Here is a 57,671-nt window from a genome sequence, read left to right as displayed (position 1 = left end):
TAAACTAAAAAGAGGAATGTCATTTTCCCTCATGAGTTTTTCCATATCCAACCATGGTGCAAAAACCCTTTCACAATATACGTCTTCTCTTTTGTTTAAAAGATGGTATAAAATTCTAAGCCCCAAATGAGACATTCCCACTTCATATACATCCGGAAAAGCAAAAGCAAACCTTACTTTGACTTCCTCCGGATTTTTTATAGAAGAATTTAATTCTCCTCCTGTGTATCTTGTAGGTTTGCTTACTTTCATAAGCAAAGCATCTATTTTATCCTTTAAGTTATTCATCTTCCTTCCTCCATAGTCATTTTATAATCTCACCAATTGGTAAATACAATCCATGTTCTACCGCATATTCAAAAAGCTGAGTCTCGGTTATTCTATATTTTTCCCTAAATTTGTCGTCTAATATTATTATAACATGGTATTTAGCAGGTATAAAACTTTTTATAACATTTGCAATTGTCTCCTTTTCTAATACTGCTATGTGATGTACCCCCATCAATCCTTTTTTATAGAACTCTGCTTTTTTTCTAAAAAGATCTCTCATTTGCAAAAAAGCTGATGCCTTTTTCTCTTTATTTGCCGCCACTACTAGTAACACCGATAAAAAAGCATAAACAACATTTAGCTTCCAATTGAATATGCCTTTTAGAACAAAATATAACATAACGAGAGAAATAGCATAGGAAGAAAAAACAGCAGTCGCAACAGCACTTCTTAGGCTAATAAAATACGACAAAACACTTTTTAAAACCCGTCCTCCATCCAAAGGAAGCCCTGGCAGTAAATTAAAAAAAGCCATTGCAATATTAGCTTTTATAAAATAATCCATATCTATTTGTAAAACTTGTGAAATGAATTCTCCAAAAAAAGCAAAAAAAATATTGGACATAGGTCCTGCCAGTGCAACTAATACTTCTAAGTCTGGTCTTATAAACACTATGCTGTCCAAAAGAGCAATTCCTCCAAAAGGATAGATATTGACTTGTAGCACGTCTACTTTCAGTTTCTTGGCAATATAAATGTGTCCACATTCGTGAACAAAAACTGTAGCAAAAATAGCAATTAATTCTTTTATAAATCCCGTTGCAAGTAAAAGTAATGCAAACACAAAAGTAGAAAAATGTATTTTTGCTTCGAGCCCTCTAAATTTCATTTTGCGCCTTCACTGGCAGCATCCCCTATAACAACCTTTGTCAAGGGGTCTACTGGCTTGCCATTTTCCCAAACTTCAAAATGCAAGTGAGGAGCAGTTGTCTTTCCAGTATCGCCTGTCTTTCCAATTACATCCCCTTGTTTTACTTGGTCTCCTTCTTTCACTAAAATTTCTGATAAATGAGCATAGACAGTCCTTACATCATTAGCATGCCTTAAAACTATGACTTTTCCGAAATCCTGGTTTTGCTCCTCCACTAACATTACTACCCCATCTAATGCTGCTTTCACTTCTGTTCCAATAGGAACGTCTATATCAATACCAGTATGATTTGTCAATTGATTTGTAATTGGATCAACTCTCATTCCAAACCCAGAGGTTACCTTCCCAGTAACAGGCGCAATCATTTTGATAAAAGCCTGAGAAACATCAGAAGAAGTTTTATTTTCTGAAGTTTTTTCTTCAGTGGGAGAAAAAACTTTTATCACACTCTCTTTGAGCCAAGGAATCTTACTTTGAACTAATTTTAACCCTTTTTTTGTGTTTTCGTAATTCATATTATAACTTAGCACACTTTTAGTAGCATTTATAAAAGAGTTGGCTATAGGCACGTCAACTGCTTTAAAAAGCAAAATCATTCCTAATAAAACTAATGAAATAATTAATTGATTCTCAAATAGCTCTGCATACTTTTTATAAGTGTTAAATTTTTTGGGAAAATAATAAGGAATTCGTTGGTATTTCATGATATATGCCTCCTTCTATGTTACATTTTATTTTTAAGGAGGCATTATTATGATAAATTATTTTTATTCCACTATTTCTCTCCACTCTAAAAGTCCTTGCTCCATCCCTTTCAATAAAACTTCTGCAGTAGCGATATTAGTCGCCAATGGAATAGAATGCACATCACAAACTCTAAGCAGAGCCAAAATATCTGGTTCATGGGGTTGAGCCGTAAGTGGGTCTCTTAAAAAAATCACCATATCAATCTTGTTTTCAGCAATCATTGCACCAATCTGTTGGTCTCCACCAAGAGGGCCGGGTAAAAGGCAATTTACATTTAGGCCTGTCGCATCTTTGATAAGTTGTCCTGTATGGCCTGTTGCGTATATATTGCATTTTTCAAAGATATGCTTATAAGCAATTGCGAAATTCACCATAAGTTCTTTTTTTTGGTCATGGGCTATCAAAGCTATATTCATGGAAATCCCCCCTAAAAGTTTATCTTTTGCCTTCTCATGCTTATATTTTCTAAAAGCCCTATAGCCATTAAATCTACCACCATTGCACTTCCACCATAACTCATAAATGGAAGAGGAATACCTGTGATTGGCATTATTCCAATAGTCATCCCTATATTTTCGAAGAGGTGAAATGCAAACATGGCAATAATCCCTACGGCCACCAGCCTTCCATATTTGTCCTTAGCATTATAAGCAATCTTCCAAGCTTTATACAACATAATGGCATAGAGAACTATTAGTATAGATGCACCTATAAAACCTAATTCTTCCCCTACAACAGAAAAAATAAAGTCTGTCCAGGCTTCTGGAAGATAATAGAGCTGAGTTTGGCTGCCATGAAAAAGCCCCTTCCCCCAAAACATTCCTGAACCGATAGCAATTTTAGACTGAATCACATGGTAACCTGTTCCCATCGGGTCCAGTTCCGGATTTAAAAAGGATAAAAGTCTATTTCTCTGGTAAGGTTTTAATAGTTTGTACCCAATAGGCAGCAGGGCAATCCCTAAAGTAAAAAGCTGTGCTAATACCTTTGTCCTTATCCCCGAGATATATATTATGGCTAAAAAAATTGCAATAAATACAAGCCCTGTCCCTAAATCTGGCTGCAGCATCACTGCAACAAAAGGAATTCCTACATAAACCATTGGCCACAAAAGTTCTTTAAAAGTTTTTATTTCTTCCGTCTTGCTAAACATATTTGATAAAGTTAGCACTAATGCTAACTTAGAAAATTCAGAAGGTTGAATATCCACAGGCCCTAAACTTATCCAGCTTTGTGCACCATTACTTATCTTTCCTATCGCTAAAACTAGCACAAGACCAAAAAGGTTGAGAATATATATAAAAGTAGAAAACTTAGCAAGAATATTATAATCAAAAAGACATATTAGGAGGATAGAAATAAGCCCTATTAAAATTGCCGCAGACTGAACAATAACTTTTTTGTAGGAACCCGTCTGAATTGCATGAGAAGCACTTGTCACTACAATAACGCTATATATAGAGATTAAAAGCACAACAATCAAAAGTCCCCAGTCAAGGTTTTTTAAAAGTTTTTTATCAAACACTTTAATCCCCTCTTTTTCAGCAATCCAACTTGTATTATACCATATAAAAGAGATTTTCACTATATAAAAAAACTGGCCTACGGCCAGTTATCTTATCACCTGCTTCATTTTCTTTATAGGAATATTCGCATGAAGAGCAGGCATGTAAGTGTTGTCACTTCTTTTTTCTTTTGTAATTTCTACATTTAGTCCTGCTTCATCAATATCCACGTAATTAGAAATAACGTTTAATATGTCTTCTTTTATCATTTCCAAAAATTTAGGAGAAACATCCGCCCTATCATGGACCAATAAAAGTTGTAACCTCTCTTTTGCTATATCTTTACTGGTGTTTTTCCCTCCAAAAGATTTAAATAAATCCACAAATCACACCTCCTAAAAGCGCTAAGCCAGCTTAAAAAGCTTTTTGAGTCTATCCATAAATCCATTTCCTATATCAAGGTTAATTAAAGGCACATTATTCCCTAAAAGTCTTTCCACCAAGTTTCTATAAGCTTGTCCTGCTAATGACCTCTCATCCATAACAATCGGTTCACCTTTATTGGAAGAAATAATTATATTTTCATCATCAGGAATGACACCTAAAAGGTCAATAGCTAAAATATCTATAATATCTTCAATGTCCATCATATCTCCTCTTTTGACCATATCCATTTTAATCCTATTTATAACTAACATAGGATTGTGAAGTTCCGCCGCCTCCAAAAGTCCTATAATCCTATCAGCATCTCTAACCGCTGAAACTTCTGGAGTAGTTATAACAATTGCTCTATCAGCACCTGCAATTGCATTTTTAAATCCTTGTTCAATACCTGCAGGACAATCTACTAATATATAGTCAAATTCCTCTTTCAAATCTCCTATTAATTTTTGCATTTGCTCTGGAGTAACAGCAGATTTATCTCTTGTTTGAGCGGCAGGTAAAAGATATAAACCATCAAACCTTTTGTCCTTTATCAAAGCTTGCTTTAATCTGCACTGCCCCTCTACTACATCAACAATATCATACACAATTCTATTTTCCAATCCCATCACTACATCAAGATTTCTTAAGCCTATATCAGTATCGACTAAAGCAACTTTATAACCTTTCATAGCAAGGTATGTACCAATATTTGCGGTAGAAGTAGTTTTTCCAACTCCACCTTTTCCAGAAGTTATAACTATTGCTTCGCTCATCGTACCACTCCATTCCATTAATATTATTTTTTAGAATATTTTACCATAAATCATTGAGATGGTAAAGCGTTTTTACAATAATTTTACCTTTTTTAACAACTGCAATTTCGGGATAATCACTGGCATCATCTTTATCTGGAGCCCTAGAAATGATATTAGCTATTCTAAGCTGCATTGCTCTTAGGGAAGAAGCTACGATTACAGCCTCTTTATTGCCAGTAAATCCCGCATGAGCTATCCCCCTTAACGTCCCCATAACAACTATATTACCGGCAGCTTGTACTAATCCTCCAGGATTCACATCCCCAATTATTACAAGATTACCATGGTATTTTACAACTTGTCCAGACCTAACAGTCCCTTTATGAAATTTTGTTATCCCCTCTTCTAACCCATTAAATATTTCGTCATCTGTCACATTTTTTATATGCTTTTCTTGAAAATTTTTTACCCGCACCTCAATACCGTATTTTTCAAAAATAAAATCTTTTAATTCTTGTAATTTCTCTTCTTTGACACTTAAACTTTTTACTCTCACAGTAAGAGTCGCACCCTCAAAAAACTTAAGAGATTTCTCAATTCTATTCACTATTTTCTCTTTTAGTGTTTCAATATCTACATCCTCTTCTAATACAATTACCAGTCCTTCTTTTGTCCCCTGAATTTTTATCGCTTCTTTTATCATAATCTACCTCCGTAAAACCCTCGTTATTATCTATATTCTCCACAAATCGCAATTTTCCTTCTTAATTATAAGAAAAAAGAGGATAAAACATCCTCCAAATTACATTATCTTAGTGGGGAATTTATCTCCTTAAAAGTCTCACTTGAACTGTCTTTACTCAAGCCAAAATATGCATCGAATATATCTCTCGCTACATAAGCCGCATAAGAACCTGCCCCACCTTGATATATGACAGCAACAACGGCAATCTGGGGTTTGTCATAAGGCGCAAAACCTACAAACCATGCATAGTTATCTCTTCCTTTAATACCTACTTCTGCCGTTCCGGTTTTTCCCCCTACAGTGATAGGGAATCCATTAAAAGCAGCGCTTGCAGTTCCCCCTCTTTCGGTTACTCCCCTCATTCCTAACTTTATTGCATTAAGATATTTTTCTGGAATATCGATTCTATCTAAAACTTGTGGTTTTGTTTCCTCAATAATTTTACCATCAGCAGTCATAATTTTGTCCACCAGATGAAGTTTATATCTAGTACCGCCATTCACCAAAGTAGATATATAACTTGCAATTTCTAAGGGAGTAAACTGATTATCACCTTGACCTATTGCAGCACTGCATGTATCCGTTAGACTCCAGTGTTTTGCATAATACATCAGTTCCCATAATTTTCTTTGAAGCCTGGGATCTTCTATGCCCATTTTTCCCAATTGCAAAAAGGTATTATAGTCACTTAAATTTCCCGAATCAATGATTTTTACAATCTTTTGATATTGTTCCTCTGTTATCACTCCATCTGGATTTGTATCTGTTTTTACCATTGATTTTATAAGCCCAAGGTAATACTCTCTTTTATATTGAGGGCTTGCAATTATGCCCTTTGTCTCATATATTTCAATTCCTGTTCTCTCATCTAATCCAAATTTTTTAGCATATTCTATTATTTTATCTATTCCCATTCTTCTTCCCATTTCATAAAAATATGTGTCAACTGAATATTTAATTGCGTCTGATACATTTACCCAGCCTTGTGTCCGATGATATTCATTCCACAGCCAGTTAGTCTGTTTTGTATAAGGATAAATGCCAGGATCTAAATATTTCTCATCTACTGTTGTAACACCACTTTCCAAAGCTGCTAAAGCTACTACCATTTTAAATGTTGAACCTGGAGGTACTGCTCCTTGTGTCGCATAATTGAAAACAGGGCTAGGTTCAACTGTTGCATTTCTGGCTTTAAAAAGTTCCTTTACAATACTGGCAGGAGGATTCCCTGTAGCAAAAATATTTGGATCAAAACCAGGAACACTGGCTAATGCCAAAATCTTCCCTGTATGAATATCTACAACTACTGCAGCTCCAATATTAGCATTTGGATACTTTTTCCCATATTTACCTTCTCTTATATTTTGCATAGTTGTGAGGAGAGATTGTTCTGCTGCCTCTTGAATGTTCTTATCAATAGTTAAAAATATTTTGTCCCCTGGTACAGGTGGTTCTGTCCCTAAATTTTTTATTAATCTTCCATAATTATCTACTACAACTTGTTGACCACCATCTTTTCCTTTTAAATACTTTTCATATAATGCTTCTAGTCCGGAATGTCCAACCAAATCTGTAAGCTTATATTTAGTCATATCTAAATTTTTTAAATCTTCTTGGGTAATTCGACCAATATAACCTAATGTTTGGGATAATAGAGTTCCATAAGGATAATATCTCACAGGTTTTACATTTATCATAATTCCTGGTAATTCTAAATGTCTTTCCTCAATTTCAGCAATCGTTTTTTGGTCTATATCCACAGCTATTTCTACTGGTTGATATTGATTATATCCTTGTTCTTCCATTAATTGACGTACAACCATTATTTTCCTTGCTTCTATTGGATCCATATCCTTAGGTATTTTAAATTTCTTTATTAAAATATCCCAGGTTTCTTTAGCAGTAGCATTTTCTGGTATATTATTAGCTTTTTTCCACGCCTTTTCTCGAGCTTTCAAAGTTTCTTCTTTTACTGATAGTTCATCTGAATTTTTAAAATTGAAATAAGGGTTTCCATTTTCATCTAAATAGATAGGCAAATCGTCTTTATATTTTACATTATTTTTTGTTAAAATATCCATTAATTTCAATATAGTCTCGTTAAGGTGACTATCAACCACTTCTCCTTTTATAATATTTACAGAAAAGCTTGGTCTGTTTGTGGCTAATTTTATTCCATATCTATCAACAATTTCTCCACGAGGAGCATCGATAGGTATAAGTCTAATTGCTTGCCGCATTGATATATCTCTGTAATAGTCGCCTTTTATCAGCTGTAAATAAACTAAACGTGAAACTAAAACAACAAGAAGTGCAATGATAATGGCTCCAAAGGTATAAAACTTTTTTTTAAGGCTCTCATTCAAAGATATCACCTTCAATATTTACTTTTTCTAAAAAAATTTACTTTATTTTCATTAACATATCTATTAAATGAAACTAAATACCTATAAGCAAAAACAGTAATTATAGAATTATAAACCGCTTGTATCATTGCAATATTCATAAAATCTGATAAAAAATTAAACTCATATTTCATCAAAACCATTGAAAACATCGTTACAAGGTTATAAAGAAGGGTTCCTAAAAAAACAAACACAAAAGCCACAAAAGAACTTTCTTTAAAAACACTTTTGCTTAAAAGTCCTGTAATGTAGCTAACAATAAGCAAGGGAAAAGTAGTAACCCCTAAAGCATTATTAAAAAGAATATCTTGAATAAGCCCACCAAAAAGGCTTAAATAAATTGCTTCCCAAGAGCCGTTTAAAAGTGAAAAACTTAACACTACAATAAAAACTGCATCTGGTTTAACACCAAAAATATCTATAAATCTGAATAAAGTTGATTGTAAAATAATTAACAAAACAATCAATAAATACTTATACGCTTTTCTCATAATAATCTACTTCCCTGTATTTGTTGTATTAGTAACTACAAAAACATACTCCAATCTTTCAAAATCAGCTGCTGGTTTTATGACAGCTTGTTTCAACAAAGAACCCGGGTCTCGAGTAACTTTTGATACTTTTCCTATTATCAAACCTTTTGGGAATCTGCTCATACCAGAAGTAGTTACTACGTCACCTTCTATCAATTCAGCATCTAAAGGAAGATAAATCATGATTAGTCCACCGTTTGAATCTCCTCTTACCACACCATTATCACGAGTTCGTACAGCTACAGCGCTTACAGAACTATTTCTATCTATAATGGCTAATACCTTTGCCCAATTGTCTCCTACTTCTGTAATCTGTCCTACCATATTTCCTTTTTCGTCTAAAACTGCCATGCCAGGTTTGACACCCTCATTTTTGCCTTTATCAATAGTAAAAGTATTAAACCAATTTCCTGGATTCTTTCCTGTTATAGTAGCAAGTTTTAAATCTAGTTCAACATTTTCTGTTTTAAAATTCAAAGCTTCTTTTAGCCTTTTATTTTCGTTCATTAATTCCTGTAATTTTATATTTTCTTTTCTCAGTTTTTCTACTTCTTTTTGAAGTTTTTCATTTGTCACCCTTAGAGTACCTATCTCACTAATTGAAGAAAAAAAATTAGAAATTCCCTCTCCCATTTGATAAAAAACCTTTTGGAGAGGAACAAAAACGTTTCCAGTTATAGATTCTACTTTAGTAGCATACCTCTCTGTATCATAAGTATAAGCCATGGCGGCAATAAGCACCACGGCTGTTAAAAAAAGTAAAATAAACTGCCTATTTCTAAAAAAACGTGGCACGCCAATAACACCTCTCAAACTCTACTTGCCGGACTTAAAACTCTCCTAAAGAGGGAACTTTCCTCTAAAATTTTCCCTGCACCAAGTGCCACACAATCTGTTGGCTGATCAGCTATTTGTACAGGCATTCCTGTTTCCTCTCTTATGAGCTTGTCTATACCGCTCAAAAGAGCACCACCGCCTGTTAACATAATTCCTCTGTCCATAATATCTGCTGCAAGCTCTGGTGGAGTCTTTTCAAGAGTCATCTTTATAGCTTCAATTATGCTGGATATTGGATCTTTTAAAGCTTCTAAAATCTCAGTCGAAGTAATCTTTAAAGTTTTAGGAAGTCCAGATACTAAATCTCTCCCTCTTATGTCCATAGTTTCCTCTTTGGGCTTTGGAAAAGCTGAACCAATTTGTATCTTTATCTCTTCTGCAGTCCTTTCTCCTATCATGAGGTTATATTCTCTTTTTATATAATTGATTATAGCTTCATCCATTTCATCTCCGCCAACTCTCAAAGACTTGCTGGTAACAATTCCTCCAAGAGAAATTACAGCCACATCTGTGGTACCACCACCTATGTCTACAACCATGCTACCAGTTGGTTCTTCAACAGGAAGACCTGCACCAATTGCTGCAGCCATAGGCTCCTCTACTGTATGAGCTTCTTTCGCCCCTGCTTGTAAAGCTGCTTCAATAACTGCTCTTTTTTCTACTTCCGTAACCCCCGAGGGTATACCAACTATAACTCTAGGCCTAAATAATCCCTTTCTTGGATTAACTTTACTTATAAAATGGTCCAACATAGCCTTAGTTATATCAAAATCGGCTATTACGCCATCCCTCATAGGCCTTATAGCAATTATGTTTCCAGGGGTTCTACCTACCATTTTTTTTGCTTCTTCTCCAACTGCAAGAATTGCCTTGGAATCTGTCCTTATAGCTACTACTGAAGGTTCTCTTAACACAATTCCTTTACCTTGTACATACACCAAAGTTGTAGCTGTACCTAAATCAATCCCAATATCTTTGGAAAATCCTCTCATTCGCGTATACTCCTTCCTATTTTATTCAAACTCATAATACCCTTTTTCTTTAAGACTTATACCTCTCCCATCTCCAATTATAACATGATCTAAAACTTTTATACCCAGTATATTTCCTCCTTGTACTAACCTTTTTGTCACTTCGATGTCTTCTCTGCTAGGAGTAGGGTCTCCACTAGGGTGATTGTGAACTAAAATTATAGAGGAAGATGACCTTTCAATTGCGGCCTTAAATACTTCTCTAGGATGCACAATGGAAGTATTTAGACTTCCTATAGAAATAGTCTCTATCGCAATAACTTTATTCTTTACATTAAGCATTATCACTTTAAAATGCTCTTTCGTCAAATATCTCATTTCATCCATCATCAAATTTATGACATCTTCTGGCGATGTTATTGTAAAACTATCACTTCCCGTAGATAACATCATTCTACGTCCTAATTCTACTGCAGCTTTTAGCTTTACTGCCTTAGCTACACCAATTCCTTTTATACCAGCAAGTTTTTCTACACTTGAATCTATAATGAATTTAAGCCCTCTATCTTCCATTATAAGCCTTTGCGCTAAAGTAATGGCACTTTCTCTTTTACTTCCTGTCCCTATTATTATAGCTATCAACTCGGCATTTGACAATACTTGAGCTCCATGTTTTATAAGTCTTTCTCTGGGTCTTTCCTCATAAGGCAAGTCTTTTATCATGATTTTTGCATCCTTGCCCAATCCCTTCACCCTTTCAAAGTAACCTCACACCAAACTCTCTTTTTAAAATATCAAAAAGCTTTGAAATCGGAAGACCTACCACATTAAAATAATCTCCTTCAATCTTTTCAACAATAAGAGCACCAAATCCTTGTATAGCATATGCTCCAGCTTTATCATAACCTTCGCCAGTATCGATATAATTAAAAATTTCTTCATCTTCTAATTTTTTAATCCAAACTTTCGTCTCTTCAAAGTCGCTTACACATTTAAAATCTTTAGTCCTGACGATAGTAATTCCTGTATATACTGTATGAACTCTTCCTTGCAAGTTTTTAAGCATGATATAGGCTTCATCTCTATCCTTTGGTTTTCCTAAGACCTTATCTTCAATTACCACAACAGTATCAGCACCAATTACTATAGCTTCTTCCTTTAATTTTTTAGCAACCAACAGGGCTTTATTAAAAGATAAATCCATAACATATCTTGAAGGATGCTTCTCACTTGAAAACTCCTCCACATTACTTTCAATCACTTGAAAGTCAAGTCCTAAATTTGAAAGTAGCTCCCTTCTTCTTGGCGATTTAGAAGCGAGGACAATTTTCATTTTATCACCTACATTTTGTAATAAGCGTATATTGCAAGAATTAATCCTACTACCGTCCCTACGTTTACCTTAACAGACAGCAGAAAGGAAAATTTAATAAAATTCAGATCCAAAGTAAGGGGATTGTTCATACCTATTATTTGATGATAAGCTAATTCTTTAAAAAAATGTGCAAGCAAATCCCCTAAAAATCCTCCCAAAATTAGTCCAACAACGAGTAAAAATACCAACGTCCACGGACTTCTACCTCTTCTCAATTTTTTCACTCCTTAAGTTATAATGGCCTTATAAACTACTATTCTTTTTTATTATATCACAAATTATATACATTTCTATAAGTAACTTTAAAATAAAAAAATGGTAAAGCTCCCAATACGGTATTGGAAGCTTTACTGTTAATTAAATTTATTTTACTAGAGGATACAGCTCCTTCTTGGAATAATGAGTGTGGAGCAAGTGATGAGACTTTTCGCTTAAAGGACTGCCCAAAAATTCCTCATAGAGTCTTTGTATTGCAGGATTTTTGTGAGATTTTCTAATAGGCAAGTTTTTATCTGCTTCGTAAATGGCTTTTGCTCTTAATTCTTTTACTTTTTCCATTTCATTTGGATTGTGAATCGGCTGACCGCCTCCCATTATACATCCTCCTGGGCAGCCCATTACCTCTATGAAGTGGTACTCTACTTCACCAGTTTTTACTTTGTCAAGAAGTTTCTTTGCATTTCCTGTTCCATTTGCTATGGCAACCTTTATATCCATACCATCTATTTTTATAGTAGCCTCTCTTACCCCTTCTAACCCTCTCACTTCTTCATAATCAAATTTATCTAAATCTTTCCCTTCTACAATATCCGCAACTGTCCTTAAAGCTGCCTCCATAACTCCACCTGTAGCTCCGAATATCACTCCAGCGCCAGTGGACATTCCAAGAGGCTCGTCATATTCTTCATCAGGAAGATTTACAAAGTCAATGCCCATTTCTTTTATCATTCTCGCTAATTCTCTTGTGGTAAGAACAGCATCCACATCTTTTATGCCATTATGCTGCATTTCTGGTCTGTCAATCTCTAGTTTTTTAGCAGTACATGGCATAATAGATACTACATATATATCCTCAGGATTTAGCCCTTTCTTTTCTGCGTAATAGCTCTTTACTAATGCCCCCATCATCATATGAGGAGACTTACAAGTTGAAAGATTATCTATAAATTCTGGATAATATTTTTCACAGAAAGCTATCCAACCAGGGCTACAGGAAGTTATCATAGGAAGTTTTCCGCCATTTTTAAGCCTTTCAAGAAGTTCCGAGCCTTCCTCCAGTATAGTCAAGTCGGCCGCAAAATCCGTATCAAATACTGCATCAAAACCCATTCTTCTCAAAGCTGCTACCATTTTCCCGGTAACGATGCTTCCTATAGGCATACCAAACTCTTCACCTAATGCTACTCTTACAGCTGGAGCTGTTTGAGCTACTACATATTTTTTCTCATCAGCTAAAGCCTCATAAACTCTATTTGTGTGATCTTTCTCATATATAGCTCCAACAGGACATACCTCAATACACTGTCCGCAACTTATACAAGGAGAATCTTTTAAACTTCTGCCAAAAGAAGGTGCTACAATTGTTTTAAATCCTCTGTTTACCATTCCAATAGCAAATACGTTTTGGACTTCTGAACATACTGCTACACATCTTCTACAAAGCACACACTTATTTGGGTCTCTTACAACAGAAGGAGAAGCATTATCTATAGAATACTTTATATTTTCCCCTTCAAACCTTATTTCATCTACTCCTAATTTTTTAGACAATGATTGAAGCTCACAGTTAGTATTTCTAATACAAGTCAAACAACTTCTATCATGATTTGAAAGTATAAGCTCAAGATTTAATTTCCGCGCTTCTCTAATTTTGGGTGTATTTGTATACACTTTCATACCATCAAATACCGGATAAGTGCAGGAGGTTTGTAAATTTCTAATTCCTTCTATTTCAACTACACATATACGACAAGCGCCAATTTGGTTAATTTCCTTGAGGTAACACAGGGTAGGAATATCTATGCCCGCTTCTTTTGCTGCTTCCAATACCGTGTAATGGGAAGGGACTTCTACAGTGATTCCGTCTATCGTAACACGAACTTTGTCCATCTTTTACACTCCTTCCTTAATTATTTTTTGTATATCGCGCCAAATGGACATTTTTCAATACAGGTACCACACTTGATACATTTGTCTTGGTCAATTACATAAGGTACCTTTGGTTTTCCGGAAATCGCATTGACAGGACAATTTTTAGCACAAATTCCACAGCCTTTACACTTATCTGGGTCAATATAAAATCTTAAGAGGGCTTGGCATACACCAGCAGGGCATCTTTTTTCTTTTATATGCGCCTCATATTCATCTCTGAAATATCTAATTGTAGACAAAACCGGATTTGGCGCTGTCTGTCCAAGTCCACATAAAGCTGTAGCTTTGATAGTTTTAGCAAGTTCCTCTAATTTTTCAATGTCTCCTTCTTCACCTTTACCAGAAGTTATCTTTTCTAAAATCTCCAGCATCCTTCTTGTACCAATCCTGCAAGGCGCACATTTACCACAAGACTCATCAACTGTAAATTCAAGGAAGAACTTTGCAACATTAACCATACAGGTATCTTCATCCATTACAACAAGTCCACCTGATCCCATCATAGATCCTATATTTATTAAAGAATCATAATCTATTGGTGTATCTAAATGCTCTGCAGGAATACATCCACCCGACGGTCCTCCAGTTTGAGCAGCTTTAAATTTCTTTCCGTTGGGTATTCCTCCGCCTATTTCGTATATAATTTCTCTTAAAGTAGTTCCCATTGGAACTTCAATAAGACCTGTGTTGTTTACTTTACCAGTTAAGGCAAAAACTTTTGTTCCCTTCGATTTTTCTGTACCTATGCTTGAAAACCATTCACCACCATTTAAGATAATCGGTGGAATATTAGCAAATGTCTCTACATTATTTATAATTGTTGGTTTATTCCATACACCTTTTACAGCAGGAAATGGCGGTCTTGGTCTTGGTTCTCCTCTTCTTCCCATTACTGAATTTAAAAGGGCAGTCTCTTCTCCACAGACAAAAGCACCAGCTCCTAATCTTATCTCAATGTCAAAATCAAAACCTGTCCCAAATATGTCTTTTCCTAAAAGGCCATATTCTCTAGCCTGTTCAATAGCAATTTTAAGCCTTTTTACTGCCAAAGGATATTCCGCTCTTACATAAATATATCCATGGTTTGCTCCAATTGCGTATCCTGCTATTGCCATCGCCTCTAAAACACTGTGAGGGTCTCCCTCCAATATGCTTCTATCCATAAAAGCACCAGGGTCTCCTTCATCGGCGTTGCAGACTACGTACTTAGGAGTTTCTTTCTGGTTGTAAGCAAATTCCCATTTTACACCTGTTGGGAATCCACCGCCACCTCTACCCCTTAATCCGGATTTTTTGACTTCTTCGATAACCTCTTTTGGTGTCATTTGAGTAAGAACCTTTGCCAACGCTTTATATCCATCAAAAGCAATTGCTTCTCTTATATCTTCAGGGTTGATAATACCACAATTTCTAAGAGCAATTCTCTTTTGCTTTCTAAAGAAAGAAGTCTCTTCCAATGGCTTTATAGCTTTTTCCGTTACACTTTCTCCATAGAGATATTTCTTAACAGGCCTTCCTTTTAGCAAGTGCTCCTCTACAATTTCAGGAACATAGTCAGGTTTAACTCTGCTATAAAAAACTCCTTCAGGATACACTACAACAACTGGTCCCAATTCGCAAAGACCAAAACATCCTGTCCTAACAACTAATACTTCTTTATCTAGACCAGCCTTTTTTATTTCCTCTGTAAAACGCTCTGCGACTTTATCAGAATCTGAAGATGTACATCCGGTACCACCGCATACCATTACGTGTGACCTATAAAGCATGCTATTTCCCTCCTCTATTCGTAATTTTCAATAGTCCATTCTATGATTGGATGACCATTTATAACATGTTCAACAACTATTTGTCTTGCCTTTTTCTCATCAACCTTTACGTAGGTTACTTTTTCTTGTCCCGGAACATAAACATCTACAATAGGTTCTAGTTTACACATACCTATACAACCAGTCTCTGTGACAATTACATCATTCAGATTTCTTTTACTGAGCTCATCTAATATCGCCATCATGACAGGTCTTGCTCCTGCTGCAATGCCACAAGTGGCCATTCCAACTGCAATCCTTATGCCTGACCTATCTTTTCTCAAATTTATTTTTTCTAATGTCTCTTTCCTGATTTTTTCTAATTCTTCTATAGATTTCATTATTACACCTCCATATCACCTTTCATATTCTCTTTTACATATTCCTTTATCCAGTTTAATACTTTGATGTCATTTATATTGACTTCCCTTATTATTTTTTTGAGTTCTTTAGTGTCAAATAAGAATTCGTAGTTATCCTTGTTATATTTGTATACAATATCCACTTCTGGTGCAGATAATATCAGTGACACAATTGTTGAAGCCATATCTCCTATTGGAACAAGGTCTACACTGGAAAGTTTAAAAGTGCCTATTATTTTTGTTCCTTTTCCTTCTTCAGAAAAAATCTCAAAGTTTCCTCCACACAGCTGGACAAGCTCCTTAAAGAGCGGAATTCCAAGTCCTACTTTTCTTTCCTTTCTTGTGGTTATAAAAGGGTCTGTGACTTTTTTTAGAAATTTTTCATTCATTCCACAACCATCATCCTCTATAGATACTTTAAGCATATCTTTTGAAGTATCTATATTTATTTCAATATAAATATTTTTTGCTCCCGCTCTTATGCTATTTTGTGACAAATCTAATATATAAAGAGCTAATTCTTTCATAACAATCAAACTCTTACTCAAATTTACTTAATATTTCATCCACATCATCCGGAGTTAATCTTCCAAAAACTTCACCATTTATCATCATAACAGGAGCCAATCCGCAAGCTCCAAGGCATCTGGTAGGTTCTAAAGAAAATTTCCCATCTGGAGTTGTTTCGCCTACTTGAATTCCCAATTTCTCTTTTATTTTTTCCAGCACCATTGCAGCTCCTCTTACATAACAAGCTGTTCCCATACACAAATTGATCTTATATTTACCCGAAGGCTTTAAAGTAAACCTTGAATAAAAAGTAGCTATTCCAAATATTTCTGTCAAAGGCACATTCATTTCTTTTGAAATATAAAGTTGAACTTCAATCGGAAGATATCCAAAAATTTCTTGAGCCTCATTCATAATTGCAATCAAAGAACCGGGGACATTTTTTAATTCCTCCAAAGCCTTTTTAAACCTCTCTACTTTCTCTTCACCGAATTTTTGGCATAAGGTCTCCATTTATTTCCCTCCTTGTGAATTAAAAATTTCATATCCAACATCTTATATAAATTTTTTGTTCATTATTCGTTAATATTATATCATAACTTTATTAAATTTTTAACAACTTTTTATAAAAAAATTTTTATTTTCTGATAATCCCAACTAATTTAGTAGGATTACAAAAACTCAATAACCGCAAAGCCAGTACACAATCCTTTTTAATTCTGACTTACATAGTAAGAATTCCTCTCTTTCAGAAATATCTCCTAAATAATGGGCATCTGACGACCTTATAATTTTATATTTTCTATATTCAGGATATGAGTGCAAAAAATTTTCTGTCACAATACCTTTTGATATCTCAATTGTTGTTAAATTTTTAATATTAGGGATAAATCCAAGATTTGATACAATACTATAGGCAGACCGATCCACATGGGCAGGGACCGCTACCCCCTTGCCCTCCATGTACTCAAAAACTTCATTAATATTCAAATTTGTTGAAGTTAACAATGAGTAATCTACTTCTTCTATAACATTGTCTTCTTCATCCATCACAAATTGATTCCCAAAGATTGTTTTTTGATTTTTAATTTTTATCAAATTCTTGTTAATAATTTCACTAAATTTTACGCATTCATCTACTGAATAAAAATAACAAAGTACGTGAACCTCTTCTTTTGTTTGTACCTCTATACCAGGAACTACTATCAAGCCTTTTTTTAATCCAAGATTATACACAGCTTTCACATTTTTTGCACTGTTATGATCTGTTATAGCTATTACATCAAGTCCTTTTATAGAAGCCATATTTACAATATTGTTAGGAGTCATATCATCAGAAGCACAAGGAGATAAGGCTGTATGAATGTGCAAATCATAGTAAAGCATCACTTCATCATCTCATACAAAGTTATTGCTGCTTCATAAGAAGTTCCTGTAAAACTTAATATAGGGATGCCTTCTTCATCAGCCTTTTTCTTAGCTTCCTCATCTAATTTCGCGTCTTCAGGAATTATTATACAACTTATTTCGGCCAGCAAAGCTATTGCTACTATATTTACATGAGTTTGAATTGTTATCCAGGCGCTCTTTGCTTTTGCATGGGCCATAACCCAACTTAAAAGGTCACATATATACACCCCTTCAATTTCTTTGTCAATTCCGTTGTCACCCGCAACTAATCTAAATCCTTTCTCAACAAGCTCCACTACTTTTATCCTCATAACATTTCACTCCTTTCCTTCGCTTAAAACTGGAGGAATTTTACCTGCCAGATCATTTAATTCTTGAGCCAAATTTTTTATTTTGTCTTTTAATATAAAAATGCAATCATACTCAGTAGCAAAACCTTTCACTATATCTTCTGCCAATGCCCTACAAGTAGGTGAACCACAAGAACCACAGTCAAGTCCTGGTAATGCTTTGTATTGTGTGTCTATTTGTTTCATCATTTCAAGTGCCTTAGAAATGTCTTTGTCCAACTTCATAACTTCGCTTTTTTCTATTTTCTTTTTCCATTTCACCTCTTCAAAAACAATCTCTTTCTCATCAAACAAAGGTTCTTCTCTTTTATGAAGTTGTTCTGTTAGTTTCCTTATTCTGTTTTTAGCCACAAAATTATTTTCAACAGTCAAAGGTCCACCAATACATCCACCAATACATGCAAGCCCTTCAAAAAAGTCTAAATCATTCAATTTTCCTAATTCAATCTCTTCTAAAACATCCACAACATTGTGTATCCCGTCTACATAAATACTATTTTCTGCAAAAGTACCAAAAGCCTCTCCACCAGAGTTTGCCCAGCCAACCCCTATCATCGAAGCTTTGCTTAAATCTCTAACCACAGTAATCTTAGCTTTTTGAATAATTAGACCATATATTTCTTTCATAGAAAAAACCCCATCAATTTTGGATTTTTCTATACCAATAGGATTTTTCACACTTGTCACTTTTGCAGCACAGGGAGAAATGAAAAAAACTCCTATTTCCTCTTCCTTCAGTCCCGTCTTTTTAATTGCTTCCTTTTTAGCTAATATTGCCGCAGTATCCATAGGAGAACATATATCCAATAAATTATCAATTAAAGAGGGAAATCTGATTTGTACGAGTCGCACAACAGCAGGACACGCAGAAGATATAACTGGCTTTCTTAAATTTCCTTTTGCCAATGCTTCCCGGGTAAATTTAGAAACAATTTCAGCAGCATATGCTACTTCAAAAACCTCATCAAATCCTATATCCAGTAATGCACTCAATACTTGATTAATAGTCAAATCCCTAAATTGTCCATATAAAGAAGGAGCAGGAAGTGCGATCTTGTACTTAAAATTTTTCATCATATCCAAACTATCAGTTACCGCCAATTTAGCATGATATGGGCACACACGTATACACTCACCACAATCTATACACCTTTCATTTATAATCATTGCTTTCCCATCTCTTACCCTTATTGCCTCTGTAGGACATCTTTTTATGCAATTAGTACACCCTCTACATCTATCCTTATCTAATGTCACAGAGTGAAAATATGACATTTTATCACCTACTCAAATAAAATTTCCATCACCACAATTGTTACATCTTTACTGCTTTTTATCTCCATGAAATCCGAATTTTCCTTCATATTAGGAAGCCCCATGCCGGCTCCAAATCCCATTTCCCTTATTTCTTCAGGAGCAGTAGAATATCCTTCTTTCATGGCAAGTTCAATGTCTTCTATTCCTGGACCTGTGTCTTCTGCAGTTATGCGTATTTTATCGCCAAAAATTTCTATTTTCATGTGACCTCCATAAGAATGAATTATTATATTCATCTCTGCTTCATAACAAGCTATGCAACTTCTCCTTACAACATCTGGATTTAAGGAAAGCTGTTTTAATACTGATCTCAAATTGCTAGAAACCTCTCCGGCAGAATCAAAATCTCTCGCTTTAACATCAAAATCTAAACTATAAAGTACCATTTCCTTCACCACTTCTACAAGTAAGCCCATTAGAATACAAAAGGCCACAAGCTATATAAAGAGGATGTTTTGTTTTCATTATCACAAGTCCTGCTTTTTTAGCAAGTTCCAATATGTCATCTCCCGGATTCTTACCTCTTACAAACACTATACATTTAATATCTCCTACTACCTCTGCAGTCCTTATAACCTGCACATTGGTAAGCCCTGTCAAAAGCACAGCCTTTTCGTCACGTGATGCTAAAACATCACTCATCAAGTCTGCTCCACAAGCAGTAAATACTTCTTCTTCTAATTTTTCTTCCCCTACCATAACTTCTGCATTTAAAATTTCTTTTACCTCTTTTAATTTCATACCTTAACACCTCATTATTGGTTTTGCGTAACAATTGTCTTTAAAAAGGTATTATATTCTTCGCAAGATTGCCATAAACTTTCTTGCAATAAACTAAAGGTATTCCCATCTTCTAAAGCAGCTGATATTTCAATTTTTTTAATATCATTTGTTATTTTATCAACAATATCTATCGTCTTTTGTATTAGTATTGTCACTTCTTCTTTTTCAAAATTCCCTTTGTCAGTTTTAAAACTATCTACTTTTCTCTCTAAGTCCTCTAATTCTTGTTTTTGTAATTTGTCATTAGAAGCTTTGTAAGAAAGAGCTGACATATAATTAAGAATTTGTTGAAAATCTTGTGATTTATTTATAAAAACATCCATTTCTGATGTTAATTTCTTGTCATATACAATTTTTATAGAAGGCCCTCTTTTTACATATACTTCACTGGAAATACCTTGCGATTTTAAGTAGGATGAAAATAAAGTAGACTGTTCTCTGTCTAAAAATATTCCACCTATTAACAAATATTTGTCAGAATCTTTACTAACAAAGGAATAAACTCCCTTCATCTTCATTAAATCATCATGATACTTTGCAGTATCAAAATCTGAATAGCTGCCTAAAACAACTTCAAACAGGTCAATTCCTTTAACAACCATCTCTTTAAGATTATCACTGTCATTTGTTTTTGAAATGTTAGGCTCTACAATATCTTTTGAAATGAAATAACCTGCTAAAAGAGAAACTAGAGGAATTATTAATACAACAATTAAAACTTCCACCATTCTTTCGTTTTTCATCTCTTTATCAACCCTTATTATAAACCTTTACTTATATTATACTATACTTCTTTAAAAAATCCTTTAAAAATTTTAATAGGACTTTTTTACTAATTTGCACTTTTAAAAGAGGTTTTAGAAGAAATTTGTCGAATTATATACTATGGGAGGGATTGAATTGACAAATATTGTAAATCAAATAATTGAAAATAAATTCCGAGAAATTCAAAGCAGACTCCCTGCTAATATAAAAATATTTAACACTGATAAACCTTTTACTGAAGTTTTAAATAATGCTATAGAAAATCAGCAATACGATTCAGAAAATATAAATAATAATGCACTATCAAAAAATACAAATTTACAGCAAATTAACGATTTAATACAACAGACCAGTCAAAAATATAATGTAGATGCAAATCTTATTAGAGCGGTCATCAAAGCAGAATCTAATTTTAATCCATTCGCAGTTTCTTCAGCAGGGGCGATGGGACTTATGCAGCTTATGCCTTCAACTGCAAAAGAACTGGATGTAGCCAATCCCTTTGACCCTTCTCAAAATATAGACGGAGGAGTAAGATACCTAAAAAATTTGTTAGACACTTACCATGACATAAGATTAGCATTAGCTGCCTATAATGCTGGTCCTCAATCAGTAGAAAAATATCAGGGTATTCCCCCTTACCAAGAAACTATAAATTATATAAACAAAATTTTAAATGACTTATATAAATAGAAGGAGCCATAAAGCTCCTTTAGACTGTATACAAACTTTCGGAAATAGGATATTTTGCATAAAGCACGACTTGTGACAAAGCGTTAACAAAACTTAGCGAGACCGAGGGCGGAAGCAGGGCCGAAGCCAAGGATGGCGGAGGCGGACACCTGAGACAGGAGGTCGAATGTGCCCGTGACCCTGCTGGAACCCGAAGGTCGAGCTTAGTTTTGTCGCTTTGGGACATCGGAGTGACGATGCAAAATATCCTATTTTAAAAAATTTTTACTTTGTCAACAAGCTGAAGGATCCATAAAGCTCCTTTATTTGTTATATTTGGCATTTTTATATCTCTGTTGAGAATCCAAAATCTTTTTTCGTATTCTAATGCTTTGAGGAGTAACTTCAACCAATTCATCATTATCTATAAATTCTAATGCTTCTTCTAAAGACATCTTTTTTACAGGTGATAACCTCAAAGCTTCATCCGCCGTTGCAGACCTTAAATTTGTCACATGTTTTTTCTTACATACATTGACATCAATATCTTCACTTCTTGAATTAACTCCCACAACCATCCCTTCATACACTTTTGTACCTGGCTCTATAAAAAGTGTACCTCTCTCTTGAGCATTGTAAAGGCCATAAGTTGTCGCAACTCCTGTCTCAAAAGCTATAAGAGCGCCTCTCGTACGAGAAGGAATGTCTCCTTTGTAAGGTTCATAATCATAAAAGACAGAGGTCATTATGCCATTTCCTTTTGTATCTGTTAAAAATTCAGACCGATACCCTATTAAGCCTCGTGTAGGTATTTTAAACTTAAGCCTTATAGTTCCTGGCTTTAATGTGTGCATATCCATCAATTCAGCTTTTCTCGGCCCTAATTTTTCCATTACAACTCCCATATATTCTTCAGGAATATCTATTGTCAAAAGTTCAACAGGTTCCATTTTTACACCATTTATTTCTTTAAAAATCACCGTAGGTTTAGAAACCTGCAATTCATACCCTTCCCGTCTCATAGTCTCAATTGAAATAGAAAGATGCAGCTCTCCTCTTCCAGACACCTTAAAAGAATCAGTAGAATCTGTTTCTTCAACTCGTAACGCGACGTTTGTCTCTAGCTCTTTAAAAAGCCTTTCTCTTAAATGTCTTGAAGTAACGTATTTACCCTCAGTTCCAGCAAAAGGACTGGTATTTACACTAAAAGTCATAGAAACTGTAGGCTCTTCTATTCGAACAAAGTCTACCGCTTCAGGATTATCCTTATCTGCAATGGTCTCTCCAATCTCAATATCGCTTATGCCAGAAACCGCCACAATATCTCCCAAGCTTGCTTCTTCTACTTGCACTCTTTTTAATCCTTCAAACTGATATAGATTATTTATGTGAACTTTTTGTATTGACCCATCTCTTTTACATATAGACGCTTCTTCCCCTGAAATTATTTTTCCTCTAACTACTTTTCCAATGGCAATTCTCCCAATGTAATCATCATAATCTAAAGTAGTCACTATAAGTTGCAATGGTGCCTCAATATCTCCCATTGGTGCAGGAATATAGTCTAAAATTGTATCAAAAAGAGGTCTCAAGTCATGAGACTCTTCTTCTAAACTTAATTTTGCTATACCTTCTTTTGCAGATGTGTAGACAACAGGGAAATCAATTTGGTCATCATTTGCTCCTAATTCAATAAATAAATCTAAAACTTCGTCAATAACCTCTTCCGGTCTTGCATCAGGTCTATCAATTTTATTTATAACAACTATAGGTTTTAGATCCAGTTCCAACGCTTTACTTAACACAAAACGGGTCTGCGGCATAGGTCCTTCAAAAGAATCCACCAGCAAAAGTACCCCATCTACCATTTTTAATACTCGCTCTACTTCACCGCTAAAATCTGCATGTCCTGGTGTATCAACTATATTTATTTTCACATCTTTATATCGTATAGCGGTATTTTTAGCAAGAATTGTTATGCCTCTTTCTCTTTCCAAATCATTAAAATCCAAGATTCTTTCCTCAACTTTTTCATTTTCCCTAAAAATACCGCTTTGTTTAAGCATGGCATCAACCAAAGTAGTTTTTCCATGATCAACATGAGCAATAATGGCTATATTTCTTACATCTTCTCTTACAAATTTCATAAGGTATCTCCTTCCATAAAATAGGCTATATCGCGTATACAGTATTATATAATATCTCAAGGAATAAAAATAGTCAATATAAAAAAGAGCACTCTCTACGAGCACTCTCCGTTTGCTTACAAAATCCCATGAGATTAATAAAATTTTTAAAAAAATCCTTACATCGTCCCTTAAATATTCCACCGGGCCAACACTAATAGTTGACCCTATTTTATAATACGTCTCGCAGTAACGTAATGATCCCTATAATATCCTTCATATAAGGGACTTATCATAACCATTCCCCTACCTGAAGAACTATTTATAAATTCCCCATTGCCTATGTATATTCCTACATGATTTATAACACTGCTTCCCAGCGTCTTAAAAAACACTAAATCTCCTGGAACTAAACTGTCATAACTAACCTTTTCTCCTACTGTAGCTTGCTCATCTGCAGTTCTTGGCAAAGCAAAGCCAAAATTCCTAAATACATAGTAAACAAAGCCGGAACAATCAAATCCTTTTGGAGTTGAACCTCCATAGACATAAGGAGTTCCAACAAAAGATTTAGCAAAATCTATTAACTTATCTGCCAAACTTCTATCTACTTCGCCTCTTGAAACATTCGATGAGCTTCTTACTGCTAAATATTCTCCGTAAATCCATCCTTCTCTTCCATCAGAAAGCTTTATCTTGTACCACCCATTTTGATTATCTAATACAGTCACTGTAGTATTTTTGTTAAGCTGTGTTATAATTCTACCCGATAAACCCGCTTCACTTCTCACATTAACATAACTACCTGTCACTATACCAACACTTGCTGATCTTTCCGAATCTCCTCTTGAGACATTAGAAGGATTTCTTACAGATAAATATTCACCAAAAATCCATCCTTCTCTTCCATCAAAAAGCTTTATCTTGTACCACCCGTTTTGCTTATCTAACACCGTCACTGTGTCATTCCAATTTAAGCGAGTAATAATATTTCCTGATAAGCTTCCTTGAGTTCGCACATTTACATAATTGCCTGTCACCTTTCCAATTCCTAATACTTCCGCAAACGCCGGGTTCAAAAAAGAACTACCTATCAGCGTCGCGCCAAACACAGAAATTCCAAAAATCATCTTTCCTATTCGCTGATCCACTGCAAATCTCCTTCCTTTATTGCCTCCGGAGTTAGCTGTCGGGTGCGGGACAGAAGGTATCCCTACTGCAGCTTAAAGCTACAGATTAACCCCAAAAAGCGGTTCCTCCGTACCTTTCGGATTCGGCAAGATTGCATATTTTGTCCTTTTGTCTTATCTTATCATATTACATAGTCAAAGTCAATGTTTACATTACATTTTCTTAAACTTTTTAATCTTTTTTTAATATATTTTATAAAAAATTAATAATTTGTGTGACAAAAAAATAAAAGGCTTAACGCCTCTTTCTCTTTTATGGTGCGGAGGGTGGGACTTGAACCCACACGGGAAACCCCATACGCCCCTCAAACGTACGCGTCTGCCAGTTCCGCCACCACCGCATGCTTTATTTAATTTCGTCACACTATGAATTATATAATCTTTTTAGGTCAGTGTCAATACCTATTTTTAGTCCTGTGTTATTATTTTGTGATATTGTCATATTAAAAGTATTCTACTAATTTATTTCTTAGTCTTTCTTATTAATTATGAAAATTAACGAATACCCTGATACAACAGCCAGTGCATTAATGATATGCTCTGATATATATACTAGATAGAAGAAATCTAACGAAACAGGGTAAAAATAGGGAAAAACTATGATAACTAAAGGTAAAATAAAAGTTAATAAATATTTATAATTTATCCCCCATTTACCTTTTTTCTTAGCTTCACTCAAAAAAAAGGGAATAGTTAATAATATCCCTAAAACAAAATAAAAAATTAGATTGCTCCATATAAGTATTATTTGGTTATATGTAATTTCCGAAATACGGTTCATCTTTTGAAGTAATATGTTACTTACAATTAAATAAGTATATATTAGCAGTATAAAAACAATCTTAAACTTTACATTTTCTTTTTTCATTAACAATCTTCCTTTCTTTATTTTTGTCAACTATTATTCTGTTAAGGATGGTGTCAAGATACTGTAGGATAATTTTCAGTACAACCCTTGAAATATCTTAAATCAAAGTTTTTACGGTATGCTTGTTTTTCTTTAAATTCTAGGATAACTTTACACTACTTTTTTATATACCATTTTTCTATATTGTTAAAAACATTAAATCCAGTAGGGCCCACAACTTTTACATTGTCATATGCCATAACTGCTCCTTCAATATAGAAAAGGCCAATTATGGGTTGTTCCTCTAAAAAAACTTCTTCCAAAGCTTGATAATCTGTTTTTAAAGAATTCTCTTGTGAATCATAAAAAATTCTACTATATATTTCATCAACTTTAGAATTACTATAACCCATAAAATTGTCTTTGCCTTTTGTCATAAACATTGTAGACATATCTTGATTATAACTTAAATTCCACTCCATTAACGCCAAATCAAATTTACCTGAATATACAGAACTTAGTAAATTGTCCCAATCTTTTGGTACAATGTTTATTTCAATTCCTACATCTTTTAAATTATTCTTTATAATTTGAGCAACTTTAATCAAATATGGATTATTTGCATTTACCAGCAAATCAAATTTGAGCTGATAAGTTCCATTGCTTCTTATCCCTTTAACTAAATTCCAACCACTTTCCTCTAATATTTTATTTGCCTCTTTTATATCGTAACTATGAGATACTATTTTATTGCTATAAAGCCATGAATCAGGACGGACCGGAATACATGACTTTAACCCATGACTAAAATATACTTCTTTTAAAATTTTGTCAACATCTATTCCATAGCACATTGCTTTCCTGACATTTGAATCTTTCAAAGCTGGATTTTGATAATTAGGAGCCATAAATACATAATCTTGCATAACATATTTGTAAATATTTACATTTGAAAGTTCTTTATACTTATCCCAGTCTATGTCATTTAAAAAAGTAAAATCTGCTTCTTTGCTTTGAAAAGATGTTATCATAGCATTTTCATTAGGCACAATTTTAAATACTATACTATCTATATAAGGTTTGTCGCCTCTATAATAAGGATTTCTTTCAAAAATAACTTCTCTGCCAACGCTGTAAGAAGATATCTTATATGGCCCTGTACCAATAGGTACAATATCTTTATTTAAAATATCTTCCTTACCTTTATATTGATGCTCTGCTAGAATAGGAAAAGTAAACAAAGCTATTGGGTTCGCAACAGGTTTATTTAGAATAATTTCAAATTCATAATCCCCGTTTGTCTTATAAGAGGAGAGATAGTTAATGAGAATGTCCTTATAAGGGCTTTTTACATCATTACTTTTAAAAGAATCAAAAGTAAATTTTACATCATTAGCCGTAAAACTTACTCCATCCTGCCATTTAACATTCTTTTTTAAATAAAATTTTATATTAAGTCCACTTATTTCCCAATTTTCTGCTAATTGAGGAACAGGCTTTAAAGTTTTATCCAAGGTAACTAATCCTTCTAATGACAAATTCAACATTTGTCTTACTCGTTCATTGTCATTTAAAAAAGGATTTAATGTATCAAAAGAAGTGATATTTATTCTTAAAGTGCCACCCTCTGCAGGCTTTTCTTTTTCAATATCAGTTTTATCCTCAGAGGTTTGCGGGAAATTTACCATATTTTGTGGAGTTGTTTTGCATCCTGTAAAAATAAACATCAAAATGAAAGATAATATAATAAATTTTCTCATTAACTATCATCTCCGAAAACTATTTTATCTTTTTCAGCTTTTTATTTTCTATAATACCAGGAATTCTCCCTCTTTTAGCAATAGGTACTCCTTCTACTTCTTTTATATCCATTGTCATGTCAATAGGCTGAGCATCAGATATGTAACTTCCTACTCCAAAAGCATCTGCCCCACTTTCAGAAAGTTCTGCAATTCTTTCCGGATTCAAACCTCCAGAAACTATAATTTTTACATTTGTAAATCCTTTTTGATTTAATCTCTGCCTTAGTTCATACACTAAACTAGGTGTAACTCCTCCTCTTTCTGATGGAGTATCAAGTCTTATTCCGTATAACCTATCCCCTAAAAATTCAGCAACCCTCAACGCCTCTTCCACTTCGTCTTTAAAAGTATCAACTAAAATGGTTATCTTCTCATCAGGTGGAGTTATATCTCTGTAAGCTTTTGCCACTTCTAATGTATCTCCTGCAATCAAAAATGCAGCATGAGGCACTGTCCCTCTAGGGTCTTTCCCCATTAATTTTGCCCCTAAAACACAACTCGCATCATCTGCCCCTCCAACGAGTGCCGCCCTTTCCATCACAGGTGCCACAGCTGGATGTACATGTCTCGCTCCAAAACATAGTATTGGTTTGTCTTTTGCAACTTCTTTAAGCTCTCTTGCTGCTGTTGCCCAACCAGAAGAACTTGCAAGAATTCCTAGTATTGCCGTCTCATAAATTCCAAATTCACTATAAGGCCCTTTTATCCTCATTACTGTATCTTTAGCTTCAAAAGTGTCTCCTTCTTCCAAAGACCATACTTCCACATTTTTGTCTTTAAGTAAACTCATTACTTCTGGTAACCCTGCAAAAACTCCTCTTTTTCTTGGAAATATCTCTGCTGTGACTATTTTATCTTGTACACCAAGATATGATAAAATATCCTGGGTTCTTAAAAAATACACATCTGTAGTCCATGCATTTTTTATTTCTTCATGAGTAGCTGAGAAAAACTCCCTATCTTTTTCGATTTTTACTTCATTTAAGTCTTCTAAATACTTTAATAGTTTCATTTGTGTCCTCCCTTTTTATTTTCTTTTTTAACGATACTATTATACCAATTTTTCAACTTTTTTTGTATATTCATATCAACTTTTAGTTTCATATATAAATTTATATATCTGATAAACTGCTAACACTTTTTTTATATATCTATTTGTCTCAGGATAAGGAACAGTATGTAGCTGTTTCCCATCTTTGGAAAATCTCTTATCCTTAAGCCATGCATCTACATTTCCACTACCTCCGTTATAAGCTGCTATAGCTAACTGTATATTTCCATTAAAAGTTTTAAGAAGATAGCTTAAATACCATGTCCCCATCTGAATATTGTATTTAGGCTCAAAAAGCATATCATCGTTGTAGTTTTTTATATCTGCTTTTTTAGCAATCCATCTTCCAGTATCTGGTAAAATTTGCATTAATCCTATAGCATTTTTGCTAGAAATTGCCTCACTTTTAAAATTACTTTCTACTTTTATTACAGCAAAAATAAGATATGGGTCTACGTCATACTCTTTTGCGTAATAAACTACATAATTCTGGTATTTAAGAGGATAAATTTTTTTTAAAAAATAATGAGTATTTAACTCGTAAGTAAATAAAAGACCTACTAATATCAAAAATATTACCGCAACTTTTTTCCTCAAAATAACTCCTCCGATATTATGATTTATGTTACAAATCTTCCCCAAAATAGTGTAACTTGTTTTTCCATAGCTTTAAAATCTTTGCTATTGTTTATTATAAAATCTGCGTACTTCATCTTTTCATCCAAAGGCATTTGACTTTTTATCCGGTTTATTGCGTCTTTATAAGAAAGCTTATCCCTTTCCATAATCCTCTTTATTTGAGTTTTTGAATCTACTACTACTAGCCAAACCTCATCTACCATTTTATAAAGTTTCATTTCAATTAAAAGAGCTGCATCTAATACAATTGCCTTTTGCTGATTTTTTTTTCTTTCTTCTTCTATTTTTTCTTTTATCCGCTCTATTATTATAGGATGAGTAATTTCATTTAATTTTTTAAGCTTCCTTCTGTCAGCAAACACAATATTACCCAATTTTTTTCTGTCAATTTCTCCGTCTTCCTTTAAAATCTCTTTTCCAAAATATTCTACAATTTTATTATATGCTTCTGTTCCTTTTACCATTATTTCTCTCGATACAATATCTGCATCAATAACCATAGCACCCATCTTCTTTAAAAGCTTAGAAACAGTGCTTTTTCCTGATGCAATACCGCCAGTAAGTCCAATTACTTGCATTTTGTACACCTCACTTGGCTAAAAACCAATTGGGCCCTACTCCAATTTCCACTACAAGAGGAACTTTTAATTGTACTACATTTTCCATATTATTTTTGAGTATCTTTTTTACGATTTCTACTTCATCTTTATAAGTATCCACTACAAGCTCGTCATGAACTTGTAATATAAGCTTAGACTTAAGGTTTAATTTTTTTAAATCGTTGTATACCTTAACCATTGCCATTTTTATTATATCAGCCGCACTTCCCTGTATTGGAGCATTCATTGCTAACCTCTCACCCTGCGACCTTTGAGTAAAATTTTTTGAGTTTATCTCAGGAATATATCTTCTTCTGTTCATTATTGTAGTCACATAGCCATTTTCTTTTGCAAATCGCACTATTTTTTCAATGTACTCTTTTACTCCTTTATATTTTTCAAAATAGTTATTTATGTATTCTTTTGCCTCTTTTCTTGATATTTTAAGGTCTCGAGAAAGCCCATAATCGCTAATGCCATATATTATGCCAAAGTTTACGGCTTTTGCTGCTCTTCTCATTTCTGGTGTAACTTCCTCCATTGGGACTTTAAAAACCTCCGAAGCTGTCCTTAAATGTATATCTTCGTTATTCATAAAAGATTCTATTAGCTTCTCATCCCCCGAAACATGTGCTAAAACCCTTAGTTCAATCTGAGAATAATCAGCTGAGACAATATACCCATCTTTAGTCCGCGGAATAAAAGCTCTTCTAATTTGTCTGCCAAACTCTTCTCTTATAGGTATATTTTGTAGATTCGGCTCGGTACTGCTTATTCTGCCTGTAGCAGTAACCATTTGTTTAAAATTAGAATGTACTCTATTGTTTTCATCCATGAGAGGCAAAAATCCGTCTATATAAGTAGATTTAAGTTTTGTAAGTTGCCTATACTCTATTATATCACTGACAACATCATTATAAGGAACTAATTGCTCTAAAACTTCAGAATCTGTAGAATATCCCGTTTTTGTTTTCTTTATTACTGGTAAATTTAACTTTTCAAACAAAAATTCACTTAATTGCTTAGGGGAATTTACATTAAATTGATATCCTGCTTCTTTATAAATTTTGTCTAGTATTTCTGCTATTCTATCATCTATCTTTTGTGAAAGCTCTTTTAGAACTTCTTTATCCAATGTAAAGCCAGTTACTTCCATTGATTTTAAAACTTCTACAAGAGGCATTTCTATTTCTAATAAAAGTTTTTTCATGTCCATTTCTTCAATAAAATTCATCAACTTTTCTCTTAAATCAAATAGATGCACACATCTACTGCAAATGTAATCTGCAAGTATATCTTCCCCTATTTCTTCAAGCTTCTTTTTATCCCTACCTTTGCCAAATACCTCTTCATAAGATGGAACATCCACCTTTAAATATTTTTTCAGCACGCGGTCCAAATCATAGTTAGACTCAGAAGGATTTAAAAGATAAGCCATTATAGCAGTATCTATGTACTTGCTTTTACACTCTATTCCTTTATAAGAGAGTTTAACTAAAAAATCTTTTATTTCGTGGGTTGTAAATTCAAACTCTTCTTTTTCAAAAATCTCTTTTAAATCTTCTATTTGAAAAACATCAATATAAACAGTATCCCCTCCTAAAGAAAAAGCTATTTTCTTTATTTCCCCTTCATAAATTAGTGGATAAAAAGCAATATTTCTGCTGTCTTGCAATAAAGTTATTAATTTTCTTATATCTACTTTTGACCATTTTTGAACTTTATGATTATTTACAATCTCTATATTATTTTTTTTCTTTATGTTATCAATCAAACTAAAGAATTCTAATTTATTAAAAAGCTCCAAAAGCTTCTCCTCATTAAAGTCTTTTACTCTATATTCCTCAAAATCTATCTCAATAGGAATGTCTCTTTTTATAGTAGCAAGTCTTTTACTCATTATAGCTAATTCTTTATTATTCTCTATATTTTCCTTTATCTTACCTTTGAGTTGAGAAAGACTTTGAAGCAAATTTTCAACACTGCCAAATTCTTTTAAAAGTTTAATCGCTGTTTTTTCTCCTATATTAGGTATCCCCGGGATATTATCAGATTTATCCCCCATTAACCCTTTTAAATCAATAAATTGCTGAGGAGTTATTTCATATCTTTCTAAAACAGCCTTTTCGTCAAATTCCTCCATCTGAGTTATACCCTTTTTAGAAATCTTAACTTTCACTTTATCTGAAACTAATTGAAGCGCATCCCTATCTCCTGTAACTACAAGCACTTCCATTCCTTTTCCCTCTGCCAACTTTGAAATAGTACCTATGATGTCATCGGCTTCGTAACCTTCTAATTCTAAAGTCTTTATATTAAAGCCATCTATAATTTCTTTTAAAAGGCCTACTTGTTCTGCTAGTTCTTCAGGCATCGCTTGTCTTGTAGCTTTATAGTCTTGATACTCTTTGTGTCTAAAAGTAGGAGCTTTTTTGTCAAAAGCTATAGCTACGTAATCAGGTTTTTCCTCTTCAATAAGTTTTATAAGCATCATAGTAAAGCCATACAAGGCATTTGTATGTAATCCTTCACTTGTAGTAAGCATTGGCAAGGCATAATAGGCTCTGTACATGAGGCTACTCCCGTCAATTACTAAAAATTTAGACATTAAATCACTCCCATTTTTATTTCTTTGTATTTTAATATACCGCAAAAAAAAGAAGATGTAAATTGTCATCTTCTCAGATTGTAGACAAACTTTCGAAAATAGGATATTTTGCAATTGGCGCGACTTGTGACAAAGCGGCAACAAAACTTAGCAAGACCGAGGGTGGAGGCAGGGCCGTAGCCACGGATGGCGGAGGCGGGCACTAAGACAGGGATGTCGAATGTGCCCGCTACCCTGCCGGAACCCGAAGGTCGAGTTTAGTTTTGTCGCTTTGAAACATCGGAGCGACGATGCAAAATATCCTATTTTAAAAATTTTTGACTTTGTCAACAAGCTTAGAAGATGTAAATTGTCATCTTCTCTTTTTGATATAGATATACACTTTATAACCGATTAAAACCAGGACAATATAAGGCAAAATTATCACCAATATTATTATCAACTTCTTTATAAAAAACATTAAAAAATTTACATTATTTACAAAAGCTTGTTTTGCCTCTCTACCGATTTCCCTAAAAGAACCTAGAGTCGAAGATTTCTCAATCCTGGAAACCTCTTTTATTGAAAGATTTATAGTTCCTAGACTCGTAAGATTTTCCCATACTTTTAACTGTTCTTTCATTGATTCTATTTCGCTTCTTATCCTGTTTATTTCGGATTCTACTTCAAGCATTTCCTTGACTGTAGGAGCCTTATTCATAATGTCTTGAAGTTTTTGTTCCTCTATTTCTAAGTTTTTTAGCCTTGCTTTTAAATCATAATACTGGTCTGTAACGTCTTTACTATCTATTCTTAAAGCTGTTACTTTACCAAATTCTTTAATCTGAGAAATCACACTTTCAAATTTATCTTCCCGCACCTTCAAAACAAGATTTATCCTTTTGGTATCATCGGTAAATACTGTTTCATCGGAACTTTCAATAAAGCCTTTTGCTTCTTTTACCAATTTAAACACTTTATCATAACATACGTTAACATCTTCTACTTCTAAGGAGACAGTTGCATTTTTTGTAATTTTCCTTGAAGTTCCTGCTGGCAATCCTCTTTGACCAGTAATTGAAAACATATTACCTTCATTATTAATTCCTTCCTTTTTAGACAAATCAGCACTTTGAGTCATTTTGATATTGTTTAAAGGAGCACTCGATTCTATTCGTGAAGATTTATCAAATTTAAAAATATTTACTACAAATACTGTCATAAGTATGAAAGAAGCTGCAATAACTGCTACTGTTAACGTCTTTTTTAACCTTTCTTTTTTCTTCTCTAAAATATTTTTCTGGTTAACCAACTTTTCGTGTATTTTTTTATTGAAATCTTCAGGTAGTTCTAAAGGAGGCGTATTTTTTAAACTTTCTATTATATTTTTCTCCAGTTGATATTCTTTTCTGCAACTTTCACAGCTTTCTATGTGCTTTTCTAATTCTTCCTTTTGTGCTGCATCCAATTCACCATCTATATATCGGTGTATAAGCTGAAGTGCCCTTTTGCAATCCATCATACTTGCCTCCTTTCGTCTAATGATAAAAATTCTGGCAAAGACTTTATTCTCTCTTTAAGCAGATTCCTTGCTCGCCACAAGCGAGACTTTACAGTGCCTAAGTTTAAATTCATTATCTTGGATATTTCTTCATAGTTTAAACCTTCTATATCTCTTAAAATCAAAACCACTTTATAGTCTAGAGGAAGTTTGTTTATTTCCTTCATTACAATTTCTGCAGTTAATTTTTTATCTACCACCTCTTCAGGAGTTTCAAAATCTTTTACTTCATTTTCAAATTCTTCTATCTTTCTAAAATTACTTCTTTCCACATTTCTTTTTCTTAAATAATCTATAGCACAGTTTATAGCAATCCTATAAAGCCATGTCCTGAAACTGCTATTCCCTTTAAATTTTTTTATATTTAAATATGCTTTAAGTAACGTCTCCTGAGTGAGGTCTAGTGCTTCTTCCTTATCAAAAACAATTTTTAATATCACGTTGTATATGTACTTTTGATGCTCGCTTGTGAGAATTTCAAAAGCCTCCACCTCTCCAGCTTTTGCCCTTTCCAACAACTCCTCCTGTCCCACCTTCTAACCTCCCTTTCATTTAATTTAGACGTAAAAAAATAAAACTTGTTCCCAAATATTAAGATGCAATATATGGAAAATATGTGTTGCAGGAAAAAAGTTATTTCTGTAGAATAAATATAATTAAGATGTATATTAATAATACGACATGTTGATTACTTTATCCTTCTAATTTAGAAAATTTTTGATAATGGAGTGAATAAATATGTATGAGCTTCTGATAATACTTGCAGAAAGGTTTAGCATAATAGCTCTTCTAGCTTTTGTGCTTTCTAAAGCGGAATTTTTCAAAAAAATAATCTATAACAGCCGCGTTACAAAAAAAGACCTTCTTTTGACTATGGTCATCTTTGGGGTAATAGGTATTGCAGGAACTTACGTCGGTGTACCTATAAAAGACGCTATTGCAAACTCAAGAGTGGTAGGTCCAATGGTAGCAGGTTTAATAGGAGGCCCTTTAGTAGGTTTAGGTGCAGGATTAATAGCAGGAGTTCACAGATTTTTTTTAGGCGGTTTTACAGCAATGTCTTGTGGTATATCCACCATTTTAGAAGGATTTTCTGGTGGACTTATAAGAAAATATTATAAAGGGGAACATGTCCCTTGGGAATTGGCATTTGTAGCAGGATTTATAGGTGAAGCTGTACAAATGTTAATCATTTTAACAACTGCCAAGCCTTTTTCCCAAGCTTTAGAATTGGTAGATATTATAGGATTACCTATGATGATAGTAAATGCAACAGGTATTGCTGTATTTATGGTAATAATCAAATCCGTATTTGATGAAAAAGAACAAATCTCTGCCATGCAAGCAAAGATCGCCCTTGAAATTGCATCCAAAACTCTTCCCTACTTAAGAAAAGGACTAAACGAAGAGTCAGCGCAAAAAACAGCTGAAATAATATACAATTCCACAAATGTATCGGCTGTTACACTAACCGATAAAAAGAAAATTCTAGCCCATGTAGGTATCGCTTCAGACCACCATAAACCTGGTACACCAATACTTACGCAAGCAACAAAAGCAGTTTTAAAAACTAAAAAAATCCGCATAGCTAAATCCAAAGAAGAAATCGGATGTTCCCATGAGGATTGTCCTTTATCCTCTGCTGTAGTTGTACCTCTTTTTAAGTACGATAAATTGGTAGGAACATTAAAACTCTACAAAGGAGGAAGTAAATCGAGAAATAATGTCATCTCAAATACAGAAATTGAACTCGCTAAAGGATTGGGACATTTAATATCTTATCAGCTTGAAATCGCTGATGCGGAATACCAAAGAAAATTAGCTGCTGAAGCAAAACTTAACGCTTTACAAGCTCAAATTAATCCTCACTTTTTGTTTAATGCTTTAAATACAGTCATATCTTTTATAAGAACAAAACCTGATGAAGCAAGAGAACTTTTAATAAATTTAAGCGAATATTTTAGACACAACTTAAAAAATATAGGAAAGTATGTTACTATTGAGCAAGAGTTAAACAACATCAATGCTTACCTATATATAGAAAAAGCTCGCTTTGGAGATAAACTAAACATAGAACAAGACATTGAGGAAAGTGTACTGTCCTATTTTATGCCCTCTTTTACTCTTCAGCCAATAGTTGAAAACGCGGTAAAACACGGTATCCTTCCAAAAGGTGATGGGGGAACTATCAAAATTAAAATAAAAGACGAAGTAGACTACATTAGCTTTTGTGTAGAAGACAATGGAATAGGAATAAAACAACAAGACCAGCAAAATCTTTTGAGAAAAGGTTTTGGCAATGGAGTAGGAATCGGTCTTTATAATGTAAATGAAAGGCTTACTACTATATTTTGTAAAGAATGTTCTCTAGTAGTTAAAAGTGAAGAAAACATTGGCACAAAAGTCTCTTTTAAAATACCCAAAGCTTACTTAAAAAGGGATGATGTATATGAAGAAGTTGAAAGCGTTAATTATTGACGACGAACCACCTGCACGAGATGAACTCAAATATCTTCTTAGTGAGTATGAAGACATAGAAATTGTAGGAGAGGCTGACAACGGTCTTGCAGCGCTAAAATTGATAGAAGAGTTAAAGCCTGAAGTAGTATTTCTCGACATAAACATTCCAAAAATAAACGGTTCCGATGTAGCAAAACATATATCTTCTGTCGGGAAACTGCCTTATGTGGTTTTTGTAACCGCTTATGATATACATGCAATAGAAGCTTTTGAAATAGGAGCCCTTGACTATCTTTTAAAACCAATAAGTCAGCATAGGTTATATAAGACATTGGAAAAAATAAGAACCTTTTATAAAGATACGGACTGGAAGCAACAATATAATCCCTCCTTAGAACTCGAAAACAAAAAAATAGAAAAATTAGCTGTTGAAAAAAAAGGAAGAATAAAACTTATCGATTTAGATGAAATAATTTTTGCAGAAGCCTATGAAGGAGACGTTATGGTAAAAACAAAAAATGACAACTTTATATATAAAGGGACGATAAAAAGCCTTGAAGAAAAGCTTAAAGAAAATGCCTTTTTTAGGATTCAAAAAAGTTACATTGTAAACTTAAATAAAATAATAGAAATTTTACCTTGGTTTAAAGGCACTTACTGGGTGGTAATGGATGACAACAAAAAAACCCAAATACCTGTAGGTAAATCTCAAATAAAAGAGCTAAAACTTTTGCTGGGTCTTGACAGGGATAATTAACCCTGTTTTTTCTTTTTATCTATATATATTTCTTTTTATAGTTTAATTTCTTCTTTTCATGTTAGATTAAATGAAATCGTTTAAAATCTGTGTTAAAGTTATATTGAAATCTATGAAAAAGAGGAGGTTCTTATATGAGTGCAATGGTATTAGTCATCATAGCAGCAAGTGTATACGCTTTAGCGTACCGATTTTACGGAGCCTTCATTGCTGCCAAAGTTTTAGCATTTGATGAAAGCAGGACAACACCTGCTTATAGACTGGAAAATGGCTATGACTACGTTCCAACTAACAAATGGGTCCTTTTTGGTCACCATTTTGCTGCAATAGCCGGTGCAGGACCTCTTGTAGGACCAGTACTTGCTGCACAATTTGGTTATCTGCCAGGAGCATTGTGGATTTTAATTGGCGCAGTACTGGCAGGAGCAGTTCACGACATGGTAATACTTTTCGCTTCTGTAAGGCATGATGGATCTTCTATAATAGACATTACCAGAAAAGAAGTAGGTAAAGTATCAGGAGTAGCAACTGCTATAGCTGTTATTTTCATACTTGTGATTGCAATGGCAGGTCTTGCACTCGTTGTAGTAAATGCCTTGTACAACAGCCCATGGGGAACATTTACAGTTGCTGCCACAATTCCCATAGCAATATTTATGGGAATATACATGAAATGGATTAGACCTGACGATGTAAAAGGAGCAACAATAATAGGTGTGACTCTTTTGATATTGTCCGTTGTAGCAGGTCCATACATTGAACACACAGCTTTAGCCAGTTATTTAACATTTAACCAAAAAGAAATGACTGTAATACTGGCTAGCTACGGTTTCATTGCAGCAGTATTACCCGTATGGCTTTTGTTAGTACCCAGGGATTATTTAAGCACCTATATGAAATTAGGTGTAATGCTTCTTCTTGCAATAGGAGTCATAATTGTAAATCCTGCTATAAGAATGCCTGCTGTAACACAATTTGTTTCAGGAGGAGGTCCTATAATCCCTGGAAAAGTATGGCCTTATGTGTTTATAACAATAGCCTGTGGAGCTTTATCTGGTTTTCATTCTCTTGTGTCATCTGGAACAACGCCTAAAATGATAAAAAACGAAAAAGATATACTGCCTATAGCTTATGGAGCAATGTTAGCAGAAGGTTTTGTTGCAATGATGGCTTTAATCGCTGCCACAAGCTTGATTCCTGCTGATTATTTCGCCATAAATGTAACTCCTGAAGTCTTTCAAAAGTTGGGCATGAAAGTTGTAGACCTACCAGTTCTATCCCAATTAGTTGGAGAAAATGTAGCAGGAAGACCAGGGGGTGCAGTAACTCTTGGTGTAGGTATGACATTTATCTTCTCTAAAATTCCTTTTTTAGAGCATCTCGGTGCCTATCTCTATCATTTTGTAATACTATTTGAAGCATTATTCATCTTAACTACAATAGACGCAGGCACTCGTATTGGAAGATATTTGTTACAAGAAGCAGGTGGAGCAATATACAAACCTTTAAGAGATAGGAATTGGTGGCCAGGGATAATTCTGACAAGTTTCTTGATGTCTTTTGCATGGGGTTACTTAGTATATGGTGGAAACATTTCAACAATATGGCCTTTGTTTGGAACTTCCAACCAATTACTTGGAGCAATAGCTTTGGCTTTGGGAACAACTGTCATTATTAGAAAAGGAAAACCTCAATACATGTGGATAACATTAATTCCTTTCATATTCGTAGCTGCAACCACTTTGTACGCTGCATATTTAAATATAGTTACCAACTACCTTCCAAAAGGTAACATGCTACTTGTCGTACTTTCGCTCGCAATAATACTACTGACAATAATCATTATAATAGATTCTGTAGTAAAATGGTATGGATGGCTTAAAAAAGGAAAGCTCACAAAAGAGGCAATTGAAGCAAGTGTATTTAATTAAAGTAGCTTTCGAAATGGAGTGTTTTATTTGAAAATCACTAAAGCTGCAAAAGAATATATACTCAAAAAAGGTGGCAATATATACATTAAATATCATGATATCCAAAATTGCTGTATAGAGCCTAACCTCACCCCAGAAGTATTTATTGGTATTCCAAAAAATCAAGAAAAATACTATATTGTAGGTGTTGACAAAATTAATGTATATGTAGACAAAATAATATATGAAAGGGAATTAGAAAATTTAACAATTGAACTTAAAAGTATTTTAGGCATAAAATATATTGCAATCAATGGATGGAAAGTAATTTAAAGCAGGAAATTGCCTTATTGAGGCATTTTCCCTGCTTTCTTATTTAACTCTTTTATAAATTCTTCTCTTTTTTCTACAGAAAAAATAGCAGTGTCCACCCATCTTTTGAAAAAGAATAAATAATATACTCGAACTTTCTTTTTTAATTCTATCTTAACAAGACTTCTTTTAGCAAAAGCCATATAACAAGTATTTTTCAAAATACGCATTCCCCCTAAAGGAATGTCTTTTTCGTTATACTTTGAAATCGCAGATATATCGCTATATCTTATATGCATAAATCCTAAAATTCCAAATCTCAATATCAAGCGGTCTTCATTTAATTCGTGAAAAGAATTAGCCAAAGATAGCAAAAATCCCGAAAATACCATCACTAAAAAAACATATAAAAACCACTCAACCAAAGTATCAAGTATATGAATCCTTTTTTCGTTTATATCAATAAAAACATCAAAAAAACTCACTAAAAGCACTGTGTAAAATAATAATATCAAAAAATATAAGAGCATTCTTTCTTTTTTTGTAAAAATTTTGTATTTCATGCAGCACCTCCTTCAACTTATAATATCGAATTTTACTATAGAATAATTAAATTTGCAATAATAAGCTAACACTAATTTGCCAATAATAATACTAACAATTTGCGGAGGTGTAAATATGGAAAAAGGTGAACTATCTGTCAACGAATTAGTTCTTATTGGCGTTGGAGGAATTTTGGGAGCAGGATTTTTCTTAGCCAGTGGCATTGCAATTCATACTGCCGGCCCTATTATTATACTTAATTACATTGTATCAGCTTTTATCATGTCACAAGTTTTTTATGCACTGTCACAAATGATTACTTATAAACCGGTAGAGGGGACTTTTAGAGTATACGCAGAAGAAGTTTTGGGAGATATTGGAGGTTTTTTAAGCGGATGGGTGTACTGGACAGCAGGAGTTTTCATCATGTCCAGTGAAGTAACTGCATCAGCTATATTTACTAAATATTGGTTCCTAAAAACACCCCTTTGGATTTTTGTACTTTTTTATTCTATACTAGTTATAGGTATCAATTTAATGGGGACTAAAAACTTTGGAGAAATTGAATCCTGGTTTTCTACCATAAAGATAGTATCTTTATTTATTATAGTCATAGTAGGAATTCTTACAATAATGGGCTTTTTTACAAAGACTCCTACTATAGGAATTAAAAATCTTTATGCTCATGGAGGATTTGCACCTCACGGTATAAAAGGATTTTTAGGTGCAATGCTCATGTCACTGATCCCCTTTGGCGGTGTAGAAGTTGTAGCAATGTCAGCAGTAAAAACGAAAAATCCTCAAAAATATACTCCAATAGCTCGTAAATATATAGTCTTATTTCTTACAATATTATACATTTCCTCAATAACCCTATTACTAATGATAATACCATGGGACACCATATCCATTAACGAAAGCCCCTTTATAAAACTTTTGTCCTTTACCAAAATTCCCTTTATAGCTTCAATAATGAATTTTGTAATACTTACTGCAGCTTTAACTACAATGAATGGCGCAATGTATGCCGTAACACAAGTTCTCTACTCTTTGGGGCAAGGCAGGTTTGCTCCAACTTTTTTAACAAAAAAAACAAAAAAAGATGTACCCATATATGCTCTTGCCTTAAGTAGTTTTGGGCTTTTCATAGCAGTTATTCTTTCTTACATACTACCAAAGGACGTCTACGAGTACATAACAAGCGCTACAGGATTTGTACAATTTTTCAACTGGATAATAATACTCTACACATTTATAAAATACAAACCTGTCATGGGAAATACCTCATCTTCAAAAAAAGAATGGTTTACAATAATGCTGATAGGGATAGTATTGTCTTCCACATTGTTAACACCAAAACAATCTGTTGGATTTGTCGGAGGAATTATAATACTCCTAATAATCTTCTTTTTATATTATATAATTAAAAAACTTAACCTTTTTGACGTATGGTAAAAGTAGTAATAATTTGTCATGTTTTTTGAAACTTTGTCATTCCTGTTACGTCTATAATATAGAAATCAAAAATAATTAAAATAAACCTCAAAAGTAAAATTAATTCCTCTAAATGTTACAAATTTGTAACATAAAATTAATTAATTATTAATAATTGATAACAGTTTAAATAGTATAATTGAAGCAACAGGGAGATGATTATATGGCCCCAAGAAGACTCCGCCAAAAAAATAGAAGTATAATTTATACACTTATAATTGTGTTTTTAATGTTAGTCCTCATTGGTTCAGCAGCTTTTGCCTATAAATATATGTTTGAGGATAGATATGTACAAGTAAATTCTACCACAAAAATTTGGAACACACCATCTGACAAAGAAAAAAGTTCCTCCCCACTGCAACAACAACCTAATACTACCAAAAATCAGGAAAAAAATAATTCTAAACAAACTTCTTCAAACCAAAATTCTGTAAACCCTAATACTACAAAAGACACTAAAGTAAGTGATACTACAAATGGGCCACATGAGGAAAATATCTCTCCTCAAATTGATAATTTAGATAAAGATTATGGCATAAGTACTTTCATATTCAAATTGCTCAATAAATCCGAGATAGAAAAACTCTTTGGGCCTCCTATCCCTTTTAATAAAAGAGTTTTTGGTTATAACAAAAGTGCAGGTAAAGTAGTCGCTCTTACCTTTGATGACGGACCGATACCAGAATATACAGAGAAATATGTTGATATATTAAAAAGCATGGAAGTAAAAGCTACATTTTTTGTCATTGGCAAAAATGCTCAAAAACATCCTGACCTTTTAAAATATATTTTTGAAAATGGCAATGAAATTGGACTACATTCCTACAGCCACTTTAATATGTCGAAAATGAAGCCAGAGCAAATGGTAGAGGAACTTTACAAAACACAAAAAATTGTCGTTGAATCTACAGGAATAAAACCTACACTCTTTAGACCTCCTTATGGAGCTTTTAACAAAACTCTTTTAGAAATATCAGATGCATTGGGACTTCATGTTGTTTTATGGAATGTAGATCCAGATGACTGGCGAAACCCAGCAGTAGAAAGTGTAGTCAATCGGGTGATAAGTCACACAAAAAACGGTTCAGTAATTCTCATGCATGAAGGAAAAATTAATACTTTAGCTGCACTTCCTTTAATAATAGAAAAACTAAAATCTGAAGGTTATAGTTTTGTAACTGTATCAGAGCTTTTAAATTATGAAAAAAATAATAATATAGCAAATAGCAACCAAGAACAGCAAAAAGATTAGGGAGCACATGCTCCCTATGTTTTTTTAAATAAAATCCCTAAACCAATTATAATCAGCAAAACCGGCCAAATAATTTTAAAACTCAACCAAGGTAATAATCTATTTAATAAAAGCAATACTCCCAAAATCACTAAAACCCAACCTAAAATTTCATTTGCTTTGTTGGTTTTATCTTCTGTTTCTACTGCGTTATCTTGTTGCTCTCCGGTTTTAGGCTCTTCATCTATAATTTTTCCTTTTAATTGATAAGGATTTTCTGGTATTATTATCCACGCAATGATATATGGAATCAATCCAAAACCGCTAAATATAGCCAAAAGGCAAATAAGCCTTACTAAAGTCACGTCAACATCAAAGTACTCCGCTATTCCCCCGCAAACTCCTCCTAACATTTTTTGTTCCCTAGACCTGTACAATTTTCTACCCATATTTTGTCCTCCAATCTAATTTATTAAATTTACTATCTCTACAGCTTTACAGATAAATTTTTTCTTTCCTTACTGCTTTAACTGTCAAAAATTGATGATACTTAAAGGATCTAAATAAAAAAGTTTGCTTGTAAAAATTAAAATCAAAATCGCCAATAATATGACTCCTAAATTAATGCTACTATTTTCTTCTCCATAGAGTTTATTGCTAAATATTAACTCCAACCCTAGCAAAATAAAAAAGGCAGGCCATACCATTTTATAAATAAAATAAGGCACATACACATTAAAGTTCAACAAAATTAACAAAATTCCCACAAATATAAGAGAAACTGCACTAGCTAAAATTCCCGTTCTTTTTTTCATTTTTATCGTTGCCTCCTTTATTTCACTCTATAAAACATTATACATATTATGAAAGTATAAAGTCAAAATAAAAAAATTTTTATAAAAAATAACTTTGGAGGTGTAATAATGGATAACAAATGGTATTTTGATATAGCTCCCGGTGCTATCGATGATTTGAAGGCCCATGCAAAGGATATAACAACCCTCATCCCTTTTTGGTACGGGGTAAAAGAAGATGGAACTCTCGCTGACATGTCTTCCACTGACGTCAAAAAAATTGCCTCTGACAACAATTTACCTATTTATGCCATAATCCACAACTATTCAGACCCTAAAAAGTCTCAACTAATACACGATTTACTTTCAATACCAGCTCTCAGAAATAATTTAATTTCAAACATACGAAATATAGCTGAGACAAATAATTATCCAGGAGTCAATATAGACTTTGAATTCGTCCCTCCTGAAGACAGGGAAAACTTAAACATTTTTATACATGACCTATACATTACCCTAAAACCCATAGGTAGAATTGTCACAATTTCTGTCCCAGCAGAACTGGCTGACAATCCAAGGCATCCTTTTTCAGGCGCTTTTCAATATTCCTTTATCGCCCAATATGCCGACGAAGTATATATTTTAGCCTATGATGAACATTTTTCACAACCTGGTCCCATCGCCTCTATAGGTTTTGTAACAAATGTTTTAAATTACGCTACAACAGTCATACCACTTCAAAAAATATGGCTGGGAATGGCTGTTTATGGGTATGATTGGACACAGGGCGTAAATTACCCAAGAACTCTAACATACCAACAAGCTGTGGACTTAGCAAAAAATTTAGGAGTAACTATAATATACGACCAAACCGCTCAAGAATCCACCTACACCTATGTACTGGACGGAAAAATCCACACAGTATGGTTTGAAGATTCAAAAAGTTTTTCTGCAAAATTATCTCTAGTAGACAGCTATAAACTATCCGGTATAGCCGTGTGGAGATTAGGTCAAGAAGACCCTAATATATGGAATATTTTAAGAGGAAGATGATTTTTCTATTTTTCTGGGAACTTTTTTATCTTTTTTACGTCTAATAAAATGAAAAAACTAAAGGAGGAGGTTTCTTGTATGAAAAAATTTATTTCCATCGCAATTGCCCTTGTCTTCCTGTTTACACTTATAGTAACACCAAACACTGTACAGGCACAAGCTGATACTAAGATAAGTTTAAAACAGGCCATTGAAATAGCAAAAACAAAATTAGACATAAGTGATAATGGCTATGACTTTAGCTCTAACTACTATGAATATGGTAATACAAAATCATGGATTCTCAATTGGAATTCTTCTTCAAAAGGAAACATAAGCGTCACAATAGATGCTGATACAGGTGAGATTACAAACTATTATGGTTGGAGTCCTGTTTTACAAAAACAGACGAGAATTCCAAAATATACACAGGATGAAGCAAAAAAAGTAGCAATTGAATTCTTACAAAAAATTGCTCCTGAAAAATTTAAAGAAACAAAAGAACAAATTATTAATAGCTATGGTTACAATGACTATTCTTATGACTATAACTTTTCCTTTGAAAGAATAGTAAATGATATACCTTTCCCGTATAATTCTTTAAACGTCACAGTAAATAAAAACACTTTAAAAGTAACATCTTATTCATTAACTTGGGGAAATTATACCTTCCCTGACCCTAAAGCCGCAATATCTAAGGAAGAAGCAATAAAAATATTTAAAGAAAAAATAGGTTTAAAACTTCAATACAACTTAGTCTACGACCAAGTATATGGCGATGAACCTCAAGCAATTTTAGTCTATGGTATATACCAAAATGCTCCAATTGATGCTATTACAGGAGAAATAAAAACAAGTGATAACTATTATATGCCAATGTACGGTGGTCGTGGCGGAGATGTAGGAGCAGAATCTTCACAAAAATTCTCCCCAGAAGAGCAAAAAGCAATCGAAGCCTCTGAAAAATACATATCAAAAGACAAAGCTATTGAAGTGGTTAAAAACAACATTCCTTTTTCAATAAGCGATTATAAATTAAGCAGTGTAAACTTATATAGTAACAATAATTATCCCCCTGCAAAATCAAATCCTATATGGAGTCTTAATTGGAGTTTAACTAAAGACAATAAATACTACTATGTAAATGCTTCTGTTGATGCAGTTACAGGTGAATTAATTTCTTTTTCAATAGGAAATCCCGATATGGACAATGTGCAAGGAAAAAAACCTTCCTACACCAAAGAACAGATGCGAAAAATCGCTGAAGATTACCTTAAAAAAATAATACCTGAAAAGTTCAGCAAAACAGCATATCAAGAAGAAAACTACAAAATGATTGATTGGCCATCATATCCATTCAGATATGTAGAAATATCAAATGGAATTTTGTGTCCCTTCAATAATATAAACGTCAATGTAAATCAATATACAGGTGACATAGTTTCATATTCTATAAATTGGACTTCTGTAAAATTGCCTGCTGCAGAAAATACAATAAGCCTTGAGGAAGCTTACAAAATAATGTTTGACAACTCTGAATTTACATTAATGTACATCCCTGACTCTGACTATAAATCTCCAGATCAACCTCCAACAATACAACTAGTTTATCAATCAAACTTTTTTAACTATATAAATGCGAAAACTGGCCAAATTATAGATTACTCTGGAAAACCCGTAGTAAAACAATCTAAAATTAATTTTACTGATATCAAAGGGAATTGGGCAGAAAAAGATATAAATCTCTTGGTACAATACGGAATAATTGATGTAAAAGAAGACAAATTTTATCCAAATAAAGATATCCTCCAAAAGGATTTTATAAAAATACTCATTAAAGCAATACAGCCTGACTATTATTACACCATGCCAAGTTACTCAGATGATTATGATACTTACTATGCCATAGCAATAAATAAAAATATCATAACAGAAAAAGAAAAAAGCCCTGATTCTATTGTCACAAGACAACAAGCAGCTAAAATGCTTGTAAAAAGTTTAGGTGCTGGTTATATTGCCGATATCCCAGATATATTTATAATAAACTTTAAAGACAATGATAAAATACCTAAAGACATGATAGGATATATAGCTATAGTATCAGGTCTTAAAATAATGAATGGTTCAGATGGATACTTTGAACCTCAACAGCCTTTAACAAGAGCCCAGGCTGCTGCTGTAATAGTAAGATATCTTCAATTGAATAAATAACTTAAGGCACGGCCTCCCGTGCCTTTTATAATTTTTTATATTTTGCCCTTTCTCCTCCTACCATCTTAGGCCTTGTCCTTGCTGCGACAATTGTAGCTTCACCTATTTTATTCCGACTCAATCTCACAGGTACAACCACAGGTCTCAAATGCATTCCAATCAGGACAAGTCCTATGTCAAGCCCAGCATGTCCCAAACCCTTCAAATTTTCTACCATTACAGGATTCTTGAACTGCTGATAAGCATAGGTTTGTATTGACCCCCCTGCATGTTCATGAGGAATGACATTTACTTCTTCAAGCCCGTACTTATCTTTTGCCTCTTCCTCTACTAAAAGAGCCCTGTTTATATGCTCACAGCCCTGCACTGCAAGGTATAAACCCCTTTTACGTATTGCCTCTAAAATTGGGTCAACCACTGCTTTTGCCACATCAAGACTTCCTGCAGTTCCCACTTTCTTGCCCAATATTTCACTTGTACTTCCACCCAAGACAAAAAGACTCCCCGGCTTTAAATTCGTTATGTCAAGTAACTCCTCTATGACCTCCTCTGACTGCTTTGAAATCTCTTTTAAATCCATTTCTATCCCTCCTAAACTACCCTTTACTATCATTATACCACACACTTCAGACAAAAGGGACGGTTCCTTTTGTCCGATTGTACCAAAAGTTACTCGATAAATTAAAATAGTATAAACAATTTGTTGACAAAGTCCTTCATATTTAAGTGGCATTTTGTGTTAATGCTCCGGAGTTGCAAAGCGACTAAACTAAGGCTCACTTTTCGGGCTCAGGCGGGGTACCGGCCAATTCGCCTTTCAGGCTCAGGTGGCCGCTTGCTTTGCTCGCCCCGCCTTTGCTCCTCAAGTTCACCAAGTTTAGTTACCGCTTTGACAACAAGTCGCATTTACACACAAAATGCCACTTCTTTATTTTGCCAACAGTCTGGTATAAATTTTTTTATGCACTAATTATACATCTTTTCATATGCTAAAATTAGATATTCAAAAGGAGGCATAATATGGATAAGCTTGTAGCAAAAAAATATAATCTAGTTTTAAGAGGAATATCCCAAAGAACTCTTGAAGAACACTACAAGTTATACAATGGATATGTAGAAAAGACAAACGAAATACGCGAAAAATTAAAAACAGTTGACCGTTCAAAGGCAAATGCCAGCTATAGCGAATATAGAGAACTTAAACTAGAAGAGACTTACAATTTAGATGGAGTAAAACTTCACGAGTTATATTTTGAAAACTTAGGTGGAGCAGGTGGCATACCTGATGGCATAATAGCCTCAATGATTGCTCTTGATTTTGGCTCTTTTGAAAGCTGGCGACAGGACTTCATAGCCTGTGGAATGGCTTCCCGAGGGTGGACTGTCCTTTGCTTTGACCCTATAGATTTAAAGCTTCACAACTACCTTCAGGACTTCCACAACCACGGCATAGTATCAAGAGCGATTCCCCTTCTGGTCCTTGACACTTACGAACATGCCTATTTTATAGATTACGGCACTGATAAAAAAAGCTATATAGAGGCCTTTATGAATAATATAAAATGGGAGGAAGTAAATAGAAGGGTTACCTCTTGGATAGAAATGCACTCTTTTTAAATCAGACAAAAGGAACCGTCCCCTTTGTCCGGTTCCTTTGTGAGCTACTTTGAATTTAAAAGCCACTTGTCAATAAATAAAACTCTTAATATTTGAAGTCCTCTCTCTTGCAAAGTACTATGTGCTGTATTTCCAAAAAGTATACTCCACGGGCTGGGGGCTGTGTAGTACTTCAAAACAGGTTTTCCTTTAATCCCAGCCTCTTTTGCAGCGATATCTACAGCATCATAGAAATCCCCTAATTTATCCACAAGACCAGCTTTAACTGCCTGTCTTCCTGTAAATATCCTGCCATCTGCTAATTCTTTTACTTTTTCTACTGGCATTTTCCTCCCTTCAGATACAATTTCTACAAACTGTTCATAGGTATCATCTATGACTCCTTGTAATATTTTCTTTTCTTCCGGAGTTAAGTCTCTTGTAGGCGAACCCATGTCTTTGTAAGGTCCGCTTTTTATTGTTATCTCTTTTAATCCCAATTTGTCGTAAAGCCCTTCATAATTTGTATACTGCATTATAACCCCAATGCTTCCAGTTATTGTAGCTGGATTTGCAACTATTATGTCTCCTCCACAAGCTGCCATGTATCCTCCTGACGCAGCCGCATCCCCCATTGAAATTATCACTTTTTTCCCTGTTTCTTTTAACCTTTTAAGCTCTGTGTATATTTCTACAGATTTTGCTGCAGAACCACCAGGGCTGTTTATCTTGACAACGACTGCCTTTACACTGTTATCCTCTTGAGCTTTTCTTATCTGCTCGACTGGATCCCCTGTAACTTGTGGAATCTCCAATATGTTCGTAGTCTCCCCTATAACTCCTTCAATTGTTATAACACCTATTGTGTCTGAAGCCGATGGCACACTATTATTTTCTTGGGACATTGTAAGAAAAATGGATGCAATAACGGTACTAATTATCAAGATTATAACAATCAATCCTATTAATGCTTTTTTACTCATTTTTTCTTCCTCCCTCATTCTCCTTTGTACAGCTTTTTTACAGCACTTTTTGCCAATAAATAAACACATAAGTTTAATAAAATGAGCAAAATCCCTATTATTAAAGTTATTATTATTTCAGAAACGTATAATTTTTTTAATAACAGCACAATTCCAGCAATGCACCCTATCAAAATAGTAGTAAGAATAAGGCTCAAAAGCACATTTAAATTCCCTTTCATAGCCTTTTGAGGATTTTCCCATTCAAAGGAGGGCTTCATAGCATCTATCAAAAGGCTTAGTATATTTACTGCTGAAATTCCTATAAGCATTAAAACAGTCAGTATTACTATACTTAAAAGGTGTATCTTAAAAATGTACCAGCTCAATACATATGTAGGAAATATAACTATTATTGTAATGATTGTACCAAAAATCCATTTTGTTTTTAACTGTATTGCAGGGTCTACAGGCATCAACTTTGATATGTAAAACATTTTTCCTTCCCTAGAGAAGGAAGTAGAGGAAAGGCTGTTACTTCCTGCTACAAAAAGAGAAAAGAAAAGCCCTATCATCGAAACCCAAAACCAGCCGTCAGGAGCTGAGGTGTATTTTATAGCCATTTCAAGTCCAATTTGTGGATTCCCCACAAAAGAAACAAGAAATACAAAGGGAATAATTATAGCCACAGGCAACACATTCATGGCATATACAGGAATTCTTATAAAAAGCTTCCATTCCCTTAACAATAGTGCCTTCAATAGGCTGGACCTCACTATTTCTTTTTTCAATGAAACTTCTTTTCTTTTTGCTTCAACCTCTTGCCCTGAAATTACAGCTTTTAAGTACATTTTTTGAGCAGAAACAGCCAAAATAGCTGTAAATATTATTGATGCAGCGATAAACATCAAAAGATTTAAAAACCCCGACAAAGTATTATAATCCGTCATAGAAACTGCTCCCCATAAAGCAGGAGGAAAACTTCTAGATATCATCTTTGCAAGGTTAGCATTTTGCAAAATAAAATTTTCTATTGCCTGTTGTTCTCCATTTTGAGGAATTCGATTGATAAAAAATTGTATTGTAAAGAAGAAAATTAGCGCTAATATACTCACTATAACTGTATACAAGTCCTTTTTCCTTTTCAAATTTACAAATCTCATAATTAAAACAGAAGCAATTGCCGCAATAGAAAGAGGTATAATAGGTGTAAATATAAATACAATAAATGAAACGAGATAGTATAAAATTCCTGCCTGCGTACCAATGCCATATATAAAGATTGCTGGTAGCATTAAAAATGCCAATGTAACATATTCATTCAATAAAATTATACTATATTTTGACAAAACTATTTTATAAGGCTGTATGGGAAGAGGAAGCAAAATATTTATATCATCAGAAAAATAAAACACAGAAATAGTCCAAAAAAAGCCGAATACCAATGTCAAGAGTTGAGCTAAAAGAAGCACTGTCACAGGCATAAGCTGAGGCTGGTTAATTACCATGCTTGCTACATACATGCTGTTTAAATACATTATGTACATAAAAAGCAATGTTCCACCGCCAACAGCTATTCCAAATATGGCAAGCACTATTTCCCATAAATCTTTCTTTCTTACAAAATATTTGTATCTCATCGCGGAAATGCCATAATAAACTTTCATTTGTGTTCTTAAAAGCGATAAAAACTTCCTCATTTTTCTGTCAACTCCAAGAATATTTTTTCTAAAGATTCCCATTCATGTTGGCTCTTTATTTCTTCCATAGTACCATAAGCTATTATTTTGCCTTTGTTTATTATTGCTATTTTATCACAGAGCTTTTCGGCAACTTCCAATATATGAGTTGAGAAAAATACAGTAAAACCTGCTTTTGTATGCTTTGACATCAACTCTTTGAGTAAAAATGCTGATTTCGGATCTAATCCTACCATTGGTTCATCCAAAATCCAAACAGAAGGATTGTGAATAAGTGCGGCTGTAAGGAGAATTTTTTGCTTCATTCCGTGGGAATATGTCTGTATTAGGTCTCCAATAGCATTCTTTAGCTCAAAAGCTTCAACAAAATATTCAATCCTTTCTTTCCTTTCTTTTTCAGATACCCCGTATACGTCTGCAATAAAATTGAGATATTCTATACCTGTCAGTTTGTCATAAATATCAGGGCTGTCTGGAACATATCCTATTCGCTTTTTGACCTCTATAGGATTTTTGTCGATATCAATTCCGTCTACTTTAATTTCTCCTGTATCATGGGACAAAAGGCCTACTATCATTTTTATCGTGGTAGTTTTGCCAGCCCCATTAGGACCTAAAAATCCAAATATTTCACCAGGATTTACAACAAGGTCAATGTTGTCAACAGCTTTTATTTTACCTTTGTTATATGATTTTGAAACACCTTTTAATTCTATCAAGTTTTACACCTCCATTTTCTCACTTTTCTATTATAACATAAAATTGTTCAAAATTTGCCAATAAATATAGTATTAAAAAACTTTTAACCTTCATATTATTATTTTGAATTACATTGGCAGGGAGGAGAGCAATTGGACACCAAAAAATATCTCAAACCAACTTTATTGTTATTGGCACTCATTTTCTTAACTTACTTTTCCATTTCCTTTTTCAATAAAACTATAAAGACAGTTGCAGACAACAAAGAAGAGATAAAAACTGTATTGGATGAATTTTTTAAAAAAAGAGGAAGTGCGCTTTTAAGTGGAAACTTAAAAGAAATAGAAGGCTTTTATGACAAATCTTCCACGTATGGCAAATGGGCATTGGACCATGAAAGGAGGCGAGTTGAATACGTTAAAGGATGGTCAGAAAAAAGAAATCTTAAATTTACAGAAGCAGAATCTTTTTACAGAATAAAAAGTGTAAAAGCTGGTGAAAATTCCGTATGGGTTTACCTTGTGGAAACTATGAAAATGGGATACGCTTACAACATAAAAAGTGATGTAATAAATTACATGGGATTAGGTATACGACATTCTGTACAACTTGTAAAAGTTGATGGAGAATGGCTTATAAGAAGAGATTGGTACTATGACCCTCTTGACGAAGACTCCGCCTATATAGATGCTGCTCCTGCTGAAGGCATAATGCCTGAAATTGCACCTACTACTTCAAAACCAGAAAGTAAAGAAGAAGCAAAGCCTAAAAAGAAGGGTAAATACGACAGAGAAGGAGCAGTAGCTTATGCTGACAAATACGCAGGAGCTGCTTGGGGAAGTGGAAATAACTACGAGTACAACCCAAAATATAGAGATTACAATGGTGTAGGAGGAGACTGTACCAATTTCGTCTCTCAAGTATTACACGAAGGAGGAGGCCTTCCTATGGACTATGTATGGAATTTTAATGGAAAAGACTCTTCCACCGCTTGGGCACAAGCACCCGCTCTTTTTAACTATCTCATTTATACAGGAAAAGGTAAATTAATTGCAAAAGGATATTATTTAGATATGGTAAAACCTACTGAACAGCACCCAAAAGGAGCTATAAGAGAAATTGAAAAAGGTGACCTTATATGCTATCAAGAAAAGGGAGAAATAGTACACTTTGGAGTAGTTACAGGCTTTGATTCTATGGGAATACCTGTTGTAAATACACATACTTCCGATAGATACCATGTACCTTTTGACTTAGGATGGGATAAAAGAGTGATTTATAGGTTTATACATATAAATGATTAAAGATAGAGAAAAACTCTATCTTTAATTTTTTTCATCTGCCTCTTGAAGTTTTATAGCATCCTCATCTATAAGATTTTTGCCATGATGATTCCTTACAATGTCTATTACTCTTTCATTAAAACCTATTTCCCTACAAATTTCTGCACTGTACTCAGAATGATTATAATAGACTTTCAAAAAGTAAATATGTTTTTCCATGAATTTAGCTAAAAAAGGTATCTTTTCTAAAATCACTGCCATTGCTTTTCTTTCAGGAGTAATTTTCGCTTTTATCTTCCCAATATCATGAAAAAGAGCCGCTTTTAAAAGGTCTTGGTCCTCTATTCCGTATTTATTAATAAGATAATAACACACATCTAATGAATGCCTTTTTTCATAAACAGGCAATTTATTAAAATATTCTAACTCCTTTTCATTTAAGAACCCAAGTAAAAATTGATAATCTTTTTCATAAATTTTAGCTCTTTTAGCTTTAAAATATTGTTTTATCCTATTCACAAAATCACCTTTATTCTAATATTATACCTTCTTTTTCAAGGACCTCTAATACTTTACCTGATTTTATAATATCAAAACAGGCATTTATGTCAATATAAAGCTCCCTATCTTCTTCCAACGGCTTAACGTATTTTCTTACTAAATCATATATTACTTCTGATCCTTTCCCTTTTTTAAAACCTTTCCTAAACTCCAGTGCCTGCAAAGCTGCCATAAGCTCTATTGCTATAACCATTGTAGCGTTTTCTATTATTTCCATTGCCTTTCTCGCAGCAATAGTGCCCATACTCACATGGTCTTCTTGATTTGCAGAAGATGGTATAGAATCAACAGAAGCTGGATGCGCCAAAACCTTATTTTCTGAGACTAAAGAAGCTGCTGTGTATTGAGCTATCATCATACCAGAATTTAGTCCCCCTTTTTCAGTCAAAAAAGGAGGAAGGTCGTTTAATTGATAATTTACAAGCCTTTCAATCCTTCTTTCAGAAATATTAGCAATTTCAGAAACTGCAATACCTAAAAAATCCATAGCTAATGCAATAGGTTCACCGTGGAAGTTACCACCAGATATTACTTCACCATCGTCAGGAAAAATTAAAGGATTATCTGTAGCAGAATTTATTTCCCTTATGAGTACTTCTTCCGCATATTCAATAGCATCCCTTATAGCTCCATGAACTTGTGGAATGCACCTTAGGGTATAAGCATCCTGAACCCGTATTTCTCCCTGCCTCGTTATTAGAGTACTTCCTTCACACATTTTTCTTATATTTTTAGCAGTGATCATCTGACCTCTATGAGGCCTCACCATTTGGACTCTATCATCAAAAGCATCAATTATTCCTCTTAAAGCTTCTAAAGTAATGGAAGATACAGCATCAGCAGATTTTATAAGTCTTTTAGCATAATATACATTTAAGCATCCTATTGCTGACATAACTTGAGTACCATTTATCAATGCTAAACCTTCTTTTGAACTCAAAACAACTGGACTAATCCCTGCCTCTTTCATTGCTTTTTCTCCAGTCATTCTCTCACCTTTGTATAAAGCTTCACCTTTTCCTATCATCACAAGAACCATGTGAGCTAAAGGTGCAAGGTCTCCGCTTGCTCCTAAAGATCCTTTTTCAGGTATAATAGGAGTTACTCCTTTATTTAACATTTCAATCAACGTGTTTAAAGTTTCAAGACTTATTCCTGAAAAACCTTTTGCAAGAGCATTTACCCTCAAAAGCATAATTGCTCTTACTACTTCTTCTGGTAATGGTTCTCCTACTCCACAAGAATGGCTCATAATCAAATTCTTTTGCAAAATTTCTGTATCTTCTTTAGAAATTACGATATCGCTAAATTTCCCAAAACCCGTCGTGATTCCATAAACTACCTTTTCATCATTTACATATTTTTCTACTATTTTTCTAGAATGAAGTACTCTCTCTTCAGCAATATTGCTAAGTTCTACTCTATAGCCATCTCTTACTACGTGCACTACATCTTCTATTGTAAGATTATTACCATCTATTATGACCTTTCCCATAATACCCCTCCTTTTTACGTTAATTCTTCATCGCAATAAAACAAAAAGCGCGAGAGCTTTTCCTCTCGCGTTTTATTGTTAAATTGTAAATTTTTACTCTCATTTTCAATCCCACACTTACATCCTTAAATTAGTCTTATAAATATATTATATTCTACAAAGTTTAAAAAAATCCTTTTGACATTTCAAGATTTAAGTCTGATCAAGGCTTGATAAAACTTCATCAAAAACCCCTATTCTACAAATTTTTTTATTCTCATCCCAATGTTGACATATTTCGCAACTTCTTTCTTGTAAAGACACAGACATAGTCAAATTATTTCCATAGCGAGATGGATCTAACTCAAAATCCTCACAACTTCTCCCTACAGCTTTCAATTGTTCAGCACTTACCACAAAATTCACCACCTGTAATTATAATCTTTTTATACTTTCCTCTACATCAAAAGGAGTCATTCCTGTTGCATCTATCACCGGAACTTTTGACAAAATATCATCTATGCCTAGCATATTTCTACTTTGCCCTGTTATAACTATGGCATCATAGACATTTAAATTGCTTTTTTCTGAAAGAGTTTCTTTTAATTCTACAACTTCATATCCTTTTTGCTTTAAATACTCTTTAATATTGGAAAGCTGACTTTCTACTGCTATTCTTTTCCCCATCCCAACACCTCCTGTAGCTCTTTTCAAATAGTAGTATTCTCCACACCGATTATTTTATACCTATAACTGTTTCTCCAACTAAGGCAACTAGCAAAGACAAAAGCCACATTACTAACATGGCCATAACAAGATAACTTCCCCATATCTTCATAAATTTTATCTCCTCTCGCCGTTCTGGTAGTTCTTCTTTATAATAAATTTTTTTGACAAGTCTTAAATCATTGATCCAGTAGGAAATATACAATGCACTCCCTAATAATCCTACACAAACTCCTATTAAAAAAAGATAATTGCTATAATATACGAATGAAGTAAAAAAACCATTTACTATAATGTTGAGAACTATTGCTATTATTCCCAATACAATTCCTAAAATAATTCCTTTTTTCATACTTCACCTCAATTTCTCCACTTCTATAAATTACATTTTGATTATATCACAAAAGTAAATTAAATTAAAATAATTTATCATAATATTATAAAAATTTAAAATTTGATTTTTAAGCAGGATTTTGATACCTTTATATAGAATAAATATAGTTGTCCATTTTTTTAGGGTGGGGGTATAAATGAAAAAGAAAAAAAAGAAATACCTCAATATTATGATTATTCCTGATTCAAATCAACAAATCAAAAGCTTTAAAATCTCTATTCCCCTTATAAAAACAGTAGCAATAGTGGCTTTTTCAATAATTATGGCTGCTACAGCTTCTTTAGTCTATTTTGGCAAAACAACCACTTACCTATACACTATGATAGCAGAAAAAGATAAAAAAATCGAACAACTAACCTCCGTTAAAGAAGAACAAGACAAAAAAATAGCTACGTTAGATAAAAATGCTCAACTGGTCAGTGAAAGAATTAAAGGCTTAAACGAATTAGAAGAAAAAGTAAGGCGCATGGTTGGATTATCAACTCCTGCTACAAGCCGTGGCAGTGTGTCAAGAAACGGTAGATCCGATGCTAACATTTCCTATGATAATGAAACGACTGCCGAGCTTATTTCACAAATAGATCAAAAAACACAAAGTTTACAAGACCTTATTTCAAAAGTAGCAGCCCGACTTGATTATTTGAATTCAATACCCAGTGCTTATCCAGTATATGGCACAATAACTTCTCCTTTTGGAATGAGAAAGTCTCCTTTTGGATATGGAAGTGAATTTCACCCTGGAATTGACATATCTGTACCTGTAGGAACTCCAGTAAAAGCCGCTGGAAAAGGTGTGGTTACATATGCAGGATGGTTAACAGGATATGGTAATGCAGTAATCATAGACCATGGTTATGGAATTGAGTCTGTATATGGCCATAATTCTGAAATACTTGTCAAAGTAGGTCAAAGCGTAAAAAGGGGCGATATAATAGCAAAATCGGGAAATACCGGAAGAAGCACCGGACCTCATGTTCACTTCGAAGTTAGAGTAAATGGTAATCCTATAGATCCAATGAAATATCTTGCAAAGGGGAATTGATATGTTTCAAAAAAGAGAACAGATTGTAGAAGTTAATCCTGACAAAATTGACACTGTCATAGGAAAAAATTCAACTTTTGAAGGTACAATTAAATCAGAAGGCACTCTACGGATAGATGGTAATTTTACAGGTCAAATAGAAACAAAAGGCAACATTGTAATAGGTGAGTCAGCAAAAATAGAAGCTAATATAACAGCTGATAATATAATTGTTTCAGGCGAAGTAAAGGGAAACATATTTGCAAAAGGTCAATTACAACTTACTTCTACTGGAAAACTTTATGGAGATATAGAAGTTCAAAATTTGATAATTGAAGAGGGAGCTATTTTTGAAGGAAAGTCTAAAATGACAAAGTCTTCTCCTTCAGATTTTAACAAAAAAGATGAACAAACAAAATAAAAAGGCCATCTTACGGCCTTTCAGACTGTAGACAAACTTTCGTAAAGGAGATATTTTGCA

60 protein-coding genes, 1 tRNA gene and 1 riboswitch (1 of these 62 running past the window's edge) are annotated in these 57,671 nt (G+C 33.7%); of the genes, 13 read left to right on the top strand and 48 right to left on the bottom strand.

All coding sequences use genetic code 11. From position 1 onward, the window contains the following. From BUB32_RS09535 to BUB32_RS09410, 26 genes are all read right to left on the bottom strand, one after another. Positions 1-288: the beginning of a TIGR03960 family B12-binding radical SAM protein gene (locus tag BUB32_RS09535; protein WP_072969180.1), read on the bottom strand. The gene continues 1,566 nt to the left of window position 1, outside the view; 288 of the gene's 1,854 nt are visible here — the first part of the coding sequence; its start codon is at positions 286-288; its stop codon lies off the left edge, out of view. Between the two features lie 16 nt (positions 289-304). Further along, positions 305-1,159, bottom strand: coding sequence for a M50 family metallopeptidase (locus BUB32_RS09530; RefSeq protein ID WP_072969179.1), 855 nt, complete (start codon positions 1,157-1,159; stop codon positions 305-307). Then, entirely contained in the window at positions 1,156-1,905 is a 750-nt protein-coding gene (locus BUB32_RS09525) for a M23 family metallopeptidase (RefSeq protein WP_072969178.1), read from the bottom strand. The genes BUB32_RS09530 and BUB32_RS09525 overlap by 4 nt, the downstream gene beginning before the upstream one ends. Positions 1,906-1,968: 63 nt before the next feature. After that, positions 1,969-2,364 carry a methylglyoxal synthase gene (gene mgsA / locus BUB32_RS09520; RefSeq protein ID WP_042832760.1) on the bottom strand — a complete coding sequence of 132 codons (396 nt, stop codon included), beginning with the start codon at positions 2,362-2,364 and terminating at the stop codon, positions 1,969-1,971. Positions 2,365-2,375: 11 nt separating this feature from the next. Next, the gene (gene rodA / locus BUB32_RS09515) at positions 2,376-3,473 is read right to left on the bottom strand and encodes a rod shape-determining protein RodA (RefSeq protein WP_072969177.1); all 1,098 of its coding nucleotides are present in this window, start codon (positions 3,471-3,473) and stop codon (positions 2,376-2,378) included. An 87-nt stretch (positions 3,474-3,560) separates the two neighbouring features. Continuing rightward, the gene (minE, locus tag BUB32_RS09510; RefSeq protein ID WP_072969176.1) at positions 3,561-3,836 is read right to left on the bottom strand and encodes a cell division topological specificity factor MinE; all 276 of its coding nucleotides are present in this window, start codon (positions 3,834-3,836) and stop codon (positions 3,561-3,563) included. Between the two features lie 21 nt (positions 3,837-3,857). Next, positions 3,858-4,652 (bottom strand): septum site-determining protein MinD, encoded by a 795-nt coding sequence (gene minD, locus BUB32_RS09505; protein ID WP_042832759.1) that lies wholly within the window; start codon positions 4,650-4,652, stop codon positions 3,858-3,860. A gap of 40 nt (positions 4,653-4,692) precedes the next feature. Next, on the bottom strand, positions 4,693-5,337 hold the full coding sequence (gene minC / locus BUB32_RS09500; RefSeq protein ID WP_072969175.1) for a septum site-determining protein MinC: 645 nt from the start codon (positions 5,335-5,337) through the stop codon (positions 4,693-4,695). A gap of 104 nt (positions 5,338-5,441) precedes the next feature. Beyond that, on the bottom strand, positions 5,442-7,760 hold the full coding sequence (locus BUB32_RS09495) for a penicillin-binding protein 2 (RefSeq protein WP_072969174.1): 2,319 nt from the start codon (positions 7,758-7,760) through the stop codon (positions 5,442-5,444). Beyond that, on the bottom strand, positions 7,757-8,275 hold the full coding sequence (gene mreD / locus BUB32_RS09490) for a rod shape-determining protein MreD (protein ID WP_072969173.1): 519 nt from the start codon (positions 8,273-8,275) through the stop codon (positions 7,757-7,759). Before mreD ends, BUB32_RS09495 begins: the two co-directional genes overlap by 4 nt. A gap of 6 nt (positions 8,276-8,281) precedes the next feature. Further along, on the bottom strand, positions 8,282-9,112 hold the full coding sequence (gene mreC / locus BUB32_RS09485) for a rod shape-determining protein MreC (RefSeq protein ID WP_072969207.1): 831 nt from the start codon (positions 9,110-9,112) through the stop codon (positions 8,282-8,284). A 14-nt stretch (positions 9,113-9,126) separates the two neighbouring features. Beyond that, on the bottom strand, positions 9,127-10,146 hold the full coding sequence (locus BUB32_RS09480; RefSeq protein WP_042832755.1) for a rod shape-determining protein: 1,020 nt from the start codon (positions 10,144-10,146) through the stop codon (positions 9,127-9,129). A gap of 21 nt (positions 10,147-10,167) precedes the next feature. Beyond that, positions 10,168-10,848, bottom strand: a complete 681-nt coding sequence (gene radC, locus BUB32_RS09475) for a RadC family protein (RefSeq protein ID WP_042832754.1) — start codon at positions 10,846-10,848, stop codon at positions 10,168-10,170. 34 nt (positions 10,849-10,882) lie between these two features. After that, the gene (locus BUB32_RS09470) at positions 10,883-11,458 is read right to left on the bottom strand and encodes a Maf family protein (RefSeq protein ID WP_072969172.1); all 576 of its coding nucleotides are present in this window, start codon (positions 11,456-11,458) and stop codon (positions 10,883-10,885) included. Positions 11,459-11,466: 8 nt separating this feature from the next. Then, the gene (locus tag BUB32_RS09465; protein ID WP_072969171.1) at positions 11,467-11,715 is read right to left on the bottom strand and encodes a DUF4321 domain-containing protein; all 249 of its coding nucleotides are present in this window, start codon (positions 11,713-11,715) and stop codon (positions 11,467-11,469) included. Between the two features lie 148 nt (positions 11,716-11,863). After that, positions 11,864-13,609, bottom strand: a complete 1,746-nt coding sequence (locus tag BUB32_RS09460; protein ID WP_072969170.1) for an NADH-dependent [FeFe] hydrogenase, group A6 — start codon at positions 13,607-13,609, stop codon at positions 11,864-11,866. 20 nt (positions 13,610-13,629) lie between these two features. Then, entirely contained in the window at positions 13,630-15,420 is a 1,791-nt protein-coding gene (gene nuoF / locus BUB32_RS09455; RefSeq protein ID WP_072969169.1) for an NADH-quinone oxidoreductase subunit NuoF, read from the bottom strand. Positions 15,421-15,434: 14 nt separating this feature from the next. Then, entirely contained in the window at positions 15,435-15,800 is a 366-nt protein-coding gene (locus BUB32_RS09450) for a (2Fe-2S) ferredoxin domain-containing protein (RefSeq protein ID WP_072969168.1), read from the bottom strand. A gap of 2 nt (positions 15,801-15,802) precedes the next feature. Next, positions 15,803-16,348 (bottom strand): ATP-binding protein, encoded by a 546-nt coding sequence (locus tag BUB32_RS09445; RefSeq protein WP_072969167.1) that lies wholly within the window; start codon positions 16,346-16,348, stop codon positions 15,803-15,805. 13 nt (positions 16,349-16,361) lie between these two features. Next, positions 16,362-16,844, bottom strand: a complete 483-nt coding sequence (locus BUB32_RS09440) for an NADH-quinone oxidoreductase subunit NuoE family protein (protein WP_072969166.1) — start codon at positions 16,842-16,844, stop codon at positions 16,362-16,364. 168 nt (positions 16,845-17,012) lie between these two features. After that, positions 17,013-17,720, bottom strand: coding sequence for a PHP domain-containing protein (locus tag BUB32_RS09435; protein ID WP_200773873.1), 708 nt, complete (start codon positions 17,718-17,720; stop codon positions 17,013-17,015). Continuing rightward, positions 17,717-18,052 (bottom strand): DRTGG domain-containing protein, encoded by a 336-nt coding sequence (locus BUB32_RS09430; protein ID WP_072969164.1) that lies wholly within the window; start codon positions 18,050-18,052, stop codon positions 17,717-17,719. Before BUB32_RS09430 ends, BUB32_RS09435 begins: the two co-directional genes overlap by 4 nt. 6 nt (positions 18,053-18,058) lie before the next feature. Then, the gene (locus BUB32_RS09425) at positions 18,059-19,366 is read right to left on the bottom strand and encodes a [Fe-Fe] hydrogenase large subunit C-terminal domain-containing protein (protein ID WP_072969163.1); all 1,308 of its coding nucleotides are present in this window, start codon (positions 19,364-19,366) and stop codon (positions 18,059-18,061) included. Positions 19,367-19,374: 8 nt separating this feature from the next. Next, a complete protein-coding gene (locus BUB32_RS09420) occupies positions 19,375-19,824 on the bottom strand; it encodes an ATP-binding protein (protein WP_084727009.1) in 450 nt (149 codons plus the stop codon). Beyond that, on the bottom strand, positions 19,781-20,149 hold the full coding sequence (locus BUB32_RS09415; protein WP_072969161.1) for a DRTGG domain-containing protein: 369 nt from the start codon (positions 20,147-20,149) through the stop codon (positions 19,781-19,783). The genes BUB32_RS09420 and BUB32_RS09415 overlap by 44 nt, the downstream gene beginning before the upstream one ends. A gap of 14 nt (positions 20,150-20,163) precedes the next feature. Then, positions 20,164-20,955 (bottom strand): hypothetical protein, encoded by a 792-nt coding sequence (locus tag BUB32_RS09410; RefSeq protein ID WP_072969160.1) that lies wholly within the window; start codon positions 20,953-20,955, stop codon positions 20,164-20,166. 136 nt (positions 20,956-21,091) lie between these two features. Between BUB32_RS09410 and BUB32_RS09405 the strand changes: the two genes are divergently transcribed. Next, entirely contained in the window at positions 21,092-21,649 is a 558-nt protein-coding gene (locus BUB32_RS09405) for a lytic transglycosylase domain-containing protein (protein WP_072969159.1), read from the top strand. A 302-nt stretch (positions 21,650-21,951) separates the two neighbouring features. Here the strand turns inward: BUB32_RS09405 and typA are convergent, their stop codons facing one another. From typA to BUB32_RS09350, 10 genes are all read right to left on the bottom strand, one after another. Then, positions 21,952-23,775 (bottom strand): translational GTPase TypA, encoded by a 1,824-nt coding sequence (typA, locus tag BUB32_RS09400; protein WP_072969158.1) that lies wholly within the window; start codon positions 23,773-23,775, stop codon positions 21,952-21,954. Positions 23,776-23,981: 206 nt separating this feature from the next. Continuing rightward, the gene (locus BUB32_RS09395; RefSeq protein WP_072969157.1) at positions 23,982-24,905 is read right to left on the bottom strand and encodes a C40 family peptidase; all 924 of its coding nucleotides are present in this window, start codon (positions 24,903-24,905) and stop codon (positions 23,982-23,984) included. A gap of 5 nt (positions 24,906-24,910) precedes the next feature. Further along, positions 24,911-25,043: riboswitch (cyclic di-AMP (ydaO/yuaA leader) on the bottom strand. Positions 25,044-25,200: 157 nt separating this feature from the next. Next, a tRNA-Leu gene (locus tag BUB32_RS09390) sits at positions 25,201-25,285 on the bottom strand. Positions 25,286-25,967: 682 nt separating this feature from the next. Continuing rightward, positions 25,968-27,551 (bottom strand): peptide ABC transporter substrate-binding protein, encoded by a 1,584-nt coding sequence (locus tag BUB32_RS09380; RefSeq protein WP_072969155.1) that lies wholly within the window; start codon positions 27,549-27,551, stop codon positions 25,968-25,970. A gap of 19 nt (positions 27,552-27,570) precedes the next feature. Further along, on the bottom strand, positions 27,571-28,605 hold the full coding sequence (locus BUB32_RS09375; protein WP_072969154.1) for a nicotinate phosphoribosyltransferase: 1,035 nt from the start codon (positions 28,603-28,605) through the stop codon (positions 27,571-27,573). Positions 28,606-28,680: 75 nt separating this feature from the next. After that, positions 28,681-29,241, bottom strand: a complete 561-nt coding sequence (locus tag BUB32_RS09370; protein ID WP_072969153.1) for a lytic transglycosylase domain-containing protein — start codon at positions 29,239-29,241, stop codon at positions 28,681-28,683. 23 nt (positions 29,242-29,264) lie between these two features. Beyond that, positions 29,265-29,861, bottom strand: a complete 597-nt coding sequence (coaE, locus tag BUB32_RS09365; RefSeq protein WP_072969152.1) for a dephospho-CoA kinase — start codon at positions 29,859-29,861, stop codon at positions 29,265-29,267. 10 nt (positions 29,862-29,871) lie between these two features. Continuing rightward, entirely contained in the window at positions 29,872-32,490 is a 2,619-nt protein-coding gene (polA, locus tag BUB32_RS09360; RefSeq protein WP_072969151.1) for a DNA polymerase I, read from the bottom strand. A gap of 352 nt (positions 32,491-32,842) precedes the next feature. Beyond that, on the bottom strand, positions 32,843-33,991 hold the full coding sequence (locus BUB32_RS09355) for a DUF4349 domain-containing protein (protein ID WP_072969150.1): 1,149 nt from the start codon (positions 33,989-33,991) through the stop codon (positions 32,843-32,845). Next, the gene (locus BUB32_RS09350; protein ID WP_029687866.1) at positions 33,988-34,563 is read right to left on the bottom strand and encodes an RNA polymerase sigma factor; all 576 of its coding nucleotides are present in this window, start codon (positions 34,561-34,563) and stop codon (positions 33,988-33,990) included. The genes BUB32_RS09355 and BUB32_RS09350 overlap by 4 nt, the downstream gene beginning before the upstream one ends. A gap of 205 nt (positions 34,564-34,768) precedes the next feature. Between BUB32_RS09350 and BUB32_RS09345 the strand changes: the two genes are divergently transcribed. From BUB32_RS09345 to BUB32_RS09330, 4 genes are all read left to right on the top strand, one after another. Beyond that, positions 34,769-36,508, top strand: coding sequence for a sensor histidine kinase (locus BUB32_RS09345; protein ID WP_072969149.1), 1,740 nt, complete (start codon positions 34,769-34,771; stop codon positions 36,506-36,508). Continuing rightward, the gene (locus BUB32_RS09340) at positions 36,480-37,247 is read left to right on the top strand and encodes a LytR/AlgR family response regulator transcription factor (protein ID WP_072969148.1); all 768 of its coding nucleotides are present in this window, start codon (positions 36,480-36,482) and stop codon (positions 37,245-37,247) included. The genes BUB32_RS09345 and BUB32_RS09340 overlap by 29 nt, the downstream gene beginning before the upstream one ends. 134 nt (positions 37,248-37,381) lie before the next feature. Then, entirely contained in the window at positions 37,382-39,178 is a 1,797-nt protein-coding gene (locus tag BUB32_RS09335; RefSeq protein WP_072969147.1) for a carbon starvation CstA family protein, read from the top strand. A gap of 18 nt (positions 39,179-39,196) precedes the next feature. Beyond that, positions 39,197-39,490: a CC/Se motif family (seleno)protein gene (locus tag BUB32_RS09330; protein ID WP_029687870.1), complete on the top strand. Its 294-nt coding sequence runs from the start codon at positions 39,197-39,199 to the stop codon at positions 39,488-39,490. Between the two features lie 14 nt (positions 39,491-39,504). Here BUB32_RS09330 and BUB32_RS09325 read toward each other — a convergent pair whose 3' ends face one another. Further along, complete coding sequence (locus tag BUB32_RS09325) at positions 39,505-40,032, bottom strand: hypothetical protein (RefSeq protein ID WP_072969146.1); 528 nt, start codon at positions 40,030-40,032, stop codon at positions 39,505-39,507. A 115-nt stretch (positions 40,033-40,147) separates the two neighbouring features. Here BUB32_RS09325 and BUB32_RS09320 point away from each other — a divergent pair, with 115 nt between their 5' ends. Together BUB32_RS09320 and pdaB are read left to right on the top strand one after the other, a co-directional pair. After that, a complete protein-coding gene (locus BUB32_RS09320) occupies positions 40,148-41,467 on the top strand; it encodes an amino acid permease (RefSeq protein ID WP_072969145.1) in 1,320 nt (439 codons plus the stop codon). 202 nt (positions 41,468-41,669) lie between these two features. Next, positions 41,670-42,758, top strand: a complete 1,089-nt coding sequence (gene pdaB, locus BUB32_RS09315) for a polysaccharide deacetylase family sporulation protein PdaB (protein ID WP_072969144.1) — start codon at positions 41,670-41,672, stop codon at positions 42,756-42,758. A 14-nt stretch (positions 42,759-42,772) separates the two neighbouring features. Here pdaB and BUB32_RS09310 read toward each other — a convergent pair whose 3' ends face one another. Together BUB32_RS09310 and BUB32_RS09305 are read right to left on the bottom strand one after the other, a co-directional pair. Beyond that, complete coding sequence (locus BUB32_RS09310; RefSeq protein ID WP_072969143.1) at positions 42,773-43,186, bottom strand: PspC domain-containing protein; 414 nt, start codon at positions 43,184-43,186, stop codon at positions 42,773-42,775. Between the two features lie 84 nt (positions 43,187-43,270). Next, the gene (locus BUB32_RS09305; protein ID WP_072969142.1) at positions 43,271-43,552 is read right to left on the bottom strand and encodes a LiaF transmembrane domain-containing protein; all 282 of its coding nucleotides are present in this window, start codon (positions 43,550-43,552) and stop codon (positions 43,271-43,273) included. Between the two features lie 108 nt (positions 43,553-43,660). Here BUB32_RS09305 and BUB32_RS09300 point away from each other — a divergent pair, with 108 nt between their 5' ends. Both BUB32_RS09300 and BUB32_RS09295 read left to right on the top strand, forming a co-directional pair. Further along, positions 43,661-44,584, top strand: a complete 924-nt coding sequence (locus tag BUB32_RS09300) for a glycosyl hydrolase family 18 protein (protein ID WP_072969141.1) — start codon at positions 43,661-43,663, stop codon at positions 44,582-44,584. Between the two features lie 78 nt (positions 44,585-44,662). After that, positions 44,663-46,774 (top strand): S-layer homology domain-containing protein, encoded by a 2,112-nt coding sequence (locus BUB32_RS09295; RefSeq protein WP_072969140.1) that lies wholly within the window; start codon positions 44,663-44,665, stop codon positions 46,772-46,774. A gap of 25 nt (positions 46,775-46,799) precedes the next feature. Here the strand turns inward: BUB32_RS09295 and BUB32_RS09290 are convergent, their stop codons facing one another. Then, positions 46,800-47,354 (bottom strand): TIGR01440 family protein, encoded by a 555-nt coding sequence (locus tag BUB32_RS09290; protein WP_072969206.1) that lies wholly within the window; start codon positions 47,352-47,354, stop codon positions 46,800-46,802. A gap of 440 nt (positions 47,355-47,794) precedes the next feature. Between BUB32_RS09290 and BUB32_RS09285 the strand changes: the two genes are divergently transcribed. Next, positions 47,795-48,391 (top strand): superoxide dismutase, encoded by a 597-nt coding sequence (locus BUB32_RS09285; protein WP_072969139.1) that lies wholly within the window; start codon positions 47,795-47,797, stop codon positions 48,389-48,391. A 44-nt stretch (positions 48,392-48,435) separates the two neighbouring features. On the opposite strand, the gene sppA is transcribed toward BUB32_RS09285, so the two are convergent. From sppA to BUB32_RS09270, 3 genes are read right to left on the bottom strand one after another with little or no spacing between them, the layout of a single operon-like run. Continuing rightward, on the bottom strand, positions 48,436-49,353 hold the full coding sequence (gene sppA / locus BUB32_RS09280; protein ID WP_072969205.1) for a signal peptide peptidase SppA: 918 nt from the start codon (positions 49,351-49,353) through the stop codon (positions 48,436-48,438). Positions 49,354-49,367: 14 nt separating this feature from the next. Continuing rightward, positions 49,368-51,032 carry a putative ABC transporter permease subunit gene (locus BUB32_RS09275; RefSeq protein WP_234949263.1) on the bottom strand — a complete coding sequence of 555 codons (1,665 nt, stop codon included), beginning with the start codon at positions 51,030-51,032 and terminating at the stop codon, positions 49,368-49,370. After that, positions 51,029-51,751, bottom strand: coding sequence for an ABC transporter ATP-binding protein (locus BUB32_RS09270; RefSeq protein ID WP_006570218.1), 723 nt, complete (start codon positions 51,749-51,751; stop codon positions 51,029-51,031). Before BUB32_RS09270 ends, BUB32_RS09275 begins: the two co-directional genes overlap by 4 nt. 132 nt (positions 51,752-51,883) lie before the next feature. Here BUB32_RS09270 and BUB32_RS09265 point away from each other — a divergent pair, with 132 nt between their 5' ends. Next, positions 51,884-53,035, top strand: coding sequence for an amidase domain-containing protein (locus tag BUB32_RS09265; protein ID WP_072969137.1), 1,152 nt, complete (start codon positions 51,884-51,886; stop codon positions 53,033-53,035). A 21-nt stretch (positions 53,036-53,056) separates the two neighbouring features. On the opposite strand, the gene BUB32_RS09260 is transcribed toward BUB32_RS09265, so the two are convergent. The 5 genes from BUB32_RS09260 to BUB32_RS09240 form a co-directional block, all read right to left on the bottom strand. Then, entirely contained in the window at positions 53,057-53,533 is a 477-nt protein-coding gene (locus BUB32_RS09260; protein WP_072969136.1) for an HDIG domain-containing metalloprotein, read from the bottom strand. A gap of 10 nt (positions 53,534-53,543) precedes the next feature. Beyond that, entirely contained in the window at positions 53,544-55,070 is a 1,527-nt protein-coding gene (gene hutH / locus BUB32_RS09255) for a histidine ammonia-lyase (protein ID WP_072969135.1), read from the bottom strand. A 192-nt stretch (positions 55,071-55,262) separates the two neighbouring features. Next, positions 55,263-55,466, bottom strand: coding sequence for a hypothetical protein (locus BUB32_RS09250; protein WP_072969134.1), 204 nt, complete (start codon positions 55,464-55,466; stop codon positions 55,263-55,265). Between the two features lie 18 nt (positions 55,467-55,484). Next, entirely contained in the window at positions 55,485-55,736 is a 252-nt protein-coding gene (locus BUB32_RS09245) for a YkuS family protein (protein ID WP_072969133.1), read from the bottom strand. Between the two features lie 49 nt (positions 55,737-55,785). Then, positions 55,786-56,127, bottom strand: a complete 342-nt coding sequence (locus BUB32_RS09240) for a hypothetical protein (RefSeq protein WP_072969132.1) — start codon at positions 56,125-56,127, stop codon at positions 55,786-55,788. 178 nt (positions 56,128-56,305) lie between these two features. Here BUB32_RS09240 and BUB32_RS09235 point away from each other — a divergent pair, with 178 nt between their 5' ends. Both BUB32_RS09235 and BUB32_RS09230 read left to right on the top strand, forming a co-directional pair. Further along, complete coding sequence (locus tag BUB32_RS09235) at positions 56,306-57,211, top strand: M23 family metallopeptidase (RefSeq protein WP_072969131.1); 906 nt, start codon at positions 56,306-56,308, stop codon at positions 57,209-57,211. A 1-nt stretch (position 57,212) separates the two neighbouring features. Further along, positions 57,213-57,611 carry a bactofilin family protein gene (locus BUB32_RS09230; protein ID WP_042832706.1) on the top strand — a complete coding sequence of 133 codons (399 nt, stop codon included), beginning with the start codon at positions 57,213-57,215 and terminating at the stop codon, positions 57,609-57,611. Positions 57,612-57,671 lie beyond the last annotated feature (60 nt).

This window comes from Thermoanaerobacter uzonensis DSM 18761, assembly GCF_900129115.1.
Lineage (GTDB): Bacteria > Bacillota > Thermoanaerobacteria > Thermoanaerobacterales > Thermoanaerobacteraceae > Thermoanaerobacter > Thermoanaerobacter uzonensis.
The sequence above is the reverse complement of the archived record's forward strand: the minus strand, read 5'-3'. Positions and strand labels throughout refer to the sequence as shown.

What these genes read in the sequence shown, in the direction of transcription:
- BUB32_RS09530 (WP_072969179.1), bottom strand. Translation starts at nt 1,159, where the DNA reads ATGAAATTTAGAGGGCTCGAAGCAAAAATACATTTTTCTACTTTTGTG.
- BUB32_RS09525 (WP_072969178.1), bottom strand. Translation starts at nt 1,905, where the DNA reads ATGAAATACCAACGAATTCCTTATTATTTTCCCAAAAAATTTAACACT.
- mgsA (WP_042832760.1), bottom strand. Translation starts at nt 2,364, where the DNA reads ATGAATATAGCTTTGATAGCCCATGACCAAAAAAAAGAACTTATGGTG.
- minD (WP_042832759.1), bottom strand. Translation starts at nt 4,652, where the DNA reads ATGAGCGAAGCAATAGTTATAACTTCTGGAAAAGGTGGAGTTGGAAAA.
- minC (WP_072969175.1), bottom strand. Translation starts at nt 5,337, where the DNA reads ATGATAAAAGAAGCGATAAAAATTCAGGGGACAAAAGAAGGACTGGTA.
- mreD (WP_072969173.1), bottom strand. Translation starts at nt 8,275, where the DNA reads ATGAGAAAAGCGTATAAGTATTTATTGATTGTTTTGTTAATTATTTTA.
- BUB32_RS09480 (WP_042832755.1), bottom strand. Translation starts at nt 10,146, where the DNA reads ATGAGAGGATTTTCCAAAGATATTGGGATTGATTTAGGTACAGCTACA.
- radC (WP_042832754.1), bottom strand. Translation starts at nt 10,848, where the DNA reads ATGATAAAAGACTTGCCTTATGAGGAAAGACCCAGAGAAAGACTTATA.
- BUB32_RS09470 (WP_072969172.1), bottom strand. Translation starts at nt 11,458, where the DNA reads ATGAAAATTGTCCTCGCTTCTAAATCGCCAAGAAGAAGGGAGCTACTT.
- BUB32_RS09460 (WP_072969170.1), bottom strand. Translation starts at nt 13,609, where the DNA reads ATGGACAAAGTTCGTGTTACGATAGACGGAATCACTGTAGAAGTCCCT.
- nuoF (WP_072969169.1), bottom strand. Translation starts at nt 15,420, where the DNA reads ATGCTTTATAGGTCACACGTAATGGTATGCGGTGGTACCGGATGTACA.
- BUB32_RS09450 (WP_072969168.1), bottom strand. Translation starts at nt 15,800, where the DNA reads ATGAAATCTATAGAAGAATTAGAAAAAATCAGGAAAGAGACATTAGAA.
- BUB32_RS09445 (WP_072969167.1), bottom strand. Translation starts at nt 16,348, where the DNA reads ATGAAAGAATTAGCTCTTTATATATTAGATTTGTCACAAAATAGCATA.
- BUB32_RS09440 (WP_072969166.1), bottom strand. Translation starts at nt 16,844, where the DNA reads ATGGAGACCTTATGCCAAAAATTCGGTGAAGAGAAAGTAGAGAGGTTT.
- BUB32_RS09430 (WP_072969164.1), bottom strand. Translation starts at nt 18,052, where the DNA reads ATGAGGATAAAAGTAGTGGAGCTTGTTGAGAAAGGATTTAGATTAGTT.
- BUB32_RS09425 (WP_072969163.1), bottom strand. Translation starts at nt 19,366, where the DNA reads ATGTCATATTTTCACTCTGTGACATTAGATAAGGATAGATGTAGAGGG.
- BUB32_RS09420 (WP_084727009.1), bottom strand. Translation starts at nt 19,824, where the DNA reads ATGGGCTTACTTGTAGAAGTGGTGAAGGAAATGGTACTTTATAGTTTA.
- BUB32_RS09415 (WP_072969161.1), bottom strand. Translation starts at nt 20,149, where the DNA reads ATGAAATTAAAAGAGGTAAAAGAAATTTTAAATGCAGAAGTTATGGTA.
- typA (WP_072969158.1), bottom strand. Translation starts at nt 23,775, where the DNA reads ATGAAATTTGTAAGAGAAGATGTAAGAAATATAGCCATTATTGCTCAT.
- BUB32_RS09380 (WP_072969155.1), bottom strand. Translation starts at nt 27,551, where the DNA reads ATGAGAAAATTTATTATATTATCTTTCATTTTGATGTTTATTTTTACA.
- BUB32_RS09375 (WP_072969154.1), bottom strand. Translation starts at nt 28,605, where the DNA reads ATGAAACTATTAAAGTATTTAGAAGACTTAAATGAAGTAAAAATCGAA.
- coaE (WP_072969152.1), bottom strand. Translation starts at nt 29,861, where the DNA reads ATGCAAGTAATTGGACTTACTGGCGGTATTGCATCAGGAAAAAGCACT.
- polA (WP_072969151.1), bottom strand. Translation starts at nt 32,490, where the DNA reads ATGTCTAAATTTTTAGTAATTGACGGGAGTAGCCTCATGTACAGAGCC.
- BUB32_RS09355 (WP_072969150.1), bottom strand. Translation starts at nt 33,991, where the DNA reads ATGATGGATTGCAAAAGGGCACTTCAGCTTATACACCGATATATAGAT.
- BUB32_RS09345 (WP_072969149.1), top strand. Translation starts at nt 34,769, where the DNA reads ATGTATGAGCTTCTGATAATACTTGCAGAAAGGTTTAGCATAATAGCT.
- BUB32_RS09340 (WP_072969148.1), top strand. Translation starts at nt 36,480, where the DNA reads ATGAAGAAGTTGAAAGCGTTAATTATTGACGACGAACCACCTGCACGA.
- BUB32_RS09335 (WP_072969147.1), top strand. Translation starts at nt 37,382, where the DNA reads ATGAGTGCAATGGTATTAGTCATCATAGCAGCAAGTGTATACGCTTTA.
- BUB32_RS09325 (WP_072969146.1), bottom strand. Translation starts at nt 40,032, where the DNA reads ATGAAATACAAAATTTTTACAAAAAAAGAAAGAATGCTCTTATATTTT.
- BUB32_RS09320 (WP_072969145.1), top strand. Translation starts at nt 40,148, where the DNA reads ATGGAAAAAGGTGAACTATCTGTCAACGAATTAGTTCTTATTGGCGTT.
- pdaB (WP_072969144.1), top strand. Translation starts at nt 41,670, where the DNA reads ATGGCCCCAAGAAGACTCCGCCAAAAAAATAGAAGTATAATTTATACA.
- BUB32_RS09310 (WP_072969143.1), bottom strand. Translation starts at nt 43,186, where the DNA reads ATGGGTAGAAAATTGTACAGGTCTAGGGAACAAAAAATGTTAGGAGGA.
- BUB32_RS09305 (WP_072969142.1), bottom strand. Translation starts at nt 43,552, where the DNA reads ATGAAAAAAAGAACGGGAATTTTAGCTAGTGCAGTTTCTCTTATATTT.
- BUB32_RS09300 (WP_072969141.1), top strand. Translation starts at nt 43,661, where the DNA reads ATGGATAACAAATGGTATTTTGATATAGCTCCCGGTGCTATCGATGAT.
- BUB32_RS09295 (WP_072969140.1), top strand. Translation starts at nt 44,663, where the DNA reads ATGAAAAAATTTATTTCCATCGCAATTGCCCTTGTCTTCCTGTTTACA.
- BUB32_RS09290 (WP_072969206.1), bottom strand. Translation starts at nt 47,354, where the DNA reads ATGGATTTAAAAGAGATTTCAAAGCAGTCAGAGGAGGTCATAGAGGAG.
- BUB32_RS09285 (WP_072969139.1), top strand. Translation starts at nt 47,795, where the DNA reads ATGGATAAGCTTGTAGCAAAAAAATATAATCTAGTTTTAAGAGGAATA.
- sppA (WP_072969205.1), bottom strand. Translation starts at nt 49,353, where the DNA reads ATGAGTAAAAAAGCATTAATAGGATTGATTGTTATAATCTTGATAATT.
- BUB32_RS09275 (WP_234949263.1), bottom strand. Translation starts at nt 51,032, where the DNA reads ATGAGGAAGTTTTTATCGCTTTTAAGAACACAAATGAAAGTTTATTAT.
- hutH (WP_072969135.1), bottom strand. Translation starts at nt 55,070, where the DNA reads ATGGGAAAGGTCATAATAGATGGTAATAATCTTACAATAGAAGATGTA.
- BUB32_RS09245 (WP_072969133.1), bottom strand. Translation starts at nt 55,736, where the DNA reads ATGGGGAAAAGAATAGCAGTAGAAAGTCAGCTTTCCAATATTAAAGAG.
- BUB32_RS09240 (WP_072969132.1), bottom strand. Translation starts at nt 56,127, where the DNA reads ATGAAAAAAGGAATTATTTTAGGAATTGTATTGGGAATAATAGCAATA.
- BUB32_RS09235 (WP_072969131.1), top strand. Translation starts at nt 56,306, where the DNA reads ATGAAAAAGAAAAAAAAGAAATACCTCAATATTATGATTATTCCTGAT.
- BUB32_RS09230 (WP_042832706.1), top strand. Translation starts at nt 57,213, where the DNA reads ATGTTTCAAAAAAGAGAACAGATTGTAGAAGTTAATCCTGACAAAATT.